Below are 57,671 nucleotides of genomic sequence, written 5' to 3' on the forward strand. Positions count from 1 at the left end.
ATGGCGACGGCTGCCGGGTTATAGTGGCGGACGACGGAATCGGCCTGCCGGAAGGCGAGGTGTGGCCCAAGCCAGGCAAGCTCGGAGCGCTGATCGCGCGATCGCTGACCGAGAACGCCAAGGCGCAGCTAGCTGTCGAGTCCAGCGCCAACAAAGGAACGAAGGTGACCGTCGTTTTCAAGCGGTCGGCGGCAGCAAGCTAAACGATTGCCGTCGAACATAGCAGGCTGGCGGCTGGCTTCATGTCGCGGCTTTGGGCAGGTGCCTGCAAATAGGCCCGGACGCGCTTCGCGGCCTGCTTCGTATGGTCGAAATCTTCAATCGAAGAGCCGCCAGCTGCATTCCGCGGGAGAAGCAGGATGGAGTAAGCCGGGCGTTTCCCTCGCTTGGCTGGTCCAGCGTGACCGGCTTCAAGACAGCGGCAGGTAGCGCAGCGCATATTCTCCAATCAGCTCCATTGTTCGCCAACAAGACTGCTTGTTCGCGCAACACCATTTTGCCGGAGTCCGCAGCCCGGGACCTGAGCGGAATTTACACCATTGCGGTCGATTGGCCGATGCTCGCCAAGCCTTGACAATTGTTCTATGCTCTCCTTGGCACGGCATGGTGGTGATTGCGACACGGAAGGCTGTTGTCCTGGTGGGGGTTCAATGTTCGAAGTCGTCGGAGACTGGCGGAAAACGGGCTCGAGAAGCTGGTTAGCCCTAAACACCCTTGGCTTGATCGTCGCGCTATCGGTGCTGTTATTGCCTGGGCTGGAAAGCGCGAATGCACAGACGAATTGGACACTCGACCCGACGGCCTCCGTGCTCACCTACCAGTCGGTCAAGAAGAACACGATCGTCGAAACCAACAAGATCAGGAACATAGCCGGCACTCTTTCGTCGACGGGTGAGGCCAAGATCACCTTCGACCTCAACTCTGTCGACACGGGTGTCGACCTTCGCAATGTCCGCATGCGGTTCCTTTTCTTTGAGACATTCAAGTATCCGTCCGCCGAACTGACCGCAAAAGTTGACCCTGCCGCATTTGCCGACCTGGCGACCAAGCGAAGGGTCAAGGCAGTGCTGCCATTCCGCCTCAACCTGCACGGGGTCGACAAGGATTTCGAGGCCAATATCGTCGTGACCATGATCAGCGACAGCATGGTCTCCGTCGCTTCGGAGACGCCTGTTGCCGTACATGTCGAGGACTTCGGACTGCTGCCGAATGTCGACAAGCTACAGCAGGCCGCCAATGTGACCAACATTGTTCCGACCGCTTCCGTGTCTTTCGATTTCGTTTTCAACGCCGGCGGCAGCAAGCCCGCGGCCGTGCAGACGATCGCTGCAAGTACTGCCGACGTCGGGCCCGTCGCCACCGATGCCGCGAAAGCGAATTTCAGTGATGAGGAGTGCCTCAACCGGTTCGCGGTGCTCTCCCGCACTGGGGCCATCTACTTTCGGTCGGCGAGCGCGCGGCTCGACAACCAAAGCCGTCCGCTGCTGGCAGAGGTGGTTGGCGTGGTCGGCAAGTGCCCCCGCCTGAAGGTAGAGGTTTCCGGCCACACCGATTCCGATGGTTCGCCTGTAACCAACAAGCTGCTGTCGGAGCGCAGGGCCCAGGCCGTTGCCGATGCCATTGTTGCCGCGGGTATTGCACGAACGCAGATCACGGCAACCGGGTATGGCGAGGAGCGGCCCGTTGCGGCCAACGATACGCCGAAGAACAAGGCGCTCAACCGGCGGATCGAGTTTTCCGCCACCAAGCTCGTCAACTGAGGAAGGACCTCTTGTTCCGGTGGGGCTTCGATCTGATTGCCTGTTTTGGCAGTGCCCTGCGCGCGATCGGGCTGGTGACACTCTCGCTATTATATTGACATTGACGGCGGCCAATGCGGAACGCCGTGTTGCTCTAGTCCTTGGCAACTCCCAGTACCAGCATGCGCCGGCGCTGACCAACCCGGTCCGCGACGCGCAGGCTGTTGCCGATCGCCTTGCGAAGTTGGACTTTGAAGTCGTCTCCGGTTTCGATCTGACCAAATTGCAGACCCAGACGACGATTGCGCAGTTCGCAAAGCAGGTTCGCGGCGCCGACATTGCCCTTTTCTTTTACGCCGGCCACGGTTTGCAGGTTTCAGGCAGCAACTACCTGCTTCCGGTCGATGCCGCATTGGAAGACGAGACCTCGCTTGATTTCGAGGCGGTGCCTGTCGAGTTCGTTTTGCGGCAAATGTCGCGCGAGACCAGTATAAGACTGATTTTCCTCGATGCCTGTCGCGACAATCCCTTGGCCGAAGTGTTGGCAAAGGCCGCCGGCGTCAAGGGAGCGAGAAGCGGGCTTGCCGAAATCCCGATCGAGAATGGCGGTGCGGGTACGCTGGTCGCCTTTTCCACCAGTCCCAATCAGGTCGCCTATGACGGATCGAGCGAACATTCGCCGTTCACGTCCGCGTTGCTTGCCCATATCGGGGCTTCGAACATCTCCATCACCGACGCGATGAACATGGTCACCGCCGATGTTTTCAAAGCAACCGCCGGCAAGCAGCGCCCGTGGATCAATGTCTCGCTGACCACCGAGGTCGTTTTGCACAGAGTCGATCTCAACGCGCCGCTGATCGTCGGCGAAGCGACGGCTCCGCAACAAGCGGAAGACGGCTCGGATGGGCGCAACGCCACCGCAAATTCGTCAGGCGACGATGAGGCACAGCTTGCGCTTAATGTCCTGCGGCAGAAAATCCCGAAACTGGCTTCGGACGATCCGATTTTTTTCGACCGACCTATCTATTTTGGAGATCCAGCAATCGACGGCAAGAGTATCGCCGAGCTGATCACGGGCAAGCCGCTCTTCACTCCCGTGGAAGGGCTCGACAAGGCGGTGTGGGAGGGCAAGCACTGCAACGGCTGCCATCAGTGGAGTGAGGATCGGCTATGCGAACAGGCGAAAAATTTCGCCGCCAACGATGTCTCCGTTCTTCGCCTGCAACATCCGCTTGGGACACGCTTCAAGGTGGCGCTGGCCAAATGGGCGCAAGGCGGCTGCAAGTGAGATCTGGGCCCTTCGGTTCGAACACCACTGGCCAAACAAGACGATGGAGCTGCGTCTATTGGAATGGTTCGGGTCTAATATGCATCCGCCGATTGGCGCTGCGCCTCGATGTCGGCCAACTGGAGGCCCATTTCGACAAAGGCGGAGAGAACGGCAAAGCGGTCCGCCAGTGCGACGCGCGCCAGCCCTGCTAGAACACCGGCATTGACTGCATGGGCGGCAGGATGTCGCTGCAAGGCCGTTGGCGCGGCTGCGCCGACGACAGATCCGGCAACGCCAAAACCATTGTCACGCCATTCCGCAGCCAAGGCAATCCAGGCGCCCGGCGTTGCCGGCGGGGTTGCCGCAGCCTCGCTCACTGCGGCGCGATGGCGGGGACTGTCCGGTTCGCTGACCCAGTCGCGAACAAGCGCGAGCAGCTCTTGATCTGCCTTATCGAGCAGTTCGCTAAGATGCCCCAGGCATTCATGGGCCCACCAGACCGCAGCCCGATCAGGAAGCAGGTAGGCACAAAACGTGATCGCCTCTTCGGGAATGGGCCCGGCGAGGAGATCGCGGCAAAACTCGATCGAACGCTGCTCGGTTGGAAGGGCTCTCATGTCTCTGGCGACAGCGGGACAAGCCACAAAAAGATCCCGTGCCGTTTTGAATCGGAGCCCATTGGCCATGACGCCACGCTTTCATCGAGGACCAGTCGGTACTCAAGCCCCCGGCGTGGCGCCGGTCAAGTCTCAACTCGTGGTGACGGAGATCGGCCGACACAGCCACAGGCTCGTCGTTTATTGACAGACAAGTGCGTGGGAATTCGGTATATTCACGCTTGGTAATATCGGATGCTCAACAGGAGTAACCGCTATGCGGTGGGCCAGTTTACCCTTGGTGTTGGCGGTCGTGGCTTTCTCGACCCATGTTTCCGCCGACCCTATCCAGAAATCAGAAGACATCGTCAAGTTTTTTGCTGGCGCGGCCGACCTCGGCAAGTCTCGGGGGATTTGTGTCGGCACCGAGGAGCAGTGCAAGAGCAAGACCAAGGCAAAAGAGGGGCCGGCCGACAAATCCAGTCTCGACATGCTGATCAATTTCGGGCTGGATTCGGCCGAACTCGACGCGACCGCACGCGCTGAACTCGAGGAGTATGCCAAGGCCCTGAAGGACAGCCGGATCAGTACTTTCCACTTCGTCGTCGAAGGCTACACCGACGCTTCCGGTCCGGCGCACTACAATGAGCGGCTGTCGCAGCGACGAGCGCAATCGGTGACGTCCTTCCTCACATCCAGTGGCATCGAGGCTGACCGCATCAACGCGATCGGGTTGGGCGAAGCGCATCCGCGTAGCTCCAATCCATACGACGCCGTCAACCGCCGCGTGGAAATGCGTATAAAGGCCGAGTAGCGTACGCTGGTGCATGCCGCCAGAAACTGTGCAGCAGTGCGTCAGGAACTGCGCGGCAAGCCCAGCGGCAGGCCAGGCGAATAGGCTTGGAACGACCCCGGTCAGTTCTTGAGCACGCCGCCCACCATCACACCGGAGCAGGATCCGTCCGCCGCACCATGGTCTTGCGCAACCGCTGTTTCTGAACGACCTGTTGTTGTTGCGACGTTTCTGCGTCACCCGACCGCTGGGTGCGGACGCTCTGCGCAACCTGCTTTTTCGGCTGCGTTGCACGGGCTTGATCGGCGCATATCCGGCACGCACGGCTCCATCATCGGATCTGTCTGAACCTCGAGGAATGCCAATTGCTCGCGCGTCAGATACGTGGTCGGCGGAAGACCATTCTTGCCTTGCCAGATGCCGATGGCCCGGCGGGTCTGCGGACCTATGTTTCCGTCTATGCGGCCCAGTCCGTTGCCCAACCCCTCGATGCGCAGTTGCAGGTCGATGCGGCTCTGGCGGTCAAGACAGATCGTACTTTCTGTCAAGTCGGGGCCCGCTGTTTGCTTCACCTCGTCCGAAACGACGACCGATGTGCGCACCGCAGAGCCGGAGCTGTCATTCGCCTGGTCCTCATCGCGCGCCGCGATGTCGCAAGCGACATCATCCTGACCAAACGCCGGCAGCCGGTTTCAAGCGCCCGCTTTGCGGGCGATCCTGCTTTTAAGGCCGTCAAGGTTTTGCCACCGACCGTGTGCCTGAGCGTCTCCAACTTGCCGTCTCGAAGGAGGCCCTGTAGCTCACGGAGGCGGGTCCTGCTTTTCCTTCCGCCGTCGCAGCGAACTCTATTTTGCACATGTTAGGTTTTCAGCGACAGGTCGCATCAACCCGAAAATGGCCGTGGCGTATGTGAACTTGGCCACGGTTCGAAAGGGCGCAGAGGTCGAAGTACAGCACTCGTTGGACGGAAAACCGGTCGTCTGCGTGCACCGAAGCGGTTACGATTTGCCGCGCCATGCACAGGTTCAAAGCGCATTCTGAACAGAGCTCAGCATCGCCGTGATCGCCTGTTTGTACTTTGCGAACTCGGGCGACGTCTGCCGGACCTCCGTGGTGGTCGTCGTCTGCTGGCCCGCCGTGGTTGTGGCTGGGTTCAGCTTGCGACCCATCTTTCTTTCGGCCCAGTCCGCGACATAGCTGGCGGTCTTGCCCGTCAGAAAGGGATTGGCCTGAATGACGGCTGACCCGAGCACGGCGCTCAATTGCGCCGAACCCGATGCCGACAGCACCTGATGCGCGCCCTCCATGCCGAGAAAGTGGCAGAGATAGAGCCGGCCGGCTGTGATCTGGTGGCCGCGCGCCCGAAGATAGGCTTCGCCTTCTCGCGCCAGATTGCGAACCATCTCGCGCGAGATCGTGGCGTCGTATCGCAGGGCGAGCAGGTCGGCAGTCGAGAGTGTGCGTGCAAGTTCGGGGCGGTAAGTGTTCATCATCCGGATCCAGGTCTTTGTGATGAATTGGCCGGCGCCGGTCGCTGAAGAATTTGGGTTCTTGGCACGGGCGCTGCCGCCACTTTCGACATGAACGATACGGTCGGTGAGCGTTTCCACGGCGGAAAGATCCGAAGCGACCGCGGTAACCGTGCCCAGTGGGTCGATCGCCGCGCCATTCTGATAGAGTTCGAAATGCAAATGCGGTCCGGTCGAAAGGCCGGTGGTGCCGATATAGCCAATGATGTCGCCAGCCTTCACCTTGCTGCCGACGCCGCCCTCGATTGCGAATTTCTGCATATGCGCATAGCGCGTCTCGCGCCCGCTTCCGTGCGAAATCTTGACTAGATTGCCGTAGCCGCCCCCATCGCCCTGGAAGCTGATTTCGCCATCGAAGGCGGCTGCGATCGGCGTGCCGACCGGCGCCGCCCAGTCGACGCCCTTGTGGATGCGAACGGTGCCTAGAATTGGATGCTTGCGCGGCCCGAAGGTCGAGGTCAAGACCCCGTTGACCGGTGTGACCATGCCGTTGGTGACCGTCAGAGAACGGACCTGATCGTTGCCTGTCACGCATGCAAACTGGCCATCACCCTGCTGGAAGACGAAACAGTCGAGACTGTTTGTCGTGCCCTGGACACCAACATACAGCACGCGGCCGGCGCCTTCGTCCTTGCCGCGCGGCGTCTGAGAATAGATCAGCACAAGACGTTGGTCCTCGCTTGCAAAGGCATCCAGATCCTGTCCTCTCGACAGATACATGATGGCTTCGCCGATCACGCCGGTTGGAACGCTGTTGCGTGCCGCAGTCGAGTAGATCGCGTCGAGCAGACGATACTGCCTTTTGTGGCCGCCTTCTGCCGGCGCGCCCGAGTAGTTGAACAGGTCTTCGCGTACCCAAGGGTCAACGCCCGATACCAACACGCCCGCGGCATTACGCGTCAGCGTACCGACAAAGACGTTCTTGGCGTAGATCGACACCTGCATGAGGGACATCGATGTCGTCTCGCGGTTGGGCCGGTATCCACGCATGGCCACGACATAGCCCGGTTCCAGGCCGTCCCGGCTAAAGAGCGCCTTCAGCGCCTCGCCTGCCTGCCTAGCGTCGTCGGCGGAGAAATGTGCATCGAGCGCAACGCTATCCAGACTGCGATCGTTGAGGATCTTCACGAACGTGTCTTCCGTCGCCTCAAACCGCTGATATTCGTTCGTCACAGTTGCGACGCTGGTGTTGTTTTCGATCTGGGTCTTCTGGAATGCGGGAAGGGCTGCGTCGCCTGCATCGATTGTTTCACCCCAGCCGGCTTCGGGATCGTCGGTGTCGGCCTTTTGATCCGAAGCCGGCGCGGGCTCACCCGCGCCAGGAGATGGCTCAAGATCGTTCTGCAGATCGCTGGAGGGCGCGGGGGCGGTCTTTCGTTGCGCCTGGAAGAATGCAAAATCCTCCTGCGTCGACGGTATCGTCGTCATGAATTTTTCGCTGGCGCTAAGCATGACGTCGGACAGGAACTCGATCTGTGGCGAAACCCCTGCCGGGTCGAGTTCTGCCGGACGCGGAATCACGCGGCCTTTCGTTGCTGCGCCGTTATCGGGTGCGAGCGTGATCCACATAGGGTCCCCCGCCAGGCCGATAATCGCAGGCACATAGACAGATGCATCGGCCGGCACATCGTCGGCTCCTTCTACCGCGCGCAACTCCTCGTCTTCGTCGCCAAATGACCAATAGTCCGCGGTGAGGTAGAACCCGACGGCGATCGAACACAGGAGAATCAAGGCGAAGCCGGCAATAAACCTGCGCCAAAGCGTGCGCCGGCGAAGGGCGGCGCGCGCCTGCTTTTTCGCCTTGAAGCTGGTGTCGATCGCGTGCGTCACGGAGTGCTTCCGGTCAGGAAAAACGTCCACCGCACCTGTTCAAGTGTGTCGACTTCAACAAATCGCGCCGCGATATGGCCGCGCTCCCAGCACTCGTCGATGCCGCGTATCGAGAACCGTCGACGCTCGATGCACATTTCGGTTGACCCGGTCAGGATCGCGTGGCCAAAAACGTCCGTGGCGTAGATGTAGATGTAGCGGTTCGTCAGTTCCTCGCGAATGACGTTCACGCACTGATTTGCGCCGATGGTCCACCAGCCATCGGTCTGGTCGGCATTGTCGATTGTCTGGCCGATAGCGAGGTTGACGACGTCGAGTGTCTGATTGCAGACCGTGAATTCGGCGCGCGCTTCATTGCATGAGAGCACGGCCAGCAACGCGGCGGCCGAAACGACCGCAAGCCTCATGCGACCCCTCGAGGCAAGCAAGGTGCGAAGCCGACCACGCTGCTTTACGGGCAGGTCAGACGACGAGCGGGGCAGACGCGAGCTACGTGGTTCCATCGGACGCCCATGCTACCCGCCGAGCCGGAAATACTTGGCACTGGCCGAGAACTTGGATCCGTTGGCCTCGATTTCCTCGAGAATTTTGGGCAACAGCTGCGAGGCTGGCATTGGCGTGGAGAACGCAGCCGCCTGGATATCCTGGGGGCCGGTGATCACCATGATGATCTGCGGCACGGCCTTGCCTGCAGCCCTGTCGGCGGCGCCGAGACCGATCGGGATGCTGAAGGTGGCCTTGTCCGATTGAACGACCATGCGGTCATCGAGGTTGAACATCATGCCTTTGTGGTCGATCAGCAGCACGCTGGAAATGAGCCCGCCACGCGTCACCAGCGTACCGCTGATCGGCGTACCATTTGGCACCGATGTTCGATCGAGAACAAGCTGCGGCTTGTCGCCAGCAGCCTGCCCCAGAAAGCGCAGGAAGTTGGTGACTTCGCACTGGCTCGGCTCAATGAGGCGCACGTTGATGTCCGGCTCAACGTGGAACTTTGCCTGGAAATCAGCCAGCATCTGCTCGAATGGCTGGACCGCGGTTCCAAATCCTTCGATGGCAGCGGTCTTGTCGGTTATCGAAGTCACGGCGGCGTAGAAACAGTCGCCGCCGCTGAAGTCGCGAACCCACGAGACACGTTGCGCTATATCGTCGATTACCGGGGCAACTTCTGGCTTAGGCAGGTTCAGGGCGACAATGGCCTGGTCTGGTTCTCTGGCCGCCGGCAAGTCGGCCTGCTGCTCCTTTGCCCTCGTCGCATCCGTCTGGCGTGCAGCCGGCTCTGGAACGGGCGCTGCTGGTATCGCCTTCGCCGGCCGGCTTGCCTGGTGTTTGGCCGGCGGGAGGTCGGCCTGCTGCTCCTGTGCGTTCGTCGCATCTGCCTGGTCTGCAGCCGGTTTGGGGGCGGGCGTGGCCGGTTTCGCCTCCGCCTGGTGGCTTGCCTGATGTTCAGGCTTCTGGCTCGCCGCGGCACCTGACTGGGTCGCGGGCGCCGTCGGAGCTTTTTCGACCGGCGGGAGGGCGGGAGCAATCTTGGCAGGCGGCGGGGGCGTATCGGGCTGAACTGATGGCGTTGCGTTTTCCGCGGGCGGTTGCGCCCCACTTGCCGACGGCATCGACCTTTCCTCGGGTTTCGGGAGCATCTTGGGCGACGCTGCCGGCGGCGGCGTTCGAGCCGCGGCGGCCCCCGCCTGATTTTCAGCTGGCGCTAATGTGGCCTCCGTTTGCGGCTTTGGGGCTGGAACTTCCTGTAGCGGCTCAGGGGAGTCCGCAACATTGTCCGTCGCCAGCGGCTTTGATGCCTCTGCCTCAGGAATTGATGCTTCGGGGACAGGCATTGTTGCTTGTGGTGTAGGTTGTGGTGGCTCTGGCGCGGAAAGCGAGGTCTTGCCGGCGCTCGGCGCGGGGGGCGTTGTAAAGCCGCGGAAATAAAGGCCGGCAGCTGAGGCGAGAGCCAATGTCAAGGCAGAGATTGCGATGGCTCGGCCCTTTGTGGATTTGCCGGGAACGGCGCCCACGACCGCACGTGGCGGCGCGGCGACCGGTGAGGCCCGCGGTTCGGACAAAAGCGCTGGCCGGACATGCGGGACAAAGCGCTGCCCGCCCGAGCCTGCCAAAGGCGCGTCATGGCCCAAGACATTGGATTGCGGGGACGAGGCCTTCGGATCGGGCGCAAGGGTTTGCCCCGCTCGTGGCAAACCCAGCCTGTCGCGGTTTGGGGTGAACGTCGGCGGCCTTGTCCCTTCGTCCTCGTCACGCGTCATCCTGGCGATTTCCGCCATGCTCACCGGGCGGTCTCGCGGATCCGGCTGCAGCATGGCTTCAACAATGCCGCGAAAATCGTCGTCGATGTCGGACAGGTCAGGCACGGTGCGACGCTTTTCGATGATCTCGAATTGGGACCCGCTCATGTCGATCGGCTTGCCGCGCAGGGCGGCAACCAGCACCAGCCCCAGGCTGTAGATGTCGGACTGCTCGCTGACATCGCCGCTGTATAGCCCCAGCTGTTCGGGGGAAACGTAGTTGTACTTTCCCGCAAATTTTCCGCCGATCAGGGTCTCCCCGCCGACGGTCGCCGATCGCGCGATTCCGAAGTCGATGATCTTGGCGCGATCCACCCGACCTCCAGGCAAGATGATGTTGTCCGGGGAGAGGTCGCGGTGTATTGCTCCTGCCTGATGCACGGCGCTCAGACCCGACGTGAGGCGATGGCAGAGCTTGCGTACCTCTTCAGTCGGCATCGGGCCACGTCGGATGATGTCGTAAAGCGACTCGCCGTCGACAAATTCCATCGCAAGGTAAGGACGACCGATCCCGGGGTCGATCGTGAAGACGTGATATCTCACGACCGCATCATGCGAGAGGTGATTGAGGATCGAAGCTTCCTTGCGGAACAAGGACAAGATCGTCGGGTCGCGGGCAAATTCGGGCAGGACAATCTTGATCGCGACATGGTCGCCAGTCTGGATGTTGTGGCCGCGGTAGACCTCACCCATGCCGCCGAATGCGATCCGCTCGTCAAGTTCGTAGATGCCGCTGAGCTGCGTGCCGACGGCGGTGTTGGCCAGCTGCGGCGATATTCGCGTCTTGTCGTCGGCGCTCATCGGCCTCAACCCCCCGCTCTGGACAGATCAGGGTAGGGGGGGTGTCCATTGCTTCTGTTTGCGAATTTTACCAGCACAATCGTGACATTGTCTGTCCCGCCTCGCTCCAGCACCGTTTTCAGCAGAGCCTCACAGGCCGCCTGAGGTGTTGCAGTCACGACCGCGGCGCCGATTTCGGCATCGGTCAAATGCGCCGTCAGCCCATCGGTGCACAACACAAAGATGTCTCCCGGCATGATTTCCCCTTGCTGGAAATCGATGACGATTTCGTCGCTCACGCCTACCGCATGCGTGATGACATTGCGGCGCGGCCAGGTGAGCGCCTCGGCTGCGCTGATCATACCGCGGTCGAGAAGTTCCTGAACTTCGGTGTGGTCCTTCGATATCTGCGAGATCGAGGCGTTGCGGATCAGATAAACCCGGCTGTCGCCTGCCCACAGGCAGGCAAATCGCCCATCCATCGCCAACAGGGCGGCAACGGTGGAGCCGAGGGTTATGCCGCGGGATTCGGATATCTTGCGGATCTCGGCGTTGGCGCGGCTCAGCCTGTCCTCGAAGCGCGCACGAAGATCCGGGGCGGAACTGGCAATGCCGATCGTGGCCAGATGATCGACAATGCTGGCTGAAGCGACCTCTCCGGCTTCATGCCCACCCATTCCGTCGGCCACCACCCACAGGCCAGTCCGTGGCTCGACCAGATAGTTGTCTTCATTGTGCTCACGGACACAGCCATTGTGGCTCACGCCGAAGCTTTCAAGGGAAAGGGCGACATCGCTCAACTTGCCACCAAGCGCTTCTCGAAGCGTCCTCTGCAGCGCACTCTCAGGCGCTCGCTAGCGCCACTTTGCCATATGCTGCAATATTAAAGTACCGAAATTTAGCTTTGAGCGCGTGACGCTTTTCGGAAGAGCCTTGATGGCGAGGGTCATTGACGACGCGAGGCGGAACGTGGCTGTCATCATTGAACCCAATAGCGGATTGTAGTCTTTCAGGCACTGGCGGATTACGACCACGACGACTGATTGTGCGGGAGGCGGTTATCGGGATCGTAGGTAGCGAGCGTCGCCGGCGGCGTAATACTGGCGCCTTGCTTATATTCCTCGAGCGCTGTCTGGGGTGCTCGCGACAGATACAGCGCTTCGACCCCTGGCCGATTGAAGCGTCATCTTCGGAAGCTGCGCCCGCACCGCTGGTCGGGAGGAAGGCCCATTTGGGTGTTGTAGCGATGAAAGATTTCGTCGGGACCGCCGCGAGAGATTTTCACCCGCGCGCGCCATTCTCAAGATCGCGAACAAACGCGAGAACCGCCTCGACTTGGCCGTTGGCGACAAGTTCGGCCGCCGTGCGATGCCCATAGTCGCCGATCGGCTCGTTGCGATACCAATAAAAGGCCGTGTCAACATCGCCAGTGAGTTCCGTCGCCGCCGAGATCGCTTTCACCATTTCGCGCATCCTGCCCCACAGGCGCTCGGATAAAGGGTTGCGCAACGTATTTCGATGGACGCCTGTCAGCTGCGCCAGATTGGCAATCTTCACACCTAGGGCCTTCGACAGGCGTTGGGGCGAGATATAGGGGTCCGAGGCTGCTGAAGGCTGTCAACGGAGCCCGAGACCATTGCGTTGTGTGTGAACCTGCGTCATGGGAAAGCTCACCAGGTGAGGCTCAAATCCTCTCAAAACGCCTTCGGACAGCTGAATGCAGAAAGTGCGGGAAGGAGGAAGGGGCTGGGTCCGGAACCGGTCTGGATCGTATAGCTGACGTCGCGTCCGCCGATTACGAAGCGCGCCTCAACAGAGCCGTCTTTGCTGGTGATCGTCGCCTTGTCCAGCAACCGCTTGAGCGACCACGGCCCTTCGAACCTGATTGCGGATTCGCGGCCCGGCATTTCCGGCATCAGCCTCAGACTGGCGGATGTCGAGGCCGCACCGGTCGGCCAGGACACAGTGCTTGGCGTGTTACCCGCCTGGTTGCTCTGGACGATCTGGCCATCGACGTCGAGCACCGCAGTATCTGCATCACCGTTCAGCGAGAACGGGGTAAAGGTCAGGTTGACCGACGGCATTGACCCGCCCGAAGGGAAAAATGCGCCGCGGATTTCCGCAGCCAGCTGAAAGTTTTTCAGCGTCGACTTCGACAGGTCGCGTCCAAAGCGCGCATTCTGTTTCCAGCTCCAGTCCTGGCCGCTCATGTCGATCAAGGAAGCAAGGTTTTGTGCGAAGAACCGATCCATCAGGCCGCCCGGAGAGAACAACTTGGCGAAGTCCGCCATCGCAATATCCTTGGCACCATCGCCGGCGAAGGGGTAGCGGCCGTTGACCGCCTCCTCGCAGGGCTGCGTGACGGCCTGGTCGAGCATCTCGTTCAAATTCGTCAACGAAATTTCAGCCGCGTTGCCCTCAAATTCGTCTGCGGTTGCGTTGACTATTCTGCCGAGTTGCTTGGGCAGACGCGATGCATTGGCGCGAAGGGTGGCTATCTGCAGCTGCAGGTTGGCGTTGACACGTTCCGTCTGCGAAGGGACCTCGGTTGCCAGTTGCAGGCTCTGGTGGATATCGCGAAAATTCTGGGTCAGCGCATCGATCGGTCGGTGTCCAAAAGGCCCGCTTACCAGAGCCTGGAAGGACCTGAACTGAGCTTCGATGTTTGCCCCAGGGCTCTGGCTTTGAAATTTCGCGGACCCGGTACCAGCACGGCTTTGCGATTTTGCGGAGCTAATTTGAATGCCGATGCGAGCCAGGCCCTTGGCCATGTCTGCGGCGTCCTGGGACTGGCGCATAACGGTCCCAGCTTGTATCCCAGTGCCCGAGTCTTCGCCGGAGACAGAGTCGCGCGCCAGGGCTGTTTCCTCGGCGATCGCAGTAAAAAGCTGTTCGATCGGCGAGCTTGGTGAGGCAACGGCGGAAAGCGCGACATAGTGCGGCTTGTCGTTCAGCATGGCTTTGAATTTCAAGCCATCGAGAACGCTGTTCCATGCGGCTGCGAACTCCTTGCCGTAGCGGTCGAGAAGTTCGGGGCCGAGTTTGAGCAACTCCTGATCGATGCCGCCTTGCTCGCCGCCACCTCCCAGAACCCACTGGTCGTCGTCGAGTGTCTGCGCAATGCGCGAAAGCTGTCCGAGATAAAAGTTGTTGAATCCGGCATGGGTGTAGAGACCGGGAATACGAAGCTTCGACAGATCGCCGCCATCGACGCGCTCGAACACAAGCTGCGCTTCGGTTCCAGCTTTTTGAGAGACAGCAAAATCGTCCAGCGCAGCCGCATACACCGCCGACTTGATCAATGCTGACGCGCGATCCGCTAGGCTCATACGTCCGAGCGAACGCTGGGCGGCTTCCACAAGCGGCTGGTTGAGTTCGAAAACTGGATCATAGGCATCGTCCAACGCAAGCATGGCGCGTAAGTGCTTTTCGAGCTGCGCGCGTCCTTCCCGGTTGCTCTCGCCCGGATACCGGTTCTGTTCCCAATCTTGCTTCATCCAGGAGATGATCAATGGGTCATCGACCTTAGGTGCCTTACCGCCGAGCATCAGGTAAATCTTGAGCGGTTCGTAAAGCGCGGCGGGATCAGCCATCGTCGCCTGGACTGTCCGCTCAGCCTGAACAAGCAGACGCGACCGCAACATTCGTTCCAGTGCTTGCCGGTAGGCCGTTGTCGATGCCGAAAGAAGCCTTTCCCGCTGGCTAAGGCCGACCGTTTCCTCGACGGGTGTCGGTAAGTCACTGGTTTCGAAACCGGCCGGCATGTTGCGCAACTGGTCGAGCGGCCCGATGACGTTTTCAAGGTCGACATCGGTGACCGTCGTGCTTTTGAGCAGGGCGTCCGCTGTCTCGCGATATTGGCTCATCGCCTGCGTCGTGGAGGCGATCAGCGAGCGGTTGGCCATGAAGCTCATCCCGAGCGCGCCAACGGCCGCTGCAGTGATCAAGGCTATGATGCCAAAGCCGCCATATCTGAGGGCGGCTGCCCGCGTCTCGGTCGCTCGGTCATAGGAAACCCATCCGGATTCGGCGAAAATGACATCAGTCAGGAGATCGTGCAAAAAGAAGCTCTTGCCGGTCCCGGACAGATGGGGGCGGGAATTGTTGCCGAAACTGCGGCCGATTGCGCCCAACACCTGATCGATCGGCGTTCCCTCTTGGGTCCCCGACGAGAAGTAGAGCCCACGCAAGCTGACATTCACCTGGCTGCGGACCGGATCGAACAGGCTGGTCACGAAACCGGCAATTCGGCCCCTGAGCGCGTAAAACTGGGCCGGAAAGCCAAAGATCGATATGCGCGCGACGGGATCAGGCTCTTCCTGCAGGCGGTCAGCTATCTCTTCCGCCAAGCGGTTCGCCAGTGCATCGAATTCGGCCGGAGCCTCACGGGCCATGTTCTTGTTGCGGTCGGTGGTCTGGAATGTCGCGCCCCAGACCTTGCGCCTGCGGGGCTCCTCGAAACTGCCGAAATACTCCATGAAGCCGGAAACAAGATCGGCCTTGGTGAAAAGCAGGTACACCGGAAACTGGATTTTCAGCGTCTCGTGGATCTCCCTCAGGCGACTTCGTATTTCAACGAGACGGGCGTCGAGCTGCTGGTCATCGAGGCTGATGAGATCGGCAAGGCTGATGGCCAGGATGACCCCGTTGATCGGCTGTCTGATACGGTATTTTTTGAGCAATGACAAAAACGCAAGCCAGCTCTTGCTGTCGCTTCCAGCATTGGAATCCTGCGTGGTGTAGCGTCCCGCCGTGTCGATCAGCACAGCCCCTTCAGTGAACCACCAGTCGCAAGAGCGGGTACCGCCAACACCGGCCACCGGCTGGGCGTCTCCTGAACCGGCAAGCGGAAAATTCAGACCCGAATTGACCAGTGCCGTCGTCTTGCCGGCGCCCGGCGGGCCAATGACGATGTACCAGGGAATGTCATAGAGGAAACTGCGCTTGCCGCTCGACCGCTTGAGTGCTGCGATGGCCTCACTCATGCGGGCCTCGAGCACCGGTGAATCGTCATTGCCCCCGTCGTTGCGGGCAATGACGATCTCGAGCGCTTTTTGCGCCTTTCTCACCTGCCAGACGCGCACTGCGTAAACGAGGGCCGCGGTCGCCACGATCGTGCCGATGATTGTCGCGCGCAACCAGACAGATCCCAGCGGCCGGATATCGGCGAAGCGGATCAAAGGTCCAGCAAACCAGATCGCCGCCGCAAAACCGGCCAACGCGGCCGTGCTGAATATCCGCGGCAGCCAACGCATCATAGGCGTTTCCGACCGGCGGTGTTCACAGCGTTTCCTCCTTGGGGATCATGACGTCGACACGGCGATTCTTGGCGCGGCCCTCGGACGTCGCATTGTCGGCAATTGGCTCATCTTCGCCCTTGCCATCGGCGGTTATTCGCGAGGGATCGCTAAGCTTCGCGGCGATCATTGTTTCAACGGCTTTCGCGCGGGCGACCGAAAGGTCAAAGTTGGATTTGAAAGTGCTTGATTTCCGTGGCTTCACATTGTCCGTGTGGCCAACGATCCTGATTGGCCCTGGCTCGTGCTCAAGGGCTGCGGCAATCTGTGCGGCCAGTGGCAGAAACTCGGGCTTCACTTCGGTCTTGCCAGGCTGAAACAACAAGAGATTGCTGATCTCAACAACGATGAAGTCGCCCTTCGTGACGACGGTGAGCCCGCCGCGCTCGACTTGCGTGGCCAGTGCCGAGCGGATGCGGTCGATCTGCTCGGTTGCGACAGGCGAGGCGACCGTCGCCGGTTCGGCAAGCGGTGCCACACTGGCCCGCTCGATCGTCACAGGCGTAGAGGGATTGAGCGCCAGCAATTGCCTGGCTGCAGCATCGCCTTCATCGGTCATGAACGCCCGCAACGTGAAGAACGCGGCCGTCACCAGGGCTGACGCCGCTGCAGCAACACCCCAGAGCGGCAGGCGGGTCGAAGACGGCACCATCATAGCGGCCATGCCTTGCCAGCGGGGGGAGATGTCCTCTCCGGCGCGGGCCCTGAAGTAGCGAAGCGTCTCGTAGACGTCGCGCCGCACACGTTCGAGACTGGTATCGTCGCGCGCCAGGCCACGATACTGGCCCTCAAATCCCAGGGATAGGCAGACATGCATCAGCTCGAGCAGGTCTAAGTGTGGCTCAGGATTGGCCAGCACCTTGTTCAGTGCTTCGTAAAAGCTGGCGCCGGTGGGCTCGATGTGAAAGAACCGCGACAGCACACTGTGCTGTGCCCAGGTATCCTCGCCGGGCCAAGGCAGGTTGCCCACAAGATCGTCGGCCGTTTCGCAAAGGGCAAACTTCGCGATCCGCGCATCCTCTTCGGGAACCCCGGACTTCTCCAGCGTCCAGTCGAACCTCTCGATCGCATCGGCGATATGTTCGGCCAATGGCGCCGCCTGTCTTTCGACCGGCACGAGCCTGAGATGCCCGAACAGGACGAGCAACGGTGCTGACGCAGCGAGGATCGGATTTGCCGTCGAATATTTTACCGTGTCTGCGGCGCCGAGCAGCACCTCCTGCTGAATGGTCGGCCTTGACCCGGCTGCCTCGGCTCCGGCGGCTGTACCGGACGATGCTCCCTGATAAAGAATGGTTCCGGATGTCCAGTCCGGCGGCATATGCCGACCTATGTCAGGATCGAAAACTGTCGGTTCCTTGACATCCGAGGGCGCGACGGTCTTCGCGATCAGTTCGTTTGCGGCTGGTTTCGCATTCTGCCCGCGCCGTGGGCGGATGACGGTCTTCACCGGGCCGAAAGGATCGTCCTTCGAGCTCATCGCCGATATGCCGCTGCCATGCAGTGTCCGCGCTCGCGTGCGAGAGGCGCCAGATCTTTCCTGGCAGGATAGGGCAGGCAATGGTCCTTCCGGCAAGGCGGTCCGGAGCTACAAGAAACTATGGCGCCGCAATGTGACATTTGCCGCAGACCCCAGGTCAATCAGGCTTACCCGCTTGGCGAACTGTCGTATGTGATCGTAGTCCCAGATGTTGTCGATTGGAACATGATGCGGGGCGCGGACGCTCTTTTCTTCGTAAGCTAAAGCGCCGCAGTTTGTTTTGGCCGTCTATTTTTGCTTGTCAGCTTTTGCATACGCTTCGCTGAAATAGGCCAAGAATATATCCAGCATGCCGTTTTCGTGTGCTTCCTCCATGCTCCGCCACGTCCCGACAAAAGCGTCCCATGCTTGGGTCTTCTTCGAGGTAAACGATGTCGGCGGGAGCTTTTTGCCGATCGCTTCCGGCGAAAGGTCGTCAAGCAGTCGCGAGAGCGCTGCTTGCATGGCGGCATAGGTGGCAAATTCGTGCGCCTTGAGATCGCGGAACGCGTCCTCGACGCTGTGCCTGGCATCGAGATAGCCGGCCCTGCGCCGTGCGAACATGATTTCAAGTATGTCGTCGGTGCCCGGGACAAATTTGAGGGGATTGTTTTCAGCGGAGCTTATCATCGTTCGGTGTGGGCTCTTGGCCAATGTCTTTGCAGCCGCACGTGCCTTCAGCAGCATGGCCAGTTGCTCGACCACCGTGCGAAGCACTGCGCCGATTTCGGCAGCGACTTCATGCGGATCACGCAATTGCAACAATTCCGGCGAGATGCCTGCGCCGATTGCAATTTCCCGCAGCACCTCGTCTGTCGTCGAGGGGACGGCCCTAGGCAGCGACGATGTCGATGGCGGTGCTTGCCCGAGCCATCGCTCTGCCGAACTGAAGAGAGGCTCGCCTCCGGAATCAAGCAGCCGATCGGCCGCGACCGGCATGTGTCGTTGCGTCGAACCTCGGTCGGCCTCCGGATGACTTGGCGTTGCATGCTCGTCGTCAATCGATACAAAGATGACGTAGCGGCCGACCAGGAGCCTGTCGCCGTGGTCTAGCCGGCGCGGACCGGTGATGCGTTGGCTCGATCCATTGATGAAAGTGCCATTGCGCGAAATGTCGTGCAGCCAAAACGCGCCTGCCTCGTATCGGATTTGGCAATGCCGGCCTGAGATGAACTTGTCAGGATCAGGCAAGATCCAGTCGCAATGTTCGCGGCCGATTTTGAAGCTGCGATTACGCGATCGGTAGCCAGGCGCCACGCCAGTGGGCAGGGCATCGACATTGCTGATCTGCAGACTGATTAACATGCGAAATCGCCTGTGTGATCGCTGGCGGCCTTGCCGACACGATACTCCATGTTTTTAGCGTGGCTAATCCCAAAATACGCATCACAGTATTCGTGGTCCGCTTTGGCCTGCACAACAAACATGTGGTACGCTCGAAATGGACTGGCAACCATCAGGGTTTCATGTGATTTCGAGTTCCTGATTAGGATATTCAAATCCACTGGGCTGGCCGCCAGGCCGAGGAGGGGCACGACCCATGCCAAGTGAACAACGTGCCACGGTTGTGCAAACGCCAGTTGGCGCTGAACTGTTGACCTTTACACATCTCGTCGGGCGCGATGAGATCAGTCGTTGTCTGGCCTATGCGGTCGGGTTCGTGAGCCCCAGCCACGATATCGATCCGCTGGAGATGCTGGGTGGCCCCGTCTCGATCGAAGGTGAAGCCGACCCCCAGCGCTGGTTCAGCGGCATCGTGTCGGAGTTTCGCCTCACCCGGATCGAGGATCGACTGGCCTATTACGAAGCAGTCGTCAGGCCATGGCTCTGGTTTCTCGGCAATACTACCGACTGCCGTATTTTCCAAAACATGAGCGTCATCGAAATCGTCGAAGAGGTTTTCTCGAAATACAGCACGGCAAAATTCGAGAAACGCCTGCAAGGTTCCTATCCGCCGCGCGAATATTGCGTGCAATATGATGAGACCGATCTGGACTTCGTGCAGCGGCTGCTCGAGCACGAGGGCATCTTGTATTTCTTCGAGCATGGTGAGGGCAAGCACACGCTTGTGCTCGCCGATGCCATCAACAAGCTCAAGCCGGCGCCGGGCTATGAAAAAGTGCCGTACCACTTTGAGGGGCAGGGCTCCCGGCGCGATGTCGAATACATTACCGAATGGATTCCGGGGAGTTCGGTGCGGCCGGGCGCCTATGTCCATACCGACTATGATTTCAAGAAGCCGGGCGCTGACCTGATGGTCAAATCCGCCCAGCCGTTCAATCACAAGCTGGCCGCAGGCGAGAATTACCGTCAGCCCGGCGCCCACCTGGAAGTCGGCCGCGGTGACAGCCTGGCGGCGATCCGGCGCGAGGAAATCCAAGCGGTGCACCAGCGCATTGCTGCAGTCGGCACCGTGCGCGGCCTGTATTCCGGCTGCACGTTCAAGCTGGACGGTTTTCCGCGCGACGACCAGAACCAGGAGTATCTGGTGGTCAGCGCCGAATACAGGCTGTTCGATCCGGGCTACAGAGCCCTTGCCGATGTCGAAAGCGAAAACTTCAAGGTGATCCTCGGCGTGGCGCCGACCGCCTTGGCCTATCGCCCGCCGCGGGTCACGACACGGCCGATCATGCGCGGCCCGCAGACGGCGACGGTGGTCGGCCCGTCCGGCGAGGAAATATTCACCGACAAATATGCACGGGTGAAGGTGCAGTTCCACTGGGACCGTCTCGGCAAGAAGGACCAGAACAGCTCCTGCTTCGTGCGGGTCTCGCAGACCTGGGCCGGCAGCGGCTGGGGTTTCATCCAGATCCCGCGCATCGGCCAGGAGGTGATCGTCGACTTCATCGAAGGCGACCCGGATCTGCCGATCATCACCGGCCGGGTCTACAACGCCTCGCAGATGCCGCCCTACGGACTGCCGGGCAGCGCCACGCAATCCGGCTGGAAATCCGACTCGTCGAAAGGCGGCGGCGGCTACAACGAGCTGATGTTCGAAGACAAGGCCGGCTCCGAACTGGTCAATTTCCAGGCGCAGAAGGACCACAACCTTCTGATCAAGAACGACCGCACCAAGCTGGTGCAGCACGACCAGTCCGACCGCATCGACCACGACGCCAAGCACTCCGTCGGCCACAACCTCGACGAGGACGTCGGCAACAACAAGACGGTCAAGGTCGGCGTCGACCAGACGACGGATATCGGCTCGAACGATACCGAGACGGTTGGTATCAACCGCTCGCTGACGGTTGGTTCGAACGAGACCATCGGTATTGGGTCCAATTCGACGGAGACGATCGGCGCAAATCACACCCAGACGGTCGCGATCGTCCAGACGATCACCGTTGGCGCGGCGCGTGTCGATACAGTGGGTGCCTCGGAGACGCGCAGCGTCGGCGCGGTCCAGACGAATACGATCGGGGCGACACGGTCGGTGACCGTAGGTTCGGCGCAAAGCCACGACATCGGGGCTTCCGATAGCTGGAACATCGCGGCCGGGCAGACCGTCAATGTCGGTGCCGATCAGAGCGTCACGGTTGGCAGCGCCCAGACTTTCAGCATCGGTGCGGCACGCAGCGCGAGCATTGCCGCGGACGACTCCACAAGCGTCGGGGGCGCCCATACGCTGGGTATCGCAAAGGGTAGCGGGATCAGCATCGGCGAGGACAGTACCATCAAGGTCGGCAAGAAACTGGTGATTGACGCAGGTGACGAGATTTTGATCCAGACCGGATCGGCGAAGATCATGATGAAAAAGGACGGCACGATCGCGATCGAGGGCAAGGATATTTCTGTCAAGGCTTCCGGCAAGATCAACATCAAGGCATCGGGCGACATCACCATGAAGGGCTCGAAGATCCACGAGAATTGAGGGCGAAGATGGTTGAAGTCAGTGAGCGCATTGAGGGGGTTGTCATCGGTGTCTTCCTTGGTTTCGGCGAGGACGCACCTGTGGTGGTGTTTCCGGGTAATCCGGACGAAACGGCTTTGCCGGCGCGTAGCCTGTGCGAACTCTCATCGGATATGATCGGCAGGGAGGTCGCCCTGCTCTTCCAGGGAGGCGATCCGCGCAAGCCGCTGATCGTTGGACGCATCGTCGACCCAGTACGCGCGGCGGCCACTCACCATGTCATGCGCGACGGCGACCATGTGCGGATCACCGCCAACGACAGACTCGAGCTGCGTTGCGGCAAGGCGACAATCATCATGGAGAGCGATGGCCGCATCACAATCCGCGGCGGTCATATCATCAGCCACGCCAGCGGCGCGCAGCGCATTCGCGGTGGCTCGATCAACCTGAATTGATGGCCGTCTCCTGATGGCGTCGGTGAGCGCTCAGCTTATCGCGTCGCCGCAACGCATAGCGGTTGAGGTGGTGCGCCAGCATGTGGAGCAGGCGGCGTTTCTGTGGGCGCAGCGCGACACCTGGTCCCTGGAGGATCCGCCCGACGAGGCCGTGATCGCCGAGATTGGGCAGCGCCTCGAGATCAACCTCGACGGCCTTCGTATCGCCGGTAGCGCGGCATGGCCGTTCGTGGATCGCCAGCTTGCGGACTTCCCGGACAAGGGCGAGTTCTTCGTCGCCGGCTGGATGGCGATTGAGCAGGAGGACGAAAAGCGGGTCGACAGCACGATCGAGGCGGCGCGGCAAGCTGGGGAACGCCGAGGTCTGGTTGGTGCATTTTCCTGGCACAAGCCACAGAAGATCGGGAAACTCGTGCGGGACTGGCTGGGTGCGCATGATGCGCTTCTGCGCTACCTCGGCGTTGCCGCCTGCGTCGCACATGGTGTCGATCCGAAGCGGTTGCTTGAGCGTCTCGTCCGCGACCCGGATTCGGACACACGTGCACTCAGCCTGCGACTGGCTGGAAAGCTGAAACGCACGGATCTTGCGCAGGAGATGGAGGCTGCGATGCAGGCGGAAGACGATGCCGTGCGGCTTTGGGCGGGGTGGGCGTTGACGGAACTCGGCTCTGGCGATCTAGCGCGAGCCGAGCTGCGCAGCTCTGCGGTGGCCGGCGGCTCCGATGCGCTGAGCGCCTTACGCGCCGCTGTCAAGGCGGGACCCGAAAAGGAGGTGCGCGCCTGGCTGGGCGGGCTAATGAAATCATCACAGACGGCCCCGATCGCGGTGCGGGGCATCGGCATGCTGGGCGATCGCGCGGTTCTGCCCTGGCTTATTGAGCGGATGAGGGAACCGGCCCTGGCCGTCGCAGCAGGCTCGTCGTTTCTGGAGTTATTTCCCGTGGCGCGGGAGGAAACAAAGCTTTTCGCCAACGACGCGGCACAGATCGGACCAAATTTCGCGGAACACTTCGGCGATGATCAGCCCGCTCTGCTGCTGGCCGACAAGGTTGAGACTTGGGCCAAGACCAATGCCCGGCCGATTGCTAGGGCGGGATGAGATGTCCGGCAAAGTATCGGCGTCCAGGCAGATAGTTCGCTGCCGCGTTGGATTCGGTGAATGTTTCAAGCGCGGCCATTATCGCGAGTCGATCGGCGGAACCCCCTCTGAAGAAGGACGTGCAGTCAATTCCCGTGTACGCTTCAAAGCGGTGCCGGTAATTGTAGAAGGCGGGAGCGACTTCTTGTGATATCTGATCCTGGAGCTGCCGAACAAAGCTCTCCATTGTCCAGACGTTCGCTTCGAAAATGAAGACGTCGTCGTTGGCCAGCTTCGACCTGGTATTACGGTAGGCTTCTTCCGTTCTGTGGACGAATTCCGGAGTACCCTCGGCCAAAAGGCGAAGTTGCTCTTCCACGTTTTTGAGCCCTGGAATCTCGGCAAGTACCTGGTCGACGTCCTTGAATGGAAAAATGTCGGCATAGCTCTCCAACTCACCTCCCGGTTTTTCGAGCAAGTCGCATATGCTGAAGCCGATTACCTCATGGTCGCGCGCTTCCTCGGCATTCTCCCAGGCACGCAACATGTCGCCAATCAGCCAAATCTGACCGGCAAGCGCGGCGCCTTCCGCGGCGTACATCCGGACCTCTGGATCAACACTTCGCAAGGCCTGCTGCAGCAGGACCAGATCTGACTGCGGAGCCAGGTCGCCCGTCAGCATGAGTGAAACGCGAGAGAGCGCGGGGGTGTCCTTGTCATCATAATAACGGCTCAGGATCTGGGCGTGAGAATGGTCACCTTGCCTGGCCAGTTCCACCACAGTGGCCAGAACGATCCAGGGATTTCGATCTCCCAGCGCCGCAGGACCAAGCAATCCGCTCGGAGGTGTCTGTGCAAAGTTGAGACCACGAAACCTCCAGTCGAACGTCCCGTAGAGAAATGAAGGAAGATCTGCATTCGCCATTAGATCACCGCTCTCGGTATTCCGGGACTGTGTTCAGAAGTGCACTTTGCGATGGAAGTCGACAAGCGCGCTCTGTGCCTTCGCGAGCGCCGATTCGTACTTTGAGCACTTTGCGCTGACTCCCTGGTGATTCCCCGCGCCAACGGGGCACCCCCCTGCGCCGAGCGCGGTTTTGTGCCCGATTATCGCTACGTTGGTGCCATCCTTTGCAGCATGAATCTTCTTTGCCTGTGCAAGGATTGAGGGGCCGGCGGGGCCATACTGACCGGTCGTGTTATAATGATCCTCGGGCGTTAGCGGGGAATCTTGCGCGGTAAACTCTTCACGCGAGTTCTTTGCGCTCTTGATTATATAATGGCGGCCGCACGCGTCATTAGGATTGTCTTCAGGAATAGCTGCCTCACAGTCATCCTTTTTTGCTTCTTCCCGAATTTTATCCATGGAGTCTATCGCGGCCTGGGCTCGTTCAACGATATCCTTTCCCACCGGATTGCCGGTCGCCTTTCTATTCTGAGCCAAATTCGGCTTGTAGAACTCTGCCGCAGTAATGTTGTTACCCTTCTTCTGCTCCGGATTATGTACCGGCCCCTTGCAGCAAGGGCAGATTCCCTTGTCCAACAGGGCATCCTGGTCGGCGGGGCTCATTGTCTCAATGGTTGCAAGAGGCGCCGTGGTCGTCGCCGAGGATGCATGGTTGCTCGTCGTGATGTCGAAATGCCGACAGACATTTTTGCCTTCGAACATCACGTCCATGCACCAGGCCTGGAAATAGGTCTTGCCCGTAATCTGGTGCGTCACGACGTTTGCGCCGAATGTGCGGGTCGCTGCTTCATCACCCAGCACGGATTCCTTGTAGTACGACTTCTGTGCCAGCGCTGCGCCTTTGCCGCCGATTTTCACCGTGGATGAAGCAGATTTGAGATTGTTGGAGAATGAGGTGTCCGGATAGGGGATCGGGATCGGCCCGGCCGGCGGCGAGGGCGGCGACATGCACACGTCAGGGAAGCGCGCGATTGACTTGTTCATGCCGTTCTCGGCGGCGATCTCCCACATTCCGGCAAAGACGTTCTTTGTCATCTTCGCTCCCCTCAGGCCGAAACCACGGCGGCAGCCCGGCCGCCGAATGCCATCGAACTACCATGCAGAGCCGCGAGGTTGCCGGGCGCATAGCCGCGCTTGAATGCTTGCTCGGCCCAGGCAAACTGGATCAGTCCAGCCGCCGCTCCGCAATCGCCCATGCAGTCGGCGGCATGCCACACGGGCTGCTCCGGTCGCGTCTGGCGCATGTTGCGAAGCTGCGCCAGAACAAGTTCCTCGAAGGCGTAGGACTCGCCCGCGACATCGCTGAGACGGAACGCGATTTCGTGCATCTGCACGCCGGCCTCGGCGAGCGCGGCTTTCACTGCCGCGCCAAGTCCATCCGCCCGGAATGGTTCCTCGTTGCTGGGGGTTGCCGTTTCGATAGCGAGGCCCAGCCCTCGCAGCCGCAAAGCCCCCTCGACGATCGGACGTTTGCTGACGACCAGAATGCAGGCCGCCTCGCCGGGGAGGAGGCCATCCGTCACGTCGCTCGTCTTCAATCGCATCCGGTCGTCGAGCCAACTGAGCGAGCGCGCGTCGATCAGGCTGTCGATCGCCATGACGAGGCAGGCATCCGCGTCGCGTTCATCCAACAGCTTGCGCGCCTGTTCTATCGCGACAAAAGCCGAAATTTGGCCATGGGTGATCTGGAATGTGCGTGATCCCACCAATGGCGCTCCGCCGGGCACAGCAAGCCCGGACAGAATGCCATTTATGCGGGCGCCGGCCATGCCGGCATCGCGCATGCACAGGAGGAACGGCATCTCGCCCCACGGGAGCAGGGCCGCAACCTTTTCATCTATATGTTCGACAGCGAACCGGGCCAGCGCCTGGAGGCGGCTGCGGCCGCGCGTCTCGGGCAGAATTGCGTCGACCACAGCGCCGCGAAGCGGCTGACCGCCGTTGTCCCGGTACGGTAACTCCTCGAACACGGCGATCTTCGCCCGCATCGCGGCAATGGCACTTGCCGGGGTGTAGCCGACCGGACAGACGAGGCTGATGCAGGAGATAGCGGTCATCTTTTCCTGCGCGTTGCGGCTAGCGCCGCCACGGCTTCCTTCAACCCGGCGTAATGCGGCTTGGCGTTGATCCGCTTCGGCTCTCTGCCCACCTGCACCTGCTGCAGTTTCACGAATTTTCGCGGCAACTTTACGCCCACCCGTCCGACCAGAACGATCCTCCCCGCATGCGGCATTATGTTGAGCGTGTCCGGCGCCGCCACCTTGTGCTCGGTCCTGTCGTTGAACATGAACCGTACCGGTACCGACATCGCCGGCAGCTTCACCTTGAACTTGCCGCTCTCGTTCATGCCCAGGCAGCCGAAGACCATGCCTTCGCCAAGCTTGTCCAGCCATTGGTCCTCGGGCGCCGCCTGAAAGTAGCGGTCGTCGAAATCCTGCGGCAGGAATGGCAGGACGTTCTCCATCCAGTGCTTGTCATAGGTGCCGGCATAGCGCGCGCGTTCTTTCGCAAAGCGCGGCACCGGCCCGAAGCCGATAGGGCGCGGCCGGTCGTTCCAGATGCGCATCCGCGATTGCGGGTGCTCGACACAGGGCAGCGGCGTGCCGTCGATGTTGCCCTGGCCGGCAAGGTAGCCGCTGCCGATCGGGTTGACGGCGTCGCTTCGATGCTGCGCTGGATCGGGATCGGTCCGGTCTGTGCCGCCGAAGGCGAGGTGCCACGCCAGCGGCATTGACGTGAAGGGGTGGGGCCGTGAAGCCTGGATGCCGAGCCCGCCTCGGAACCAGCGCCTTTGTCCGCTGACCACCGCGCGCTTGTCCAGTCCCGGGCCAACCAATCGCACCTCGATCGCTTCCGCCTGCCGCCCTTTCGGGGCGACGGCCATCGCGTCGAGCAGAACCTCGCATTTCGGCTTGACGGGGGCAAAGTCGGTCTCGACGCGAATGGAGGTGACTTCCGGATCGCCATAGTGGGTGTCGGCATAGACGAAGGGCGACTGCTCCTTACTGGGCGTGCAGTTTCCGTCGGCATCGACATCGAACGTGGCACGAATGACAGCCACACAATGTTTCACGCAATGCTTGTCCTGGTAGGGAAAGGTCTCGGCGAGAAACGGCGTGGTGTTCTGGCTGACGAACATCAGCTGGTCTCCCAGCTTGCCGCAAAGATCTGCTCCAGCGTCGCTTGCGGTGACCTCGGATCAATGTCGAAAATGTCCGAATGCGAAGTCCACATCACCATATCGCCGATCACCTCTTCACCCGGTTCGACGGTTGGCACGGGCAGGGCGCCCAGCGCTGTATCCAGTTCGTCAGGCGTCAGCTCGCCCCGCTGGGCGGCAAAGGCAGTCTCTTCAATCCCGGCAAACCACGCATCGGCGCGAGCCAGTTGAACGGAAGCCTCAGGAAGCTGCGCGACGACGCTCAACGGAAACTGCCTGCCAACCCTATCGACGCTCTGCAAGATAATGCCCGCCGACGCGCCGACAAAGCCCGGACCCGTTAGGAACCGCAGCGCCGTGCCGCGCGGCCAGGATTCCGAGCCAATAAGCGGGACGACATGCTGCGCCAGCCAGCGGTCCCAGGCGCGAACAAAATCTCCCGGCAGCCGCCGCGTCACGAAATCGCCGGTCGCGGGCATTTTGCCGTAGAAGCCGGGCAGGATCATATCTGCGGCGGACATGAGAATTTCTTGAACATTTGCAGGTTGTACGGGTTCTCGACGCTTGCCGCCTTGAGTTGGAAATCGGCGTACATGCCTTTGGTGCCCAGGCGCAGGCTGTAGACGTCCGACAGCGAGGTGCCGGTGAAGCGACCGCTGCGCAACATTCTCAGCCACGCCCAGCTGCCGGTTTCGTTGAGCAAGATTTCGGGCGAGCCATCGATCGGCTGGAAGGCAAGCGAGATGACCCCTGTGCCGTCCTTGCCGGGCCACGTCATCGGCTGCGGCCTCGTTGCATTGTTATAATAGACGAGGTTCTGGCCATCGAGGTTGAGCGTCACGCGCGCGACATTGGGCGACAGGTCCTTCGGTTCGAGCGTGAAGCTCATCAGCGGGCCTGTACCGCCGGGAAAGAGATCATCGCGGATCCGCCTTGCCTGTTCGAACGCGGCCAGTGCCGAAGGATCAAGGCCGAAATCGGCGCGCCATTTCCATGGCTGCGCTGACGTGTCGACATAGCTGATCAGATGGTCGTTGATGAAGGTGTCGATCAGCCCTGCCGGTCCGAACAGACGGGCGAAGTCGCGGACATTGACGTCGACGGCGCTGTCAGGGCTGAAAGGATAGCGGTTGTTGAGTGCTGCCTGGCAGAACGGCAGGATGTCGGCTCGCCAGATGGCGTTGAGCTCCGAGGTGACCGCCTTCTGCGTCAGCCCGCTGGTATCGCCGGCAATACCGCCCAACCAATCATCGATCGGGTCGGGCAGGATCTGCGCCTGCCTGGCGACCGCTCCCGTCAGCTCGGCGAGGCCGCCCTGCTTTTTAATGGCGTCCTGAGGATCGGGATTGGCCGTCACCGTCTGCAGCACGTTCGAAAGCGCCGTAAGAGCCACGACCGCTGCGTCGAGCGCCGGCGGCTGGCCGTCGACCTCGGCGATGGCACTCTTGAGCGGCTTGAAATGCTCGGCCACCAGACTGCCAGTAAGATCCACTTCGTCGGCGGAACCTGCGCGTGGCAACAGCTTTGCCCCTGTTTTCACAATCTTGCCAAGCTTGCCGAGTTTGCCGAGCAGTTTCGAGCCGCCTTTCGCTGCTGCCTTATTGTCGGCCGGCGCTTCATCGGACCGGGTAAGCTCGGTCTCCTGAACGACCGCCGTAAGCAGGCGCTTCAGCGCAGAGTCGGCGCTTGAAAGATCCTTGAGGTTCTCACTGGCGACGTTGAGGTCGGTCAGTGGCGCGAGCCTCATGTCGCGCAGGAAGCTGTCCCATTGCGCGATATAGTCGTCGTAATAAAGCTTCAGAATATCCTCGGACAGCGCCGACACCGAGGTTTCGGAATTTTCCGAGCAACCGCCGGCGAACACAGCCCGGTCGAGTGCTGCCTGGGCGGCGACATCCTCGACCCGGTCGAGAATGGCGTCGTGGAAGCCGGCATAGGTAAACGCTCCCGAAATGCCGACCCGAAGCGTCTTGTCGGAACGCCGCGCAAAGACCTTGGCGCCGTTGGGACCTGCGAAGTTGGCAGGAATCCATTCCTTGAGCGCAGCCACCGCCGGGTCCGCCAGCAATTGCTTATAGGCACGCGCCGGCAGGGAAATCGTGCAGACGGTTTTCAGTGCCTCTGCAACCAGTGCCTGGTCCGGGGCGATATAACTGGCGTCAACCGCCATGCGACGGATCGCGGCAAGCTGGTGCTCTTCGGCGTCAGCTGTCGGAAAGGGGGCGGCCGCGGCGAATTCAGGCAGACTGTTGACCCACCAGCTCTGGGCGAAGTCTGGATCCATCTGAGAAAGGCCGGTCATCATGCGATAGGTCTTCAGCGCGCCAAGCATGAAGTCCGGATCGCGGATCTGCCGCCACATCGTCGCTTCGAGCAGCGCCACCATGTGCGGCTCGAGAACGTTACGCAAAGCATGGTCGTAAGTGTCGGTCTGTGCCCGCACCAGTTCCGCCGAGGCTGATGGCCCCAGCAAATCCTGTGCTGCGCCAGGCGGCGGGGTGCGGGCATTTGCGACCTCATCCATCCCACCGAGGGCGACATCGATCGCAGGCTGTTCTACGGATGCCGGGTTTGCCGCGGCCGAGGTCAGTGGCGTTTGCAGCGCCTCGAACTGGCTTGCCTGGGCCGTGATCGCGTTGCGGTTGTCGTAGTAGGACCAGGTGAATAGGCCGCTGACCAGCAGGGCGGCTGCGGCACATGCGGCGGCCGCGCCACGCCAGATCCAGGCGCGGCGGCGTTGCGCCAGCGGATCGAAGGTGCCGAGGCCCGCTTCCTTGAAGATGACTTCTGTGAGCAGGTTCTTTAGGAAGAAGCTGCGTTTTTCGACACGCGGCGCGGCCAACGCCCGGCGCGGCGGAAGGCCGAAGGAGGCAGACAGCGCTGCGGTCAGCCGATCGATCGGCGCCCCTTCCTGGGTCGCCGACGTCAGATAAAGGCCACGCAGCCAGGCGGCCTCCTCATACCGGCTTTCGCCGAACATCGCCTCGATCAGTACCTGGATCGGCTCGGACAGGCTGGCGAGTTGGGCGGGAAACCTGAAGATTTCGGCGCGGGCAGCAAGCTTGTCTTCGTCCTCCAGCCGGGGCACCAGCCGCCGCTCGAGCTCGGTTGCTAACGTCGCGATTTCCCGCTCGATGGTCTTTGCATCGACATGCGCGTCGAGTGCGAACGTAGTCCCCCAGACCTGCTCGCGCGCAGCCGTCGACAAACCGCCGAAGAAAGCCTCGAACCCCTTGATCAGGTCGGCTTTTGTCAGCATCAGATAGACCGGAAGGCGGATTTCGAGGCGGTCGTTGAGCTCGGCCAGCCGACGGCGGATCTTGCGGCCATGCGCCTTGATGGCGTCGTCGCCCTCCGAAAGCACATCGATCGAAAGCGCGACGATCACCCCGTTGAGCGCGCGACGGCCCCGGTGCTTCTTCAAAAGGTCGAGGAAGCCCAGCCACTCCACTGCGTCGACGTCGGGTTGGCTCTCCTGTTGGACATAGCGGCCTGCAGTGTCGATCAGAACCGCACTCTCCGAAAAGAACCAGTCGCAATTGCGCGTGCCGCCGACCCCTTGCAGGTCGTCGGTCAGGTCGATCGGAAAATTCAACCCCGACTGGCGCAAGGCCGTGGTCTTGCCGGTGGCCGGCGGTCCGACGATCACGTACCAGGGCATCTCGCGCAGGAACTTGCGACCGCCCAGTTTGCGGCGCTTCAACTCGGCCATGACCTCGCCGAACTTGGCTCCGACGGCAGCGACATTCTCTTCGCCGGGGCTGAGTGGCTTCTCTACCGCCGGCGCGGCGATTTCGGCGACGAACATACGGTTGGCACGGATCGCCCGACGCTGGGCGGCGATCAGCCAGATCAGCCAGAAGATGACCAGCAGCGCGATGATGACGATGCGCACATTGGCGGAGGCGAAAGGGTCGTAGGGTCCGACCCTGACGATCGGCCCGAATACCCAGATCACAAAGGAAAGCAGCGTGATGCCAATCAGTGTCCACAGCCAGCGCGATGTCAGGACCGCCCAGAGGAAGCGCAGGATGAACATCTCACAGCCTCTTTTCCACCAGCACCTCAACGCGCCGGTTCAGGGCCCGGCCCTCGCGCGTGCCGTCGTCGGCCACTGGATCCGTGGCTGCCCGGCCCTCGGAATGGACGCGTTCCTGCGGCACTCCGTTTTGTACCAGCATGTCGGCAATGGTCTGGGCGCGAGCCTCTGACAGTCGCTGGTTGGTCGACAGCGGATTGGTTCTTTGCAGAGGAACCCCGTCCGTATGTCCGACCACAGTGATGTTGCCGATCAGGTCACGATTGGCCAGGATCACCTTGGCGATCGAGCCGATCAGCGGCTCGAATCCTTCCGTCAGTGTTGGACGCGACGACTGGAACAGTTCGGGATTGGAGGCCTGGATGACCAGCTTGGCCAGCGAAACGCTCTCCGTGCCGCTGAGAGCCGATCTGAGATTGCCCGGCGCCCCGGCTTCAAATTCGGGCAGCAGCGCGAAATCCACGGTCTCCGGCGGCGGGGCATCGACTGTTGGCGATATGCGGCTGATGTCGCCACGGGTCGGCGGCGGCAGGGCGCGGACCAATGCTGAAAGCTCCACCGCCTGGCTGCTTAGCCCCATCGAGAGCCCGACATAGGTCGCGGTAGCGATGACCGCCGCGGCCAGGGCCATCACCCAGATCGGAACGATGAAGCGCTGCGGCTCGTCGGATGCGATGACCCCTTTCCAGTTTGGCGACAGCGGCGCATTCTCGGCGTCGGCATCGCGCAGGAAACGTGCCGCGGCCACACGAACGGCATTGAGCGAGCGATCGCCCGACCGGCCGGGCACGCGATACTTGCCGCGAAAACCCAGTGCCAGGCAGTCATACTGGAGTTCCAGCAATTCGCGATCTCGGTTCGGATGGCGTTCCAGTTCATCGAGCCGTGTGAAGAACTGCGTGCCGGCGTCGACGTCGCCGCGCAACATGACCACAAGCGGCTGACGCGGCCATGCGCTGGGCCCGCCCCAGGGCGTGTTCAGGGCGAGATCGTCGAGCAAGGCCGCCACCACCCAGGCTGCCTGATCGGCCCGCTCCATCGACGACCCCGCCGCCATTGCCGTGTCGCGTGCGCGAACCAGTTCTTCGAGCAGCCGGGTGCGTAACACTTCCGGATTCTCCGGTGGCAGCGCGCTTTCAAGCTCAGGCGCAAACTCGAGCAGGGGCGCGAAGGCGTTGACAAGGCCGTTCGGGTGGGTGCGCGAGCGTTTTACCGGCCCGCCCGGCAAGGATGCCGCCATGGGTCGCGGCATCGGCGTGCCGGTCAGCCTGATGCGAGTGCGTTCGCGATCCTCCGACAGTCCGAAAGGATCATCCCGGCTCATGGTTTCACCTGTTCACCGAATAGCAGTCCACCTGCGGTTCGCTCGGCAGCACACCCGAAACGCCAATGACGAAGCCTGGGGCACCGAGCAGCGATGCCCAGTGCTCGCTTTTCTGGTCGAGCTCAAGGCACAGCCGATCGCCGTCGTAAGGAATCTCGCGGGGTTGCGAATGAAGCGGTTTCAGCGGGATGCCGGGCAGGCGGGACTTCCATAGGCCCTCGAACTCATCGGCCGAGCCCACGGTCGCCTGGTTGACGAATATCTTGCGCAGCGCGTCCTCCGACAGTTCCGAACCGACCCGGATGACGATCCGGCTGGCCACTAGCAGCTTCGGATTGTCGATGCGGATTTTCCAAACGTTGGTCGAATGGCGCATGACGGGCAGCGCGCGCGATTTCGGCTCGATGTAGCGCAGGCTCAGGATCAGTGAGCGCAATGCATCCGCCAGCGCCGAAAACGGTGGGCCGGGCGCCATGTGATCGTAAGCCGGCAGCTCGCCCAGTCGCCGCGCGCTTGAGCCGTAGGTCGCCATCGAGCCGGCAAGCCCGGCCAGTTCCAGGTAAAGTTCGGCCGGATGGAAAACATCCTGCGCAAGCATGTGGGCCAGCCGCGGACGCGCCGCATTGGCGAGGTTAAGCATCAACAGGTCTTCGACGCTGCGCCCTGGCCCGCCCATGACCATCTTGCCATGCGCCTCGGCGATCTGGTCGAGGCCTGTGACCACTTCCAGAAGCAGTTGCCGGTACCAGGCCACTGCACCGGTAACCAATGCCGGTGGCAGGAACGTCTCGTCCAGCGAAACGCCGCCATCGGCACGAATCCCCTTGATGTCGGCTATCGGCAGGGCGGTATAGCCGCCGACCGATTTGCCGGGTTCAAGCAACAGCGATTGCGGCCGGGCGATTTCGATTTCTTCGGGGTCTGAACCGCCCTGGACGGCATCGCGCACCGAAACGATCCGTCCATGATAGCGCGCACCGCTTTGCGGCGCATGCGCCGGATCGAAGCCAATGCCGCCGGCCGGCTCGAGCGGCAAGGCGACCAGCACCGGGCCGGCGCCTGTATCCGGGGTGACCGGCAGCGGACGCGGCGCGTCCATAAGATCCGGAATGGAGAAGGGGGTTCCGTCCGGGAAAATGCCTCGTGCAGACAGGATCGAGATCTGGCCGGCATCGAGCAATGCCTTATCCAGGGTCAATTGCTGAAAGCCGAACGTATGCAGCTGGCCGGCCTGCAACGCGCCGCGCACAGTCGCCTCGAAGAAACGATCCTGCTGCTGGAAATGCTGGGTCCGCAGAAAAAGGCCCTCGGACCACAGCACCCTGTTTGCATCGCTCATCCGGCTACTCTCTGCATCTAGCTCCCCTTGCCTTGGCCGTCAGGCGGAAATGCCGCCGCTGCCGAGTGTGACATTGATCGTAAAGTCTGATCCGGGCGAAACCGATTTGGTCGTCCGCCAGTTTCGCCCGCCAGGCTCACGGATGAGTGCAACGAAGCCCAGGGCCGTCGCATCCGGTTCAACTGTAATGGTCTTGGTCGCGGTTTTTCCAGGCCCGACGGCAATCTGGTCGGATCCGATGAGATCGCCTGCCAGTGCCGAGCCGGCATCCCCCTGCAAGGCAAAGTAGTCGGCGGAGTTGAACTTACCGGTGCTGCGCAGCCGCATGACCAGCACCGTCACAGGCCGGTCGCCGCCGCCTGGTCCAGGGTTCATGCCGGCCGCCCCTGTCAGCTTCACGGTGATGACCGACGGTTTTGGCGGCCCGGCGCTTTGACAGGCCGTAAGCAGCCCGGTCGCACCCAAGGCAACGATAAATTCGCGTCGATCGATCATGTGTTACTCCTCCTCATATGCATCCCGAAAATCGGCGCCGATTTCGCCGAGAAAGCTCTTTTCCGCGCTCTCGGCGATTTCACGATGGCGTTTCTGGTAGAGCTCCCACAGCTTGGCGCCGCGCCCGCCCGACAACAGCGTGCCGATCGCGGAACTCGATTTCAGCTCTTCTTCGATGGCTGCCGGCTCAAAACGGTCGACCATCCGCCGCAAGGCAGCCTGCACGCCGCGCCAGGCGCGCACGTGATGCTGTGCCAGATCGCGAACCGCATCCGCGATAGCCGCTTCGCCGGCGAGAAATCCGGGGCTGCGTTCGGCGATGAGCGTCACGATTGCGTCGTCGACCGTCGGCAGAAACTTGAGTGGATTGACCTCGGAGGCTCCGACCATTGTCTGGGCAACGCGGGCATTTCCCTTTTCTTCGGCACGCTTGCGCAGGAGCTGCATCAATCCTTCCATCATAAGCCGGTATTCGCGGCCGAACTTTTCCATCTCGGCGACGGCGTCGCGCCCGGGAAAATCGGCTTCCGCGACACCCATACCGCGCAGGAATGCGGTGCGAAGCGCCATGTCGGCGTGCTGCCTCGCAGGCGGCTGGCGGGCGGGGCTGGCGGCTGCGCCTGCCCGTATTGGGGGAGGGGCATCTGCCCCTCGCACGGGCACGTCCCAGGGATTGGCCGCTTGCAGTGGCTGGGCGTCGCGCTCGCGCTGCCCGGTTGAGCTGGCGCCGCTTCCCGGGTTGGGCGCTGCGGCTGGACCAAAACCGAAGTCGTCGTTGAATTCCGGCAGCTTTGCCGTCGCAGGCTCCGTAGCGCCGTTGGGGAACGACACCGACTCGAGGCCAAATGGGTCTGTCTGCTTGGGTGCGCTGGCTGGTTCTGGATAGTTTGCGGTGCCTTTGGATACTGGTGTTGCGATCGGATCGAGGCTGAACGGGTCGTCGAAAGCAGGCGAGCTGCGCTGTCTGGAATTGGCGCGTTCGAACGCACCCGGGATCGGCTGCTCGAACGGGTTCGGCAGCTCGGCTGGACGTGGCCGCTGCGGCTCTTCTTCCACGGCGGCTGAAAAGAAATCGTCACGGCCGATGCTGACCGGCGCCCGAGACGCCGGCGGTGAGCGCTCCGGAACCGGCGCTGCGGCTGCTGCTGTGGCTTGGGCACTCGACGTCTGCAGATCGACATATATGATGTAGTCGCCCAGTCTCAGCCGCATTCCATTGCGAAGGCGCGTCGACTTGCCGGCACCGAGCGGCCTGTCGGAGTCGTCTATGAACAATCCGCTGCTCGAGGTATCGGTGACGAAATATCCGTCGCGCCCACCGCTGATCCTGCAATGGGCGCGTGAAACGAACATGTCGGGATCGTCGATCTGCCAGCCGGCGTCCGCGCTGCGGCCGATCACCAGTTCCCCCTCGTCAAGCCGGGTCTGCCGTACCGCCTGGGTGCGTGGCCCTTGCTCCAGCGTCAGCAGCAGACTCATGCCGCGACCTCCGCCCCTTCCTGCCGCCAGCCGACTAATGTCCGCAGCCGCATGTCGTCAGCATCGCCCCTTTCAGCGGGCCGCGCAAGCCACGCGGTCCGGGCGAGTTGCACGGTTCCAATACGCGGCGGCGGAACGGCATCGCGCGCCAGCACGATGCGCAGATCGACGTCGAGCGATTCGCCAACCATGTCGCCAACGGCTTGCTTGAACAATTTGAGGCGTTGACCGCCCGGCAGGAACGCCTTGAAGTCCTCATAGCCCAGTGGGCCGACGCGGAGCTCGATCCTGCTTTGACGGTTGAAGACGCGCGGACCGATCGTCGCTCCCCGACCGAGCCCTGCGTAGGCTTTGCCAACGCGGGTCTGGAGCGCGGCTGGTATGGTCATCCAGGCAGCGATGAACTCCCTGATCTGGACCGGCACCTTGAACGCCTCAGCCAGGAACAGCGTCAGCCGCTCGGGGCCGTCGACCTGATTGGCAAGCGAAGCGGCCTGGCGCAGCTTCACTGCGTCCAGTTCGGGGTTGTGGGTGCCGGGAAGCCCTATTCCCGCCATGGCTTCAAGCATGGCGCGAACGCGCCCACCTACCGGGCGCTCGACCTGAACCGCCGGATGCGCATCCGCCCAGGCCCTGTAATACAGCGCAATCATGCGGTTCTGAAGAATGTTGACGAAGTCCATGAACGTCGTGTCGCTGGTCTGCTGCGCATCGGCGCCGGTGAACCAGCGTTGCGACAGGCGATCGAGTACCCAGCGCGTCAAATGCAGGGGCATCGGACCTTCAGGTCCCATCAGACCAATGTTTGCGACCGTGACCCGTGCGGGCGCTTTGTCAGTCGCTTCGCGGAATTCTGCCAAGTCCTTGGCGAAAAAGCTGAGACGGACATGCTGCCCGAGCCGCGAGGGCTCGCGCTCCGGCGGGCCGGAATAGCCGAACAGCCCGCCTCTTCGTTCGAGTCGCCGCAACAACTCGAAGAAGTCGAATGCATCCGACAGCTCTTCGGACCGGCCAGGCTTGTCTAGATCAGGTAGCGATTGCCGGGCGTCATCGGCCATGGCACATCCTCCTGCTTCTGCAGCAGCCATGTGCGGGTTCGCACAAAGCCGTTTATTCCGGCATGACGGGCAAACAGCCGTGCCAGCAAGGCCGAAAGCAGCAAGGTGCTCTGCCCCGCCAGAACCGATTGATCGACATGCAATGTCACCTCCGTGCCTCGTCCGAAGCACATCGGCCCATCGATCTGTAGCCGTTCGATGACCGACCGGGAGTCGATGCGCACGATCGAGTGCACATTGCGGGCGAGGCTCGGGTCTCCCCTGTCGGCGTAAAGCTCAAGCAGCGCATGCAGCGGATCGACGCCGCGACCTTCCTTTGCAAGGCTTAGAAAGTTGAGCGCGAGCTGCGCTACAAGCCGCCAGGCGAGATTGTCGGCTCGCGATTCACCCGCCGCGCCCGCCGGCAGCGCTGCGGGGATGGCTGGGCGAGGCGGGCGCAATGCGCCGAGAAGCCGGATCGTCTCGACCGGATCGCCGGCTTCCAGAGTCAAGGTAGGGTTGTCGTCAAGAATCGGCAGATCGCGGTTGGTGCAGAGCGCCACGACGTCGACGCGCTTCAGCGGCCGGTTCGGAGGACTTTCCGCGGGACGCGAAATCGCCAGGAAAACGTCGTCCCCCGTGTATGAAGTACGGGTGAGGCCGTCGCGCCGTTCCTCCTCCGTCGGGCGGCGGGGGCGCCGTTCGGTGGAATAAACCCAACCGCTGCCGCGGTTCTGTCCCAGGCTGAAGAGCTCCGGGATTGCAGCGTCGCTCCCCTCGCTGTCGGCGTCCTCGACGCGGATAACCCGATAGATTTCGAAGTCCCGCGCTCTCGTGCGGTCGGCATGCAGCACCTGCCGCGTCTTGCGTGGATCGAGCTCGACGACGTTGCACTCACGTTCGAACAGATTGATGATCGGCGTTGCGAAAAGTTCAAAATCGGCCGCCGTCACATCGGCAACTTCAGGCACCGGACGCCTGAAGATGAAGATGATCTCGAGTTCGGCTGTGCATGTGCGCACGATGGGCTGCAATCCCGAAACCCGAGCAAAATGAAAGCGCTCCGGCATCATGAAATATTCGCGCAGAAGACGGTACCCTTCGAAGGTCGGACGTGTACGAGGCATCAGCGCCTCGTCATCGTTGATGCCGACCATTTCAGGTACCGACAACGGCGATATCGGGTTGGCCTTACCTTCCGGCCGTGCACCAACGGCCGCGCAGGCGCCGAAAATCGCGTCGAAAAGCAGTGGTGCCTTGGTGCGCGCGGAAAAGTAGAGATCAAGCCGGTCGAGCGACAGTTCGTCGAGCTTGCCTTTTCCGGTACGAGCCAGCGTGATGCGAAGCGCCGCCTCGCCATCCACACCGCCGATCCGCGCGATGCCGGCTGCAGCCAAGGCGCTGCGATCCTGAAAATAGCCGACCGAGGTGATGGCAATCGGCCACAGCGTGATGTCCTGGGCGGTGGTGAACGTGCAACGCGTCGACAGGCCTGGCTGGAGGCTGGAAACCAGACGCGTATTGCGTTTGACGACATGGCCCCCAATCATTGTCTGGACCTGCTGGCCGGGTTTGAACACCACCACGGCCGTTGCCGGCGCCGGCGTGACAAGATCGGGATAGAGAACATCAAGGACGGCGCGCGAGAAACGCGAGCGTTCCGCATCGACCTTGAGTCGGGTCCGCGCGGCCAAGAAAGCAACGCCGTCAAGCAGCCGCTCGACGTAAGGGTCCGGACAGGGGACCGTATCGAGTGAAAGGTTGCGCGCCACCGCGGGATGCATGTCGGCAAATTCTGCCGCGAGCGCGCGGATATGGGTCAGTTCCTCCTCGTAATATTCTACGAAGACCCGGTCCATCTCAGGCTTCCCTAAATTCGGTCCGAGCCAAGCCGTTATCGAGATTGATCGTGGTGCGCAGGCGCATGCGTTCGGGCGTGGGCGTCATGATCAACACCGCATCTATCTCGATCTTCAGGCCCACGGTTTTGTCGCCAAGGGTTACGGTAACCTTTGTTGTACTGTCCTTGAGACGCGGCTCGAAGGTGGCAAGCACCGAGCGGATCTCGCGCGCAAGGGCCTCGCGATCAAAGTCGCGGGAAGAACGGCCCGAGAAGGAAGGCACTCCGTAATTGACGACGCTGCGACGCACCTCCGGAAAATCGGCGAGCGACGGTGGGTTGTCCGTGGCCTGTTCGCTTTCAAGGTCGGAAAGAAGCGGAACGGCCTCGAAGCGCTCGGTATTGAACAAAGCCTCGACATCGCGCCGCACGGCTTCCTTGAGCACACGCGCCGACACCACCACGCCGCGGCTTTCGATTTCAGCGCGGTGCTGGCTCTGAAAGGCCAGGCGATGCAGACGCCGCTTCTGGTCGGCCGTCAACTCCGCGTCGGTGTCGATGAGCCGCGCGCTGGCCGCAACAAGATTGTCCAGCCGCTCCGCGCCAAGCTCGTCCTGCAGTGCCTGGCGCAGCCCGTCTATCTCGGAGGTCATACCCGGCAGATCGTTTACGAGGCGGTCCCATAGAGAGGGCTGGACGGCTTCGCGCTTTGCTCGCGAGCTGCCGCTACCCAGCGACTTGTCCGCGCCGGGCCGCCGGGCCTCACTTGCCGACATAGACATCCATTTCGATTTCGTCGTTGTCGTCGTAGACGAACTTTATTTTCTTGTAGGCAAAGCTGACCTCTTCCTCGATCAGGTCCTCCTCATCCTCGGCCTGCGACATGTCGTATTCCATGATCGAGGCGTCGGTGAGTGTGACGACCAGGTAATCCTTGGTCTCGCCATCAATGGTCCGCCGTGCCGAAAACACGACTTCGTCCAGGGCCTTGTTTTCGAACAGCGCCTTTTTCAGGTAGGGCGAGGACTTGTCATAATGCTTGGTGAACTTGATCATACCCAAGGACACACGACCGCGGCGCGAGAGCGAGTTTGGATCATAGGGTGCGATCATCTTGTAATCGACGCCATGGATTTCAATTTCGTCCTCATGGCCATCACGAGTGCTTGGGCCTTTGATATCCGGAACCTTTAGAAAGCCATCAATCTTCGTATTTGTGGGCATTGTCTTTCTCCACCGCTTTCAAAAACCAAGATGTTGTTGCTGCAAATCAAGTCTTTACGGACGGAAGTTCCGAAACCAGCCGGAGCGAGGCATTGATACCCTCCAGCTGATAATGCGGGCGCAGATAGAAGCGGGCATTGTAGTAGCCTGGGCGTCCCTCCACGCTGTCCACCTGAACCTCGGCGGCGGCGAGCGGGCGCTTGGCGCGCGCCTTGTCGTCGGCAAAGGCCGGGTTGGCCAGCACATACCGGTTGATCCATTCGGTCAGCCAGATCTGCATGTCGGAGCGCTCCTTGAACGAACCGACCTTGTCGCGCGCGATCGCCTTGAGGTAGTGGGCAAAGCGCGAGACCGGGAAAAGGTAGGGCAGGTTGGCGCTCAGCCGCTCGTTGGCCTGCGCATCAGGGTCGACCAGCCGTCCCGCCCTTGTCTCGTCGTCCTGCAGCGAATGGGCGCCAATGAAGGCGGCGAGATCGGTGTTCTTTCGATGCAGGATGGGCATCAGGCCGAGCTTGGCCAGCTCCGCCTCGCGCCGGTCGTCGATGGCGACCTCCGTCGGACATTTCATCGCTATCGAGCCGTCATCGGTCGGGAAGCTGTGCACTGGCAGGTTGAGGACCGTGCCGCCATTTTCGACGCCGCGGATCTGCGTACCCCAGCCATAGAGCTTGTGGCTGCGGTTTATGTTCACGCCCATCGGGAAGGCAGCGTTCATCCAGACATATTTGTTGTGGTCGCCATGCACCTCCTCCTCGAAGGTGAAGCCCTTCACCGGAACGGTATCGGTACCATACGGCAGCCGCGCCAGAACGCGAGGCATGGTCAGGCCGATGTAGCGTGCATCCTCGCTCTCGCGCAGCGACTGCCAGGAGGCATAGGCGGGGTTGGAGACGATCTGCTGCAGGTCCTGCGGATTCGGCAATTCCTGCCAGCTATCCATGCGGAACAGGCGAGGCGAGGCAGCTGCGATAAAAGGCGTGTGCGCTGAGGCGCAGACGCCGGAGATGTTGCGCAGCAGACCGACGTCGCGCGGGTGGTTGGAGAATTCGTAGGCACCGATCACACAGCCGATCGGCTCGCCGCCAAGCATCGAATACTCGTCCGTGTAGACTTTCTTGAAGATCGGGCTCTGATCCCACATCTGGCCCTCATAATCCTCAAGCGTGTCGGCCAGCTGCTCCTTGGAGATGTTCATCACCCGGATCTTCAGCTTCTGATCCGTCTCGGTATTGTTTACGAGATACCACAGGCCACGCCATGTGCCCTCCATTTCGCGCACTTCCGGCGCGTGCAGGATCTCGTTGACCTGTTCGGAAAGCATCTTGTCGATTCCGGCAATCAGCGACTTGATCGACTTGATCGCATTCGACGAGATGGTCGTGGTATCGGAACGTGTCTGCGCTGCAAGTGCGAGATTGCGCACCAATTGCTGCAGCTTTTCGCTGTCGTCCTTCTTGACCTTGAAATCCTTCTCGAGCAGCCCGCTGAATTCTCCAAGATCGATGGTTTCCGCCTCGGCGACGGCGGCGGTTTTTTGCTGTTCGGCCATGGTCATTCCCCTGCCTTGTCATCCGCCAGTGCCTGGCTGGCGATCTGGCCAAGAAGCGGTTCATTGTTCAGCAGTTGCGCAATGCGCTTTTCGGCGTCGACGCGCCCGTCCATGAAGCCGAGAAGTTCCTCGAGTTGGCGGCGCATCTTGAGGATTTCGGCCAATTGGGGCACCTGCTCGGCAATCTTGTCCGGCGCAAAATCGCCCATCTTGGTGAAGGTAAGGTCGAGCGCCAGCTCCTCGTCCCGCTCGGCGCCTTCGGCCTGGGGCAGCGTATTCTTCACGCGGGCTTTCACGCGTGGCCCAAGTGCCTCCATGAAACGCGGAAACCGGTTCGCATCGGTCTCGACCAAGGAGCGGTCCAGCACCGACTTGGCCGCTTCCTTCGTCTGCGAAGCCCCCGAAAGATCGGCCATGACGGCCATGACAAACGGCAGCTCGATTGTCGTTGGACTGCCATAGGTTTCCACGTCATAGGCGATCTGCACCCGCGGCGCGCGATTTCGTTCGATGACCTTGGCTTTGCTTTCGGCTGGCATTGCTTGCTACCTTTCATCCTTCTGAGCCGTCTTCTTGGCATCGGGAACGCCGGCAAGAAGCCGGAACTCCTTCAGTCCCGACGGGGCGAGGTCTTCCATCAGTTCAACAAAATCCATATGCACCATCCGGCGCACACGGCGGGCGAGGTGGGGAATCGGGCTCGACGGTTCGGTACGGTCATAGAAGGCGACGACGAGGTCCAGGCATTTCACCACGTCGTCGCGCGAAGAAATCCGGTCGGGGAGTCCGGTGCTCGAGTCCGCGTAGCTAGCCACATTTGCCATTGTATCGGCTCCATGACCGTTTCGGGCAGGCATTACCGGTTCTGCAGGCGAAGGGGACGGCTTTGCCGAGCCATTCGCCATCGCGCCGGCAGCCGAGTTGCGCTCGAGGGTTGTCAGCAAACGCTGCAGGAACCGTTTTAATTCCGGAATGGTGGTCCCGCCGCTGCCTTCAAGGCGAGCATTGAGGGCTGTCTCGACCGTATCCAGTGCCGCGACCGCCGCGCGCGCATCGGCGATGAGCGACTGCATTTCCTCATTGGCTTGATCCGCCTGTGCCGCGCACCCGGCACGAACCCGGTTCAACAGTTGTCCGTGCGCACTGACAAGCGCTGCCTTTTCGGCCGCATTCAATCCTGACGCTGCTTCTTGCAGCATGACGCGGTCGTCGAGTGCAGCGTGTTCCAGGTCGCGTCCGCTGATCGGCCCGATCGAGCGTGGCGCAAAGAAAGTCATTTGACGCAGGTTGGCCAGCAGCCCGTCCTGACCGTTTTGAAGATCGAGCAGCGCGTTGATGCGGCGCAAGGCGGCCTCGCGAGGCGACGTGTTGGGCCGCAGCGCCGGGTGCATGGATTCCCAATGCTGGTCGAATGTCCGCCCAATAAGCGTCAGACCCTGCGCCAAGCCGGCCAGTCCCTGCTCGTTGGCCAGTGCGCGTGTGACAATGACAATCAGGCGCAGGTCGCGACCACGCGCGCGCAATTCCTCGGCCTTGGTGAGCACTGCTGGCCAGTCGACGGGAATGGTGCTTTGCGAGACCGGCCTGTTGTTGCCGTCATGGACAACCTTGACCTGGGGCTCCGTCAGGCGCTCCAGTTCGTGAAACGCCGGATCGTTACGCAAATCCTCTCCCGGCGGAATTTCACCGTCGAGCGGAGCAAGCCAGAGTGCGACGTCGATCACACCGATCCCCCAGTCACCGGCCCTGAGGCCGACCTGCCCCTACGTTATCACACGGTTGCGCTTTTCCACAATTCAGCGGGTGCGGAAAAAATTAACAAAAGCTAATGCAGCCTTGTCTTGATTGTGGAATCCGAAAGGCGTGATTGTCGAGCCTTGGACCGGAAATGTCGTGCCTGGGATGTCAGGCTCGTGGTTGTTTGCAGCCGCCGATGCAGGATCTTCCACCAATGATGGGGAGCCCGCATAATCGGGGATCGAAACCTTTGTTCATCCTGTACTTTGTCAAGCGGCTGCTTATGTGGCAGGTTATCGACTTGCAGAGTGCAGGAGCACGTTGGATGGAACAGCGCCGGTCGTCGCAGAGTTTCAAGCGCAAGGAACTTGTCGGAAAGCTCAATCCTCTAGGGTTGCGCGCCTTCAAGGCAGCGGCCGACAGTGCCAAACTGCGCGGCAATCCTTACGTCGAACTCGTCCATTTCATCGAGCAGTTGGTGCTCTCCGACCGCTCGGATGTGCAAATGATGATCGCCGATGCGGGAATGGATGCGAGCCGACTTACGGCCGATATGACGCGTGCGGTGGACAAGCTGCCTTATGGCGCAACCTCGATCGAAGAGTTTTCCGATCATATCTTCCACGCCATCCAGGAGGCCTGGAATCTGGCAACACTGGAATTCGGCGTGGAGGAGGTCCGCAGCGCGCATGTTCTGCTTGCTTGCCTGAAGACACCGGTGCTGGAAGGCCTGCTGTCGAAGATCAGCGGCGAGTTCGACAAGATCGACGACGACGCCGTCGTGGCCCGCTTCGCCGATGTCACGGAGGGCTCACTCGAAGCCGGCGCTGCGCCAACGGTTACCGCGACAGAGGCGCTGCGGCGGGCTTCGGGCGGCGATTCGGCACTGGCCAAATATGCCACCGACCTGACCCAGCGCGCCCGCGACGGAAAGATCGACCCGGTCGTCGGCCGCGATCCGGAGATCAGGCAGATTGTCGACATATTGATGCGACGTCGGCAGAACAATCCGATCCTGACCGGCGAGGCGGGCGTCGGCAAGACTGCAGTCGTGGAGGGTTTTGCTCTGCGCATCGCCAAAGGCGATGTGCCGCCCCCACTGCAGGGAGTGAGCGTGCGCATGCTCGACGTCGGATTGATGCAGGCAGGCGCAAGCGTAAAAGGTGAATTCGAAAAGCGGCTGAAGGCTGTAATCGACGAGGTTCAATCGTCCGAGGCGCCGGTCATCCTCTTCATCGACGAAGCCCATACTCTGATAGGCGCCGGTGGTGCTGCCGGAACCGGCGACGCTGCCAATCTGCTCAAACCGGCGTTGGCGCGCGGCGAGCTTCGCACGATAGCGGCAACGACCTGGTCGGAATACAAGCAGCACATCGAGAAAGACCCGGCGCTGACCCGCCGCTTCCAGGTGGTAAAGATCGACGAGCCGTCGGAAGGGGTGGCCATTCTCATGTTGCGCGGGGTGGCCGGCGTCCTGGAACAGCACCATGAGGTGCAGATATTGGACGAGGCGATCGACGCGGCGGTCGCCCTGTCGCATCGCTACATCCCGGCGCGGCAGTTGCCGGACAAGGCGGTCAGCCTTCTCGACACCGCCTGCGCGCGTGTCGCCGTTTCGCAGCACGCCACGCCCGCCGAGGTCGAGGACATCATGCGCCGTCGCCAGGCGCTGGAGGTCGAGCGCGGCATCATCGGCCGCGAGGCTGCAATCGGCATCGAGGTGGCTGAGCGGCAGGCACGGGTCGAGGCTGGGCTTGCCGAGACCGAACGCACGCTAGCAGCCGCGCAACAGCGCTGGGAGCGCGAAAAGGCGCTGGTGGCCGAGATACTCGAACTGCGCGCCAGGCTGCGCGGTGACGGCGTGCCTCTCGATGCCGTGGAAGGGCAGGAGGCCGCCACTGAGACAGAGAGCGTGGACCTGCCGGAGACCGAACAGTCCAACGCCGGGACGAAGGTTGCGGCGGGAGGCGGTACTTCTCCTCCCGATCCGGCTGCCGATCTCGCTCGGCTGCGCGAACTGATGAGCGAACTGGCCGAGGCGCAAGGCGAAACACCGCTGATCCTGCCATCGGTCGACCGCAACGCCGTGGCGGCCGTGGTCCAGGACTGGACGGGCATCCCGACGGGGCGGATGCTGTCGAGTCAGACCGAGAAGGCGCTGCGGCTCGCGGCCACTCTGTCCGAGCGCGTTGTCGGACAGGATCACGCCATGGAGATGATCGCCAAGCGCGTGCAGACCAGCCGCGCCGGTCTCGGCGCTCCGGAAAAGCCGGTGGGTGTATTCCTGCTTTGCGGCCCCTCGGGCGTCGGCAAGACCGAAACCGCCTTGGCACTGGCCGAAACGCTTTACGGCGGAGAGCAGAACCTGATCTCGATCAACATGTCTGAATTCCAGGAGGCGCATACGGTCTCTACCTTGAAGGGCGCGCCGCCCGGCTATGTCGGCTACGGCAAGGGAGGAATTCTCACCGAGGCGGTGCGACGCAAACCCTATTCGGTGATCCTGCTCGACGAGGTCGAGAAGGCGCATCCGGACGTGCACGAAATCTTCTTCCAGGTCTTTGACAAAGGGATGATGGACGACAGTGAAGGTAGACGCATCGATTTCAAGAACACGCTGATCCTTCTTACGTCGAATGTCGGCTCCGAAGTGATTATGGACCGGACAAGGAATGGCGCGGTCCGGGCAGGGCTCGACGAACTGGACACCGCATTACGCAGCCCATTGCTGAAAGTCTTCCCTGCGGCCTTTCTCGGCCGGGTGGTGACCATCCCCTACTTTCCGCTTTCGGATTCGATGATCGAAGCGATCACCCATCATCAGTTCGCCAAGATTGCTCGCCGGCTGCGCGCGACCAACGATGCGGAATTGGTAATCGGCGACGGTGTAATGGATCTGGTCAAGACCCGCTGCACGGAGATCGAATCCGGCGGCAGAATGATTGATGCTATCCTAACCAACACGCTTCTTCCGGAACTGAGCCGCGGCGTGCTGAACCGGTCGCTCACGGGCGAAAAGATGACGAAGGTCACAGTTGGCGCCTCAGGCCAAGGGTTTACCTATTCCTTCGAATAGGCCAGGCGAATTATGGCGGCCCCTTTCGGCCGGCTCCTGCATTGAGCTGATGTCCGCTAATCCTGCGGCTTGCACGCGCTCAGCTCGCTATCCGAGGACAATGATCGCCGCCATCGCCTGCAGTTCTGCCTTCTGGAAAAGCGCACAGCCGACCCGGCGAGCGAGATGCAGTGCATAGCAGAGGGCATATGATGACTTTAGCAATCTCGCCCTCGGAAGCTGAATTTTCGTATGATGACTTCGATTTTATCTTGCGCCGGGAGTATGCGACGTCATGGCCCCGCAAAAGTTGGAGGACCCATGCAGCAGGTCGAACATCGAACGTCCCGCAGGTCGTTCGTTTCGGAGGTCGCAGATGCGCTGCGTGACCAGATCGACAGGCTTCTACGCGCCTGGTGACAAATTGCCGACAGAACCCGCGCTTATGTAGCACGCGTTCACATCCTCGGCGGACACGTTGGGAGCCTCAAGGCGCTCGGGCCTTTTCTTGACCGCCTGGTACCGATCACCAACGGCACGGAGCGATGAGCGTCAGCCGGCGCTCCAAAGCCGCCAATTGGCGCGAGGCGCCAGCGCACTTCGGATCGCCGCCACCGCGGCGTGAAGGACGGTGACGTTCACCCCGGTCGAAGGCGAATGAGAAATACTTCCGCATCTTCGCCGGGGCCACCGAGTTCGGGGCGGCATGGAAGAAGACCTCGCGCGCGGGCCGCGACTATCACTCCGTCAAGCTCGACGATCCGAGCTTCCCGGCTCCGATCTATGCAAGCCTGGTCGAGACCGACACCGACGGCGAGTTCTCGCTGATCTGGTCTCGCCGCACCGCAGAGTGATCCGACTAAACACGAAGCTCCGCCGCAAGGTGGGGCTTCGCCACGTTCAGGTTTGCCGCTGCCTGGCCTCTGTCGGGTGCGGCAGGCTACGCTTTGACCGGTGCCTTGCGCGCGCTGCGCACACCGGCGCTCGCCCGCAGCCGTACCGCGCGAAGAATTTTCGCGGTGTCGCGCCACCTCCTACTTGCCGACGGCCCCACTGCACCTGCGAAAAGTCGAACATCGGGGAATAACAAGCGCGGCCATTATCTACGACGGTCGGCCGATTATCGATTACTTACGCAGGATCGACGATGACCGTCCATCATCTGCTATACTCCTGCTCCGCCCCGCTTGGCGGTACGGTTTGTCCTCCGGCTGAGTTTCCTCCCCTGATGAAACATGCCGTCACCACTTGGGTTCCCTGGCTTTTGACGTGATGCCTGCCGTTTCAAGCGTTTTGGCGAGGAACGGAACGCGGAGCAGGCCGACCGCGTTTCGCTACAAGGCAATAATTTTGGAGGTATGAAATGCCAGCCAAATCCAAGGCCCAGCAGATGGCGGCGGGCGCCGCCCTTGCGGCCAAGCGCGGTGAAAAGAAGAAGAACGAGTTGAAGGGTGCGTCCAAGTCGATGGTCAAGTCGATGAGCGAGAAGGAACTTCACAAAATGGCGTCGACCAAGCGCAAGGGCAAAGCCGAACATGCGTCCAAATCGTGAGTAGATGCCGGATGGCAGCCAATGCCAAGTACCAACTCGTCGGTTTCGCCGTTACTCGCCCGCTCGACCCCGTTTGAAAGCAGCGCTTCTTTACTTTGAAAGCAGTTGGACCGCTCAGACGCTGATCGCGATAAGCTTGAGCACGGACGCAACCCACTCTCGCTAATGCTTGGGCCGAACGGGCGCTCCCATATGAATTGAGGGGCTAAGTGGGAACTGTCCTAATTGCGCTCCTTGCCTTCCCGCTTGGCCTGTTCAAGGTCTTCATCCGATAGCAGGCGGACGTCGGAATCGACGGCGCTGCCGTCGGCAGGGCAAATTGCAACTTTTCCATGTAGGGCGTCGGTTTCTTTCGCCGGAAGTCGACGAACTCCTTGGCGTAATAGTCTCGTGCCTGCTCAACGCTTTTTTTGCCGGTCACGATATCGTGCATGAGATTGAGCGCTAGGAAATTAGCCTGCTCGTCATGGCAACGCGCAGAAACTTCGCCTGTCGTGCGTTCGGCTATCACGCTGCCATCGAACTCGGCAAGTTGGGTGAACTTGTCGGGCGGAACCTTGTAGTCGATGACGGATTCGAACGAGTCGTTATGGGGCGCCGGAAAATTGTGCTCGTAGAACGCCTTTGACGCGACTATCCGCTTCCATGGGCCCGGCTTGTGCCAAGTCAGCTGAGAGTCTGTGACCTCATGGGGTTCGCCACACTGGTTAATGACGAACTGCGCGGCCTCACGAGACTCTTCGGGCCAGCTCTCGATCTGTCGTACTGCTTGCTTCTGTGGCATGAACTACGTCCATTCGACGATACGTGCCAACCGCGACAACCCGAATTGGTTCCCTGGTGATTCCGGGTCCCCCTTGCTTGCTTCGTCGCCCTGCTCGCCGCCCGCGCACCCGACAGACCAAACGTGCCGACAGCTTCAGCGAAGCTCTACTTTTATCCGATTTCCCGAGTTACGCCGCCGGGGTGCGGCGCAGGACCGATGCGATCATCCCGTGCTTCGGATGCGACAGCGTCCAGGAGCAGGGTAACCTCGACATTGACGCTGGTAATGGCTTGCGAGTGAAGAGGCTGATTGGCCCAACGGGCGATGGAGAGTACCAATGGGTAGTCCTCAACCGGCACCTCATGGATCTTGATCGACGTCCCCGTACGATCCAGCAGCAGAAGCAAAGGAGTCATCCCCGTGTCCGATTTGCTCGCGATGGCGGCAACTCGCTGAACATCCGCATCGCTGTCAACGCGAACATTGAAGAGTATTCGGCCTCCAGATTTATCGGCGCAGTCGACTGCTACGGAATCGAAGCTGGCCGCCGGAAAATCTGCAGCTTGAACAATCATCTCGATCAAAACCGTCTCAAGTTGTGGCGTGCTACCCATCCAGCAATGTAGTCGGGAGACTCCCGCATAAATCAAGCAGGCGCCGTGGCGTATCCCGGAGATCAAATTTGGCACGTGCAGCGTCGGTTCTGATCCCAAGCCGCAGCAGGCCGGTGGTCCGGACGTCGATCACCGTCAGGGGCGACGTAGCAGAGACTTCGGACACGGCCCAGCCAGCGATTTCCGAGAGATGCAGCGTGCGGTCAGATTTTCCATCGAACCGGCCGCGAATATCCGCCTCGGCACCGCCGTCGCCAGGTCGCGAGCAATGTAGAGGGCCATGAAGGACCGGTCGGGGCTTGCGAAGCGCGATTGTCCGAACCCCATGCCCAATGGAGTAGCTGCGTACTGCTGTCGCATTGCCCGCAGGTAGCGTTGCGGCTGGAACCTGAATGGCGGACGTGGCGGCCAAGCTCGCCGAGCTGGTCACAGTCTAGCTCTGATGCCGGGTTGGCTGGCCCTATCCTGGATCTCCGGGCCGGGATCGCGCTCGCTCAGCAGGAGCCGTTCACCCTTCAAGTCGGTCCAATAGATAATTTCATTCGCGGCGAGCGGATGATCCTGGGCAAAGCGACAATGATGCGCTTACTCCACAAGGCCAGCGAGCGACTGCAATCTGAAGCCGGCTCGCCGGTGACAACGGCGATGTCGACCGTGCCATTCTGGAATCAAAATTAGCGCCCGTCGGGATGAACGAGTGAACGGTATGTAAAAGGAGGACATTTGCAATGATCGCCTGCCCCAACCGGCTACGAAAAATTGTCCCGAACTGGCGATTGGTAGACGCCAAGCAGCCGCGCACGTATGGTTTGTAACGATCGGCTGCACCGGGCGCCGCCCATCCCAGTGCCCACGCCCCCGTGCTCGGCGCGACGCTCGATCGACCCGTCGTGCTGTAGAGTGCGGCGGGTTTTTCAATGTCGATCGCGCAGCTCTTTCACTGCCTTGGTGCGGGTCAGACGGTCGTTGCCGTTCTTTTGATCAGCCTGCCGACCTGGCTCGGCGACCTATCACCAAGAAGGTGATGGAGACCGCGAATCAACGACCGGAGAGGCCGTCGCGTTCCTTGTGGTGGTGCGGTGAGGCACGAAGCTCAATGCGGAGCGGCCAGCGGCCGCACACAAGAGCCTCCGCTGCCCACTGACAGCCAAAACCTTCTGGAAGTTTGTCGTTTTCCGTGCCTGCGGTTTCAGGGACCGGCGGCGGCGATTTTGGTGTATGGAATTCTGCACGAACAAAGGTCCTGTGGCGAAGGGGTTTGGTCACGCCGATACATCGAAAAGCCGAGAATGCTGGTGTTTTCAGGCCATCCGAGATGGCGCTGCTGGGCCGCGCATTCGAACGCTTGGTCGATGCGCAATCTGAGTATCAACGTGAGGCGCTCGAGTCCCGGATCATCGCGAACTAGATGGCCGGGATACGGGACGAGGAAGAACTTGGTTCGGCCTCCAAGCTACCACTGGGACGATAGGCGGCGGCCCCGCCACGGTGTATCGGACCGGAGCCACCGCGAAGGGTGCGGCGGGCCTTTCTTCGTTTGCGGGCGAATCCTAGAACAGGTTGATCAACCGCAGAGAAAACAGCACGATTGCGGCCAGCACGTAAACCCCAAGCAGCCAGACTACAGGCATAAAGATGCCGGTATCGTGTTTCAGCTTCAGAGTAGCTCTTCGGAGCAACCTATACATTTCACATTCCGCGCAACCCATTCCCACAACTATCGAGAGATATTCTCGTTCCACCAGTGCCAAGGAGTTGAACTCGGCCGTCTGCCTGACTCCTCCAAAAACCTCGGCTAAACCCGTTTCCATCCCCTTCGCAAGCGCTGTAGCTACACTCTGGTGAGTCTCAAGAGGCAATTCAGACGCCAATCCGATTGTCCCAAAGCGGGACTACAACCCTCGAACACCGCCAAGCTTGGGCGTCGGCCAGCAGCCCGACACTATCAGGATGCGTATTTCAGAAATTCGCGGACACCATTCCGCTAATTCGCGGACAGCGATTTCAGTAATTACTGGACAGTGATTCCGCTAATTCCCGGACAGTCTTCGGGACGGATAACGGTCGGTTCTCGGGAGCGCCGTTCTGGCATTTTGCCCTCTCATCATCGGGTTGAGAGGGGCCACGCCAAGACGGAAGCAAGCGAGACGAACGACAGTGAAAGACCTACGATCCATCCTGCGCCTGACGCATGAGCAGGGTCTCTCGGTGCGAGCGGTATCGGAACGGCTGAAGATCAGCAAGACTTCGGTTTCGACCTATCTGTTGCGGGCGCGTGAGGCTGGCATCTCGGAACTGGCCGCTGCCGCCGGGCTATGACAATGACGTATTGCTTGAGCGGCTTCTGTTTCACCGGGTTGGCCGTTCGCCGCAGGATCTGGACGAGCCCGATTGGGCGATGATCTCGCGCGAGCTGAAGCGCAAGAGCGTGACGCTGACGTTGTTGTGGCAGGAATACCGCGCGGCGCACCCCAATGGTTATGACTACACCTGGTTTTGTGACCGGTTCGGCTTTCCAGCGCCGGTCGAGCGCAACGTTCCGTAACCGCCACGAGGCGGGCGCGGTGATGCAGACCGACTATGCGGGCCACACCGTGCCCATTGTCGATCCCGATACTGGCGTCATCTACCAGGCTCAAAGCATCGTCGCTCTGCAGTGAACGGCGGTCATAGAACTGGCAAGCGAGGACCATTGGCTTGTCCGACTATCGTTGTGCCTTCAGGAGACGCTCGAGCGTTGAAAAGTCACTCATGTCGCGGTAGGGCGTCAGGTCAAGATCCTTGGGGATCTTCTTGAGCTTCTCTTCGGAGATCGGTTTTTCGTTCTTTTTGTTGACGGCCTGGTACGCGGACCACCCAACACCCGCCGCCTTCACGGCATCGCGTTCGGCTCGAAGGGCGATTTGATGCGCGTGCAGATAATGAAGCCCGAGTTTGTCTAGGAGCGCCTTTTCAACGATCTCGTGCGTTAGCAGAAATGGGGCAAGCCGGACCTTGGCCGATTTCCAATCCATAGTGCGAGGCATATGGCGATCGATATAAATCGTCCTGCCATCTTTGCTGTAGCCAGCAATGTAGGGGATATCGAAATCATGAACGATCTTCACCCGACGATGCAGCGCCCGCACAGCGTCACTCAGTACATCATCGTCCAAGTCTTCGGAAACGTGGCGGACTTCATCTTCAAGCTTCATTTTTTCCACACTGACACCAGCGGCGCTTTGCTCCCATAGACCGGGAGCCTTCCCGTGGACGGCCAATTTGGTGACCGGTGCCGGCAGGAAGAACTGCCACGTCGCCGGCCTTCAAGGACAATGTACGGCCCCTGTTGGCCCCGAACCGAACCTTGCCGATTCCGCGCGCAACCCCAAGCACTTCATTTTTGCGGGAATGGTAATGAACGTAGTGGTAGATGCCGTCCCGCCAGCCGCTACTCCAGCCATTGGCCTCGAAAAGCTCTTCCAGCACGGCTCCGGAGTCAACCTCAATGCATGGGCCCGAAGTCCATCCGCAAGATGCTTTCTGCCGGCGAATCGGCGCTGCCCGAGCCGAGTTGCAGGCAGGCAGCGGGTCTGTGCCCGCTCCTGGTACAGGGATGTTGAAGAGGCAGACTACCACAAGCAATGTCTCATCATGGCTGCGGATTTCCGAAGGCAGGTTTCTCAAGCACGAGCACATGACTACCAAGAGGCGATGTGTGAGTGCTCTTGACCTGGAACCCCTCATCAGAAAGCGTTTCGATGAATTCGCCATCCGTCCCCGGCGGAACGCGGGCAACAACGTTCGAGGTGCGCCTCACAATATTGGAAAGCACCCTTCGCGCCTTGCTCGGGCCGATGTTGCGCTGCATGTGCTGATAGACGGCCAGCAGCAGGACGATATCGTATTTCGGTAGAAGGATATTGCCGAGGCGGCGGCTGCCAAGGTTTAGGCGATCGAACCGGGCATGTACCGGGGAGCCGCTCAATAGCATTTTTGCCGTTTCGATATGAGGTTTGGCAATGTCGATCCCATGGATCGAACTCGGTCTTAGCTTGGATATCTCATAGGCGACAACACCCATATTGCAGCCAACATCGAGAATGGATTTTCCGGCGTAGTCGACCTTTGCGGAGAATAGCCCGTCAAGTCTGTCGTCCCACGTTCCTGCAAAACCCCTTTTGAATCTTGACCACCACAAATCATCAGCTCCTTTGGGAAGAGCCCCCTTGAGCGCCTCCTACCACGAGTGAATTAATGGTCGATACCCATTCAACTGGAATTGATCACATTGACGAAGCAGGGATGTGTGCGGCGGCGTTACAACCCCATCACCTTGAGTGCCGCGGGAACCGCATAGCGGCTGCCGTCATAATGCAGCCGGTAGGTCCGCTTCACAGCCTTGCCGGGATGGGACTGGCATTCGCCATCCTTGTCGGGGGAGGGATTGTCGGTATCCGTCCGCTCGACCGCAATGATGTCATGATAGCCGTGGTGGCGCGCCGGGCTCATCGCCAGACTGACCTGGCTGGAATGAAACGATCCGGCGCAACTGGCATCGCTATCGCCGCCATGGCCGGCCACCACGAGGCTGTCGAGCACCAAGCGAAGCGCATCGCCGGCAAGGGCGTAGAGGCGCAGGTCGGTTTCAGTGAAGGGAGTGGCCTGCGAATGGTTTGCCATTTCGATGCGCAGGCCGAAGGCGGTGACCTCAGGGGCCAGTGCATAACGGCCGGTGTCGAATTCGACCATGCGGATGGGGATGGCGTCATCCGTCATCAGTCCAGGCTGGAGCAGGCGCTGGCGCACCCGCAGGCTCTTTCTATCGACGACCAGTAGCTCGATATCGCCAACATGCAGGTGGTCGCTGTTGGCGCTGTCGATCAGCGGCACTGCAACCAACAGCAGGTCGTCATGAGTGGGCCAGATCTTGCAGATCAGGCCGAATGGCGCATCGCTCTCCGGGAGCGTTGAGGCGATGCTGGTATGGGGTGCAAGCGTGAACGAGGCGCCGTCGGCGCTCTTTCGGGCCTCGGGATAGGCCTGCTGCAGCAGGGCGGCAGCGTCGCCGCAATCGCCCGCCGCGGCTCGGGCGGGCGACAGGCTGGCGAGGGCGGCGCCGAGCAACAGGACAGGCAGCACTATTCGCATGGAGTTCTCGCGTCGCAGGGCCAGGTTCGGCCAGTGACTTTCTACGCGAGATTGGTGGCGGCGCACAGGGTGGAGGGAAGTCGCGCTGCGGAGACGTCGATAAATCGGTTCGTCCCAGCTTTGTCCAGCTAAGATGCAACAGCTCGGACCGTTTGGAATTTGGTTCGCCTCAACCTCCAAGGGCGAGATGGTCGCAGCCTGCACCAACGGCGCGTTGTACGTTACGCTCATCGCTATCCAGCGCGGCCCCAACCAAGGGACGCTGGCAGGTCTCGGCACACAGCATTGCGGCTATTGCCTGCCTTGTCTCATCTGACGGGCAGCACTCGTTGCCGGCCTACATCCCGATCCAGATCCCACCGTCTACACGGTCGATGACCTCACCGCCCGCTCGCTCGACACACGCCAATCAGAAGGTGTCCAGATTCGCTCTTTTCAGCTTGCGATCGAGCGGCTTCGCGCCCGGCCGGCACTGGCGCCGATTCTCATCCACAAGCCGGGGCCGCTCTTCGATGAATCGCCAGCTCGGCAAGCAGCCCTCGCCGGTGTGTACCGGCGCGGCCGTGAGGAGGTTGGAGCTCTCCTGGCAGGTGTGAGGACGCGGCGGGATGACCGAGAATGCTCAAGCTGTCGGTGTCGATTTCCACTGCCATCTCGACCTCTATCCCGACCATGAGGCCGCGATCGCGAGGGCAGAAGCAGCTCGGATCTACACGCTGACCGTCACGACGACGCCGAAGGCCTGGGCGCGCAATCATGAACTCACGCGTCATACCCGCTTCGTGCGCGCTGCGCTCGGCCTGCATCCGCAGCTCGGCGCTGAGCGCGCCGGCGAGCTGCCGCTGTGGGAGCATCACCTGGCTGCGACACGCTATGTTGGTGAAGTCGGTCTTGATGCCGGCCCGCGCTTCTACAAATCGCTGGATACCCAAAAGCATGTATTCCGCAACGTCTTTGAACGATGCGCAGAAGCCGGTGGCAAAATTCTCACGGTCCACAGTGTGAGGAGCGTTCCAGCGGTAATCGAGATGATGGACAATATCTCCCGCAGGATCGCGGCGCTGTCGTGCTTCACTGGTTCACCGGAAGCAAGAGCGAGGCTCGACGTGGCGCGGTTCGCACGCTTGTAGAAAGCGACTACCTGCTCGGTGTCGCCGACGAGACCCGGGTCGGCGCACTCCGCTTCCGCTGGGTCGGCGAAGAGACTTTCCAAGCGCCGATCCGTGCGGGCGTTCCTGGCCTGATCGAGCTTGGCCGGCTGCTCCAGATCACCGAACGGATCCTTCGGGATGACGAAACGGATGAAGACCTGCAGCTCATCTTTGCCCCAGGCTCCTCCCTTGGCGGTGCGCGTCCGAAGGCGTCATCGACCAACATGGTCATCTCTTGCAACGGGTTGTTTGTTCGCGTTCACCAAGGGCGAAAACGCGGAAGGCTGGCATCTGATCATCTGATCGACGGTCGGAAAAGCGCGGTCGCGCCAGTTGTCGCACCTCATTAGAACGTTTCGAGCCGGCTGAACCGAACCGGGATCAGTTTCCGAGTCTTCAGTAGCCCTGCCGAATCCTTGTCGATGACCGTCAGCAACTGCACATCTTCAGGTCCCACAGGCAGAACCAGGCGTCCCCCCGGCTTGAGCTGCTCAAGCAAGGCCGGCGGCGCTTGCCCAGCTGCGACGGTGACCAGGATCTTGTCGTATGGGGCGTGCTCAGGCCAGCCGCGCGACCCGTCTCCGACACGAATGCCGACATTGGATAAGCCGAGGCCCTGTAGCAGAGCCTCGGCATGGCTTGCGAATTCCTCGATGATTTCTACGCTCCAAACCTGCCCGGCGAGTTCCGCGAGGATTGCAGTTTGATAGCCCAGGCCAGTGCCGATCTCGAGCACCGCCTCGTGCGGTTGGGGAGCAAGGAGATCGGTCATGAGAGCGACGATGAATGGCTGCGAGACGGTTTTATCGAAGCCGATCGGCAGCGGCATGTCCTGGTAGGCGTAAGGTGCAACCGAGGCTGGCACGAAGAGATGCCGCGGCACTCGCCGCATCGCTGCCATCACCCGCTCATCGAGCGCCGCCTTGCCGAGTTCTTCGCTTGCAAGGTCGGTATGGATTGCAATCATCTCGACCATGTGCCTGCGTAGGACCGCGAGGTGCTCTTCGTTCATTGGCTTCATGACGGTGGGGCTTTCCTGAACCAGCTTGCTGCCACAGTAGTCTTATATCCCGTTCAGTCACAGAAACGCCCGCCATCGTTTCCAGTTGCGGGTGCCCAGGGCAAGCGTGGGTGACCGTCTTGGCAGGCTATCGCCGGCGACGACCCTGGAGATTCTGGGCGCCATATCGCCATAGCGCTGTGTCCCACATGCGGCTATCTCGCGCATCAGCTTCGCCAGCACCGGCCGGGAGAGCGAGGCGCCGGAGCCGTGCTCCTGGTGGACGAGGCGGCAGCCAGCCGCCTTGACCTCGTCGACCTGGGCGTCGGTCGCCCGATCCTCGGTCGAGACGCGGGGATCGCCAATGGGCGGCCGATCGGGAGAACTGGACGTTGCGCGTGCATTTGGCCGGTTTCGGGGCCGTTTTTTGGGTTTTTGTACACACAAGGAATGTGCCAGAACACGAACGTGTGAACGCGTCTGGTGAGGCCTCAACGACGCCTCGTCAGCCAACCGAGGCTTGTAATCCGTCGCTAATGCCATATCTTATGCACAAGAAATGTGTTTCTGAATATGGCAAGGGAGACAGGAATGACCCAAGCGTTGAAAGTTCCAGTTCAGAACGAACCGTTGGTGCTGTCCTATATGGATCGGGCTGGGAAGATCGCTGTCGCCCAGGTTGCGGATGGATTCGGTATGTCCAAAGGTCAGCTTGCCGAAACGGCGGGTCTTGCGCGGGAAACCCTCTATAGGGCTGAGCGTAGCCGTGCTGCAAAGACGCAAGGTCGCCTTCGTGAAATGCTTGAGATCATCAGCAGGGTGACCGACTGGGCTGGAGGCAAGGAGCAGGCGATGGCCTGGTACCGGGCCCAGCCGATACCGGCATTCGGCGGGCGGACGGCGGAAGCTCTGGTTAAGGAAGGCAAGGCCAGCGCGGTTCGCGACTACCTGGATCATGTCGCCGTTGGTGGCTTTGCTTGAGGTTTGCCGGAATTTGCTACCACGTCCATGATCCGCGTTGGTCGTTCCAGCCGATCTCAGGCGACGGAGCGGCTATTCGGGGTGCCAGATTCAACCCGAAAGGTGTCCGTACGCTTTATCTGGCGCTCGACATCATGGCGGCCGTGAAGGAGGCCAATCAGGGTTTTGCACATCGCATTGATCCCTGCGTGCTTTG

General features: G+C 61.1%; 48 protein-coding genes and 7 pseudogenes (1 of these 55 running past the window's edge). 17 read left to right on the forward strand and 38 right to left on the reverse strand.

Going from position 1 to position 57,671, the window contains the following annotated elements:
* From NKJ28_RS27410 to NKJ28_RS27425, 4 genes are all read left to right on the forward strand, one after another.
* A partial coding sequence (locus tag NKJ28_RS27410) for an ATP-binding protein (protein WP_502902223.1) occupies nt 1-203 on the forward strand: 203 nt, incomplete at its 5' end.
* Between the two features lie 101 nt (nt 204-304).
* Nucleotides 305-574 carry a hypothetical protein gene (locus tag NKJ28_RS27415; protein ID WP_352637701.1) on the forward strand — a complete coding sequence of 90 codons (270 nt, stop codon included), beginning with the start codon at nt 305-307 and terminating at the stop codon, nt 572-574.
* Nucleotides 540-1,760, forward strand: coding sequence for an OmpA family protein (locus tag NKJ28_RS27420; RefSeq protein WP_352637703.1), 1,221 nt, complete (start codon nt 540-542; stop codon nt 1,758-1,760). Before NKJ28_RS27415 ends, NKJ28_RS27420 begins: the two co-directional genes overlap by 35 nt.
* 94 nt (nt 1,761-1,854) lie before the next feature.
* Nucleotides 1,855-3,027 (forward strand): caspase family protein, encoded by a 1,173-nt coding sequence (locus tag NKJ28_RS27425; protein WP_352637705.1) that lies wholly within the window; start codon nt 1,855-1,857, stop codon nt 3,025-3,027.
* Nucleotides 3,028-3,101: 74 nt separating this feature from the next.
* Here the strand turns inward: NKJ28_RS27425 and NKJ28_RS27430 are convergent, their stop codons facing one another.
* Nucleotides 3,102-3,626, reverse strand: coding sequence for a DUF6931 family protein (locus tag NKJ28_RS27430; protein WP_352637707.1), 525 nt, complete (start codon nt 3,624-3,626; stop codon nt 3,102-3,104).
* 256 nt (nt 3,627-3,882) lie between these two features.
* Here NKJ28_RS27430 and NKJ28_RS27435 point away from each other — a divergent pair, with 256 nt between their 5' ends.
* A complete protein-coding gene (locus NKJ28_RS27435) occupies nt 3,883-4,419 on the forward strand; it encodes an OmpA family protein (protein WP_352637709.1) in 537 nt (178 codons plus the stop codon).
* A gap of 215 nt (nt 4,420-4,634) precedes the next feature.
* Here the strand turns inward: NKJ28_RS27435 and NKJ28_RS27440 are convergent, their stop codons facing one another.
* The 11 genes and pseudogenes from NKJ28_RS27440 to NKJ28_RS27490 all read right to left on the reverse strand — a co-directional run.
* Nucleotides 4,635-5,000, reverse strand: a complete 366-nt coding sequence (locus NKJ28_RS27440; protein WP_352637710.1) for a peptidoglycan-binding domain-containing protein — start codon at nt 4,998-5,000, stop codon at nt 4,635-4,637.
* Between the two features lie 423 nt (nt 5,001-5,423).
* Nucleotides 5,424-7,757 carry a M23 family metallopeptidase gene (locus NKJ28_RS27445; protein WP_352637712.1) on the reverse strand — a complete coding sequence of 778 codons (2,334 nt, stop codon included), beginning with the start codon at nt 7,755-7,757 and terminating at the stop codon, nt 5,424-5,426.
* Nucleotides 7,754-8,164: a DUF1036 domain-containing protein gene (locus NKJ28_RS27450; protein WP_352637714.1), complete on the reverse strand. Its 411-nt coding sequence runs from the start codon at nt 8,162-8,164 to the stop codon at nt 7,754-7,756. The genes NKJ28_RS27445 and NKJ28_RS27450 overlap by 4 nt, the downstream gene beginning before the upstream one ends.
* Before the next feature lie 108 nt (nt 8,165-8,272).
* Nucleotides 8,273-10,858, reverse strand: coding sequence for a protein kinase domain-containing protein (locus tag NKJ28_RS27455; protein WP_352637716.1), 2,586 nt, complete (start codon nt 10,856-10,858; stop codon nt 8,273-8,275).
* 5 nt (nt 10,859-10,863) lie between these two features.
* Nucleotides 10,864-11,637, reverse strand: a complete 774-nt coding sequence (locus NKJ28_RS27460) for a PP2C family protein-serine/threonine phosphatase (RefSeq protein ID WP_352637718.1) — start codon at nt 11,635-11,637, stop codon at nt 10,864-10,866.
* Between the two features lie 224 nt (nt 11,638-11,861).
* A pseudogene (locus tag NKJ28_RS27465) lies at nt 11,862-12,008 on the reverse strand (hypothetical protein); the annotation flags it as partial.
* Between the two features lie 110 nt (nt 12,009-12,118).
* A pseudogene (locus NKJ28_RS27470) lies at nt 12,119-12,474 on the reverse strand (hypothetical protein).
* A 57-nt stretch (nt 12,475-12,531) separates the two neighbouring features.
* Complete coding sequence (gene tssM, locus NKJ28_RS27475; protein ID WP_352637720.1) at nt 12,532-16,095, reverse strand: type VI secretion system membrane subunit TssM; 3,564 nt, start codon at nt 16,093-16,095, stop codon at nt 12,532-12,534.
* Nucleotides 16,096-16,117: 22 nt separating this feature from the next.
* Complete coding sequence (tssL, locus tag NKJ28_RS27480) at nt 16,118-17,614, reverse strand: type VI secretion system protein TssL, long form (RefSeq protein WP_352637722.1); 1,497 nt, start codon at nt 17,612-17,614, stop codon at nt 16,118-16,120.
* 288 nt (nt 17,615-17,902) lie between these two features.
* A complete protein-coding gene (gene tagH / locus NKJ28_RS27485; protein ID WP_352637790.1) occupies nt 17,903-18,592 on the reverse strand; it encodes a type VI secretion system-associated FHA domain protein TagH in 690 nt (229 codons plus the stop codon).
* Between the two features lie 144 nt (nt 18,593-18,736).
* Nucleotides 18,737-18,958: pseudogene (locus NKJ28_RS27490) on the reverse strand (FHA domain-containing protein); the annotation flags it as partial.
* A 235-nt stretch (nt 18,959-19,193) separates the two neighbouring features.
* Here NKJ28_RS27490 and NKJ28_RS27495 point away from each other — a divergent pair.
* The 3 genes from NKJ28_RS27495 to NKJ28_RS27505 are packed head-to-tail and all read left to right on the forward strand — an operon-like array spanning nt 19,194 to nt 23,057.
* Nucleotides 19,194-21,524, forward strand: a complete 2,331-nt coding sequence (locus NKJ28_RS27495; protein ID WP_352637724.1) for a type VI secretion system Vgr family protein — start codon at nt 19,194-19,196, stop codon at nt 21,522-21,524.
* A gap of 8 nt (nt 21,525-21,532) precedes the next feature.
* Nucleotides 21,533-21,958 carry a DUF6484 domain-containing protein gene (locus NKJ28_RS27500; RefSeq protein WP_352637726.1) on the forward strand — a complete coding sequence of 142 codons (426 nt, stop codon included), beginning with the start codon at nt 21,533-21,535 and terminating at the stop codon, nt 21,956-21,958.
* Nucleotides 21,959-21,971: 13 nt separating this feature from the next.
* A complete protein-coding gene (locus tag NKJ28_RS27505) occupies nt 21,972-23,057 on the forward strand; it encodes a HEAT repeat domain-containing protein (RefSeq protein WP_352637728.1) in 1,086 nt (361 codons plus the stop codon).
* Here NKJ28_RS27505 and NKJ28_RS27510 read toward each other — a convergent pair.
* From NKJ28_RS27510 to tssA, 17 genes are all read right to left on the reverse strand, one after another.
* Nucleotides 23,044-23,961 carry a hypothetical protein gene (locus NKJ28_RS27510; protein ID WP_352637730.1) on the reverse strand — a complete coding sequence of 306 codons (918 nt, stop codon included), beginning with the start codon at nt 23,959-23,961 and terminating at the stop codon, nt 23,044-23,046. The genes NKJ28_RS27505 and NKJ28_RS27510 overlap by 14 nt on opposite strands.
* A gap of 33 nt (nt 23,962-23,994) precedes the next feature.
* Nucleotides 23,995-25,038 (reverse strand): PAAR-like domain-containing protein, encoded by a 1,044-nt coding sequence (locus NKJ28_RS27515; protein WP_352637732.1) that lies wholly within the window; start codon nt 25,036-25,038, stop codon nt 23,995-23,997.
* A gap of 11 nt (nt 25,039-25,049) precedes the next feature.
* Nucleotides 25,050-25,991 (reverse strand): hypothetical protein, encoded by a 942-nt coding sequence (locus tag NKJ28_RS27520; RefSeq protein WP_352637734.1) that lies wholly within the window; start codon nt 25,989-25,991, stop codon nt 25,050-25,052.
* A gap of 65 nt (nt 25,992-26,056) precedes the next feature.
* Nucleotides 26,057-27,142, reverse strand: a complete 1,086-nt coding sequence (locus NKJ28_RS27525; protein ID WP_352637736.1) for a DUF2169 family type VI secretion system accessory protein — start codon at nt 27,140-27,142, stop codon at nt 26,057-26,059.
* Entirely contained in the window at nt 27,142-27,669 is a 528-nt protein-coding gene (tagF, locus tag NKJ28_RS27530; protein WP_352637738.1) for a type VI secretion system-associated protein TagF, read from the reverse strand. Before tagF ends, NKJ28_RS27525 begins: the two co-directional genes overlap by 1 nt.
* Nucleotides 27,666-31,202, reverse strand: a complete 3,537-nt coding sequence (tssM, locus tag NKJ28_RS27535; RefSeq protein WP_352637740.1) for a type VI secretion system membrane subunit TssM — start codon at nt 31,200-31,202, stop codon at nt 27,666-27,668. The genes tagF and tssM (NKJ28_RS27535) overlap by 4 nt, the downstream gene beginning before the upstream one ends.
* Before the next feature lies 1 nt (nt 31,203).
* Nucleotides 31,204-32,526 (reverse strand): type IVB secretion system protein IcmH/DotU, encoded by a 1,323-nt coding sequence (gene icmH, locus NKJ28_RS27540; protein ID WP_352637742.1) that lies wholly within the window; start codon nt 32,524-32,526, stop codon nt 31,204-31,206.
* Between the two features lie 4 nt (nt 32,527-32,530).
* Nucleotides 32,531-33,865: a type VI secretion system baseplate subunit TssK gene (gene tssK, locus NKJ28_RS27545; RefSeq protein ID WP_352637744.1), complete on the reverse strand. Its 1,335-nt coding sequence runs from the start codon at nt 33,863-33,865 to the stop codon at nt 32,531-32,533.
* A gap of 39 nt (nt 33,866-33,904) precedes the next feature.
* The gene (gene tssJ / locus NKJ28_RS27550; protein ID WP_352637745.1) at nt 33,905-34,360 is read right to left on the reverse strand and encodes a type VI secretion system lipoprotein TssJ; all 456 of its coding nucleotides are present in this window, start codon (nt 34,358-34,360) and stop codon (nt 33,905-33,907) included.
* Between the two features lie 3 nt (nt 34,361-34,363).
* Nucleotides 34,364-35,839, reverse strand: a complete 1,476-nt coding sequence (gene tagH / locus NKJ28_RS27555; RefSeq protein WP_352637746.1) for a type VI secretion system-associated FHA domain protein TagH — start codon at nt 35,837-35,839, stop codon at nt 34,364-34,366.
* On the reverse strand, nt 35,836-36,897 hold the full coding sequence (gene tssG / locus NKJ28_RS27560; RefSeq protein WP_352637747.1) for a type VI secretion system baseplate subunit TssG: 1,062 nt from the start codon (nt 36,895-36,897) through the stop codon (nt 35,836-35,838). Before tssG ends, tagH (NKJ28_RS27555) begins: the two co-directional genes overlap by 4 nt.
* Nucleotides 36,861-38,735, reverse strand: coding sequence for a type VI secretion system baseplate subunit TssF (gene tssF, locus NKJ28_RS27565; protein WP_352637748.1), 1,875 nt, complete (start codon nt 38,733-38,735; stop codon nt 36,861-36,863). Before tssF ends, tssG begins: the two co-directional genes overlap by 37 nt.
* 1 nt (nt 38,736) lies before the next feature.
* Nucleotides 38,737-39,492, reverse strand: coding sequence for a type VI secretion system baseplate subunit TssE (gene tssE / locus NKJ28_RS27570; protein WP_352637750.1), 756 nt, complete (start codon nt 39,490-39,492; stop codon nt 38,737-38,739).
* A complete protein-coding gene (locus NKJ28_RS27575) occupies nt 39,479-39,940 on the reverse strand; it encodes an Hcp family type VI secretion system effector (protein WP_023678576.1) in 462 nt (153 codons plus the stop codon). Before NKJ28_RS27575 ends, tssE begins: the two co-directional genes overlap by 14 nt.
* Nucleotides 39,941-39,986: 46 nt before the next feature.
* Entirely contained in the window at nt 39,987-41,489 is a 1,503-nt protein-coding gene (gene tssC / locus NKJ28_RS27580; protein WP_023678575.1) for a type VI secretion system contractile sheath large subunit, read from the reverse strand.
* Nucleotides 41,490-41,491: 2 nt separating this feature from the next.
* On the reverse strand, nt 41,492-42,028 hold the full coding sequence (gene tssB, locus NKJ28_RS27585; RefSeq protein ID WP_023678574.1) for a type VI secretion system contractile sheath small subunit: 537 nt from the start codon (nt 42,026-42,028) through the stop codon (nt 41,492-41,494).
* A gap of 6 nt (nt 42,029-42,034) precedes the next feature.
* Complete coding sequence (gene tssA / locus NKJ28_RS27590) at nt 42,035-43,213, reverse strand: type VI secretion system protein TssA (RefSeq protein WP_352637752.1); 1,179 nt, start codon at nt 43,211-43,213, stop codon at nt 42,035-42,037.
* A gap of 338 nt (nt 43,214-43,551) precedes the next feature.
* On the opposite strand from tssA, the gene tssH reads away from it, so the two are divergent.
* From tssH to NKJ28_RS27610, 4 genes and pseudogenes are all read left to right on the forward strand, one after another.
* Nucleotides 43,552-46,302 carry a type VI secretion system ATPase TssH gene (tssH, locus tag NKJ28_RS27595; protein WP_352637754.1) on the forward strand — a complete coding sequence of 917 codons (2,751 nt, stop codon included), beginning with the start codon at nt 43,552-43,554 and terminating at the stop codon, nt 46,300-46,302.
* 647 nt (nt 46,303-46,949) lie between these two features.
* Nucleotides 46,950-47,135: pseudogene (locus tag NKJ28_RS27600) on the forward strand (DUF736 domain-containing protein); the annotation flags it as partial.
* A 100-nt stretch (nt 47,136-47,235) separates the two neighbouring features.
* Entirely contained in the window at nt 47,236-47,496 is a 261-nt protein-coding gene (locus NKJ28_RS27605; RefSeq protein ID WP_352637755.1) for a DUF4334 domain-containing protein, read from the forward strand.
* 148 nt (nt 47,497-47,644) lie between these two features.
* Nucleotides 47,645-47,833, forward strand: a complete 189-nt coding sequence (locus tag NKJ28_RS27610; RefSeq protein WP_352637756.1) for a DUF3008 family protein — start codon at nt 47,645-47,647, stop codon at nt 47,831-47,833.
* 205 nt (nt 47,834-48,038) lie between these two features.
* Here the strand turns inward: NKJ28_RS27610 and NKJ28_RS27615 are convergent, their stop codons facing one another.
* The 3 genes from NKJ28_RS27615 to NKJ28_RS27625 all read right to left on the reverse strand — a co-directional run bounded on the left by NKJ28_RS27615 (nt 48,039) and on the right by NKJ28_RS27625 (nt 51,084).
* Nucleotides 48,039-48,617: a hypothetical protein gene (locus tag NKJ28_RS27615; protein WP_352637757.1), complete on the reverse strand. Its 579-nt coding sequence runs from the start codon at nt 48,615-48,617 to the stop codon at nt 48,039-48,041.
* A 152-nt stretch (nt 48,618-48,769) separates the two neighbouring features.
* A complete protein-coding gene (locus NKJ28_RS27620) occupies nt 48,770-49,183 on the reverse strand; it encodes a hypothetical protein (RefSeq protein WP_352637758.1) in 414 nt (137 codons plus the stop codon).
* Nucleotides 49,184-50,763: 1,580 nt separating this feature from the next.
* The gene (locus NKJ28_RS27625; protein ID WP_352637759.1) at nt 50,764-51,084 is read right to left on the reverse strand and encodes a hypothetical protein; all 321 of its coding nucleotides are present in this window, start codon (nt 51,082-51,084) and stop codon (nt 50,764-50,766) included.
* Between the two features lie 241 nt (nt 51,085-51,325).
* Here NKJ28_RS27625 and NKJ28_RS27630 point away from each other — a divergent pair.
* Nucleotides 51,326-51,867, forward strand: a pseudogene (locus NKJ28_RS27630) (IS21 family transposase); the annotation flags it as partial.
* 51 nt (nt 51,868-51,918) lie between these two features.
* Here the strand turns inward: NKJ28_RS27630 and NKJ28_RS27635 are convergent.
* The 4 genes and pseudogenes from NKJ28_RS27635 to NKJ28_RS27645 form a co-directional block, all read right to left on the reverse strand.
* On the reverse strand, nt 51,919-52,407 hold the full coding sequence (locus tag NKJ28_RS27635) for a hypothetical protein (protein WP_352637760.1): 489 nt from the start codon (nt 52,405-52,407) through the stop codon (nt 51,919-51,921).
* 67 nt (nt 52,408-52,474) lie between these two features.
* Nucleotides 52,475-52,678, reverse strand: a pseudogene (locus tag NKJ28_RS33070) (cupin); the annotation flags it as partial.
* 166 nt (nt 52,679-52,844) lie between these two features.
* Nucleotides 52,845-53,393 (reverse strand): class I SAM-dependent methyltransferase, encoded by a 549-nt coding sequence (locus NKJ28_RS27640; RefSeq protein ID WP_352637762.1) that lies wholly within the window; start codon nt 53,391-53,393, stop codon nt 52,845-52,847.
* Nucleotides 53,394-53,512: 119 nt separating this feature from the next.
* The gene (locus NKJ28_RS27645) at nt 53,513-54,574 is read right to left on the reverse strand and encodes a PA3715 family protein (RefSeq protein ID WP_352637764.1); all 1,062 of its coding nucleotides are present in this window, start codon (nt 54,572-54,574) and stop codon (nt 53,513-53,515) included.
* A 377-nt stretch (nt 54,575-54,951) separates the two neighbouring features.
* Here NKJ28_RS27645 and NKJ28_RS27650 point away from each other — a divergent pair, with 377 nt between their 5' ends.
* Together NKJ28_RS27650 and NKJ28_RS27655 are read left to right on the forward strand one after the other, a co-directional pair.
* Nucleotides 54,952-55,473, forward strand: coding sequence for a TatD family hydrolase (locus tag NKJ28_RS27650; RefSeq protein WP_352637766.1), 522 nt, complete (start codon nt 54,952-54,954; stop codon nt 55,471-55,473).
* A pseudogene (locus NKJ28_RS27655) lies at nt 55,455-55,729 on the forward strand (type II toxin-antitoxin system HipA family toxin); the annotation flags it as partial. The gene NKJ28_RS27650 and the pseudogene NKJ28_RS27655, both read left to right, overlap by 19 nt.
* 111 nt (nt 55,730-55,840) lie before the next feature.
* On the opposite strand, the gene NKJ28_RS27660 reads toward NKJ28_RS27655, so the two are convergent.
* The gene (locus NKJ28_RS27660; protein WP_352637768.1) at nt 55,841-56,515 is read right to left on the reverse strand and encodes a protein-L-isoaspartate(D-aspartate) O-methyltransferase; all 675 of its coding nucleotides are present in this window, start codon (nt 56,513-56,515) and stop codon (nt 55,841-55,843) included.
* Between the two features lie 57 nt (nt 56,516-56,572).
* Entirely contained in the window at nt 56,573-57,037 is a 465-nt protein-coding gene (locus tag NKJ28_RS33075) for a recombinase family protein (protein WP_502899101.1), read from the reverse strand.
* Between the two features lie 48 nt (nt 57,038-57,085).
* On the opposite strand from NKJ28_RS33075, the gene NKJ28_RS27670 reads away from it, so the two are divergent.
* Complete coding sequence (locus NKJ28_RS27670) at nt 57,086-57,475, forward strand: antitoxin Xre/MbcA/ParS toxin-binding domain-containing protein (RefSeq protein ID WP_352637770.1); 390 nt, start codon at nt 57,086-57,088, stop codon at nt 57,473-57,475.
* Nucleotides 57,472-57,671 carry the 5' end (the start) of an RES family NAD+ phosphorylase gene (locus tag NKJ28_RS27675; protein WP_352637772.1) on the forward strand. Its footprint extends 319 nt past the window's final position, so only the first 200 of its 519 coding nucleotides appear in the window; the start codon lies at nt 57,472-57,474; its stop codon lies off the right edge, out of view. Before NKJ28_RS27670 ends, NKJ28_RS27675 begins: the two co-directional genes overlap by 4 nt.

Origin of the sequence: Mesorhizobium sp. M0145, from assembly GCF_040322355.1 — a bacterium.
GTDB lineage: Bacteria > Pseudomonadota > Alphaproteobacteria > Rhizobiales > Rhizobiaceae > Mesorhizobium.

Excerpts from the sequence above, each read along its gene's own strand:
- NKJ28_RS27415 (WP_352637701.1), top strand. The coding sequence starts at position 305 with ATGGTCGAAATCTTCAATCGAAGAGCCGCCAGCTGCATTCCGCGGGAG.
- NKJ28_RS27430 (WP_352637707.1), bottom strand. The coding sequence starts at position 3,626 with ATGAGAGCCCTTCCAACCGAGCAGCGTTCGATCGAGTTTTGCCGCGAT.
- NKJ28_RS27435 (WP_352637709.1), top strand. The coding sequence starts at position 3,883 with ATGCGGTGGGCCAGTTTACCCTTGGTGTTGGCGGTCGTGGCTTTCTCG.
- NKJ28_RS27450 (WP_352637714.1), bottom strand. The coding sequence starts at position 8,164 with ATGAGGCTTGCGGTCGTTTCGGCCGCCGCGTTGCTGGCCGTGCTCTCA.
- NKJ28_RS27455 (WP_352637716.1), bottom strand. The coding sequence starts at position 10,858 with ATGAGCGCCGACGACAAGACGCGAATATCGCCGCAGCTGGCCAACACC.
- tssM (WP_352637720.1), bottom strand. The coding sequence starts at position 16,095 with ATGATGCGTTGGCTGCCGCGGATATTCAGCACGGCCGCGTTGGCCGGT.
- tssL (WP_352637722.1), bottom strand. The coding sequence starts at position 17,614 with ATGAGCTCGAAGGACGATCCTTTCGGCCCGGTGAAGACCGTCATCCGC.
- tagH (WP_352637790.1), bottom strand. The coding sequence starts at position 18,592 with ATGCCGGTCGCGGCCGATCGGCTGCTTGATTCCGGAGGCGAGCCTCTC.
- NKJ28_RS27495 (WP_352637724.1), top strand. The coding sequence starts at position 19,194 with ATGCCAAGTGAACAACGTGCCACGGTTGTGCAAACGCCAGTTGGCGCT.
- NKJ28_RS27500 (WP_352637726.1), top strand. The coding sequence starts at position 21,533 with ATGGTTGAAGTCAGTGAGCGCATTGAGGGGGTTGTCATCGGTGTCTTC.
- NKJ28_RS27505 (WP_352637728.1), top strand. The coding sequence starts at position 21,972 with ATGGCGTCGGTGAGCGCTCAGCTTATCGCGTCGCCGCAACGCATAGCG.
- NKJ28_RS27510 (WP_352637730.1), bottom strand. The coding sequence starts at position 23,961 with ATGGCGAATGCAGATCTTCCTTCATTTCTCTACGGGACGTTCGACTGG.
- NKJ28_RS27515 (WP_352637732.1), bottom strand. The coding sequence starts at position 25,038 with ATGACAAAGAACGTCTTTGCCGGAATGTGGGAGATCGCCGCCGAGAAC.
- NKJ28_RS27520 (WP_352637734.1), bottom strand. The coding sequence starts at position 25,991 with ATGCGGGCGAAGATCGCCGTGTTCGAGGAGTTACCGTACCGGGACAAC.
- NKJ28_RS27525 (WP_352637736.1), bottom strand. The coding sequence starts at position 27,142 with ATGTTCGTCAGCCAGAACACCACGCCGTTTCTCGCCGAGACCTTTCCC.
- tagF (WP_352637738.1), bottom strand. The coding sequence starts at position 27,669 with ATGATCCTGCCCGGCTTCTACGGCAAAATGCCCGCGACCGGCGATTTC.
- tssM (WP_352637740.1), bottom strand. The coding sequence starts at position 31,202 with ATGTTCATCCTGCGCTTCCTCTGGGCGGTCCTGACATCGCGCTGGCTG.
- icmH (WP_352637742.1), bottom strand. The coding sequence starts at position 32,526 with ATGAGCCGGGATGATCCTTTCGGACTGTCGGAGGATCGCGAACGCACT.
- tssK (WP_352637744.1), bottom strand. The coding sequence starts at position 33,865 with ATGAGCGATGCAAACAGGGTGCTGTGGTCCGAGGGCCTTTTTCTGCGG.
- tssJ (WP_352637745.1), bottom strand. The coding sequence starts at position 34,360 with ATGATCGATCGACGCGAATTTATCGTTGCCTTGGGTGCGACCGGGCTG.
- tagH (WP_352637746.1), bottom strand. The coding sequence starts at position 35,839 with ATGAGTCTGCTGCTGACGCTGGAGCAAGGGCCACGCACCCAGGCGGTA.
- tssG (WP_352637747.1), bottom strand. The coding sequence starts at position 36,897 with ATGGCCGATGACGCCCGGCAATCGCTACCTGATCTAGACAAGCCTGGC.
- tssF (WP_352637748.1), bottom strand. The coding sequence starts at position 38,735 with ATGGACCGGGTCTTCGTAGAATATTACGAGGAGGAACTGACCCATATC.
- tssE (WP_352637750.1), bottom strand. The coding sequence starts at position 39,492 with ATGTCGGCAAGTGAGGCCCGGCGGCCCGGCGCGGACAAGTCGCTGGGT.
- NKJ28_RS27575 (WP_023678576.1), bottom strand. The coding sequence starts at position 39,940 with ATGCCCACAAATACGAAGATTGATGGCTTTCTAAAGGTTCCGGATATC.
- tssC (WP_023678575.1), bottom strand. The coding sequence starts at position 41,489 with ATGGCCGAACAGCAAAAAACCGCCGCCGTCGCCGAGGCGGAAACCATC.
- tssB (WP_023678574.1), bottom strand. The coding sequence starts at position 42,028 with ATGCCAGCCGAAAGCAAAGCCAAGGTCATCGAACGAAATCGCGCGCCG.
- tssH (WP_352637754.1), top strand. The coding sequence starts at position 43,552 with ATGGAACAGCGCCGGTCGTCGCAGAGTTTCAAGCGCAAGGAACTTGTC.
- NKJ28_RS27610 (WP_352637756.1), top strand. The coding sequence starts at position 47,645 with ATGCCAGCCAAATCCAAGGCCCAGCAGATGGCGGCGGGCGCCGCCCTT.
- NKJ28_RS27615 (WP_352637757.1), bottom strand. The coding sequence starts at position 48,617 with ATGCCACAGAAGCAAGCAGTACGACAGATCGAGAGCTGGCCCGAAGAG.
- NKJ28_RS27635 (WP_352637760.1), bottom strand. The coding sequence starts at position 52,407 with ATGAAGCTTGAAGATGAAGTCCGCCACGTTTCCGAAGACTTGGACGAT.
- NKJ28_RS27645 (WP_352637764.1), bottom strand. The coding sequence starts at position 54,574 with ATGAGCGTAACGTACAACGCGCCGTTGGTGCAGGCTGCGACCATCTCG.
- NKJ28_RS27650 (WP_352637766.1), top strand. The coding sequence starts at position 54,952 with ATGACCGAGAATGCTCAAGCTGTCGGTGTCGATTTCCACTGCCATCTC.
- NKJ28_RS27660 (WP_352637768.1), bottom strand. The coding sequence starts at position 56,515 with ATGAAGCCAATGAACGAAGAGCACCTCGCGGTCCTACGCAGGCACATG.
- NKJ28_RS33075 (WP_502899101.1), bottom strand. The coding sequence starts at position 57,037 with ATGGCATTAGCGACGGATTACAAGCCTCGGTTGGCTGACGAGGCGTCG.
- NKJ28_RS27670 (WP_352637770.1), top strand. The coding sequence starts at position 57,086 with ATGACCCAAGCGTTGAAAGTTCCAGTTCAGAACGAACCGTTGGTGCTG.